The organism is Novosphingobium sp. B 225 (genome assembly GCF_002198665.1).
In the GTDB taxonomy this organism is placed as follows: domain Bacteria; phylum Pseudomonadota; class Alphaproteobacteria; order Sphingomonadales; family Sphingomonadaceae; genus Novosphingobium.
In genome coordinates, this window is sequence record NZ_MWLM01000029.1 from 54,158 (window position 1) to 107,389 (window position 53,232).

General features: G+C 64.6%; 53 protein-coding genes and 1 other RNA gene (1 of these 54 running past the window's edge). 20 read left to right on the top strand and 34 right to left on the bottom strand.

Annotated features, from left to right (window positions below; all coding sequences use genetic code 11):
- The 5 genes from MNBBLIKP_RS03785 to MNBBLIKP_RS03805 all read right to left on the bottom strand — a co-directional run.
- A protein-coding gene (locus MNBBLIKP_RS03785) for an SO2930 family diheme c-type cytochrome (RefSeq protein ID WP_088307623.1) crosses the window boundary here: on the bottom strand, positions 1-252 show its beginning. Its footprint begins 738 nt before the window's first position; only the first 252 of its 990 coding nucleotides appear in the window; the start codon lies at positions 250-252; its stop codon lies beyond the left edge, outside the window.
- Positions 249-1,484, bottom strand: a complete 1,236-nt coding sequence (locus MNBBLIKP_RS03790) for a parallel beta-helix domain-containing protein (protein ID WP_088307625.1) — start codon at positions 1,482-1,484, stop codon at positions 249-251. The genes MNBBLIKP_RS03785 and MNBBLIKP_RS03790 overlap by 4 nt, the downstream gene beginning before the upstream one ends.
- 167 nt (positions 1,485-1,651) lie before the next feature.
- Positions 1,652-2,773 (bottom strand): ABC transporter permease, encoded by a 1,122-nt coding sequence (locus MNBBLIKP_RS03795; RefSeq protein WP_088307627.1) that lies wholly within the window; start codon positions 2,771-2,773, stop codon positions 1,652-1,654.
- A 216-nt stretch (positions 2,774-2,989) separates the two neighbouring features.
- Positions 2,990-3,922, bottom strand: a complete 933-nt coding sequence (locus MNBBLIKP_RS03800) for an ABC transporter ATP-binding protein (RefSeq protein ID WP_088307629.1) — start codon at positions 3,920-3,922, stop codon at positions 2,990-2,992.
- Positions 3,919-4,893 (bottom strand): HlyD family secretion protein, encoded by a 975-nt coding sequence (locus MNBBLIKP_RS03805; RefSeq protein ID WP_176399641.1) that lies wholly within the window; start codon positions 4,891-4,893, stop codon positions 3,919-3,921. Before MNBBLIKP_RS03805 ends, MNBBLIKP_RS03800 begins: the two co-directional genes overlap by 4 nt.
- A 170-nt stretch (positions 4,894-5,063) precedes the next feature.
- Between MNBBLIKP_RS03805 and purS the strand changes: the two genes are divergently transcribed.
- Together purS and purQ are read left to right on the top strand one after the other, a co-directional pair.
- The gene (gene purS, locus MNBBLIKP_RS03810) at positions 5,064-5,300 is read left to right on the top strand and encodes a phosphoribosylformylglycinamidine synthase subunit PurS (protein WP_088307633.1); all 237 of its coding nucleotides are present in this window, start codon (positions 5,064-5,066) and stop codon (positions 5,298-5,300) included.
- Positions 5,297-5,977: a phosphoribosylformylglycinamidine synthase subunit PurQ gene (gene purQ / locus MNBBLIKP_RS03815; protein WP_088307635.1), complete on the top strand. Its 681-nt coding sequence runs from the start codon at positions 5,297-5,299 to the stop codon at positions 5,975-5,977. The genes purS and purQ overlap by 4 nt, the downstream gene beginning before the upstream one ends.
- Positions 5,978-6,010: 33 nt before the next feature.
- Here the strand turns inward: purQ and MNBBLIKP_RS03820 are convergent, their stop codons facing one another.
- The 7 genes from MNBBLIKP_RS03820 to glmU form a co-directional block, all read right to left on the bottom strand.
- Complete coding sequence (locus MNBBLIKP_RS03820) at positions 6,011-8,335, bottom strand: putative bifunctional diguanylate cyclase/phosphodiesterase (protein WP_088307729.1); 2,325 nt, start codon at positions 8,333-8,335, stop codon at positions 6,011-6,013.
- 115 nt (positions 8,336-8,450) lie between these two features.
- Positions 8,451-8,819: a GFA family protein gene (locus MNBBLIKP_RS03825; RefSeq protein ID WP_088307637.1), complete on the bottom strand. Its 369-nt coding sequence runs from the start codon at positions 8,817-8,819 to the stop codon at positions 8,451-8,453.
- Positions 8,816-10,639 carry a glutamine--fructose-6-phosphate transaminase (isomerizing) gene (glmS, locus tag MNBBLIKP_RS03830; RefSeq protein ID WP_088307639.1) on the bottom strand — a complete coding sequence of 608 codons (1,824 nt, stop codon included), beginning with the start codon at positions 10,637-10,639 and terminating at the stop codon, positions 8,816-8,818. Before glmS ends, MNBBLIKP_RS03825 begins: the two co-directional genes overlap by 4 nt.
- 18 nt (positions 10,640-10,657) lie before the next feature.
- On the bottom strand, positions 10,658-11,038 hold the full coding sequence (locus tag MNBBLIKP_RS03835; protein ID WP_088307641.1) for a type II toxin-antitoxin system VapC family toxin: 381 nt from the start codon (positions 11,036-11,038) through the stop codon (positions 10,658-10,660).
- On the bottom strand, positions 11,035-11,433 hold the full coding sequence (locus MNBBLIKP_RS03840; protein ID WP_088307643.1) for a ribbon-helix-helix domain-containing protein: 399 nt from the start codon (positions 11,431-11,433) through the stop codon (positions 11,035-11,037). Before MNBBLIKP_RS03840 ends, MNBBLIKP_RS03835 begins: the two co-directional genes overlap by 4 nt.
- Positions 11,434-11,466: 33 nt before the next feature.
- A complete protein-coding gene (locus MNBBLIKP_RS03845) occupies positions 11,467-11,892 on the bottom strand; it encodes a hypothetical protein (protein ID WP_088307645.1) in 426 nt (141 codons plus the stop codon).
- Positions 11,889-13,250, bottom strand: a complete 1,362-nt coding sequence (gene glmU / locus MNBBLIKP_RS03850) for a bifunctional UDP-N-acetylglucosamine diphosphorylase/glucosamine-1-phosphate N-acetyltransferase GlmU (protein WP_369678907.1) — start codon at positions 13,248-13,250, stop codon at positions 11,889-11,891. Before glmU ends, MNBBLIKP_RS03845 begins: the two co-directional genes overlap by 4 nt.
- A gap of 140 nt (positions 13,251-13,390) precedes the next feature.
- On the opposite strand from glmU, the gene MNBBLIKP_RS03855 reads away from it, so the two are divergent.
- Complete coding sequence (locus MNBBLIKP_RS03855; RefSeq protein ID WP_088307649.1) at positions 13,391-14,050, top strand: HAD-IA family hydrolase; 660 nt, start codon at positions 13,391-13,393, stop codon at positions 14,048-14,050.
- Here the strand turns inward: MNBBLIKP_RS03855 and MNBBLIKP_RS03860 are convergent.
- Positions 14,047-15,669, bottom strand: a complete 1,623-nt coding sequence (locus MNBBLIKP_RS03860; RefSeq protein WP_088307651.1) for an OprO/OprP family phosphate-selective porin — start codon at positions 15,667-15,669, stop codon at positions 14,047-14,049. The two genes, MNBBLIKP_RS03855 and MNBBLIKP_RS03860, sit on opposite strands and share 4 nt — an antisense overlap.
- A gap of 207 nt (positions 15,670-15,876) precedes the next feature.
- On the opposite strand from MNBBLIKP_RS03860, the gene MNBBLIKP_RS03865 reads away from it, so the two are divergent.
- Complete coding sequence (locus tag MNBBLIKP_RS03865) at positions 15,877-16,791, top strand: SDR family NAD(P)-dependent oxidoreductase (RefSeq protein WP_088307653.1); 915 nt, start codon at positions 15,877-15,879, stop codon at positions 16,789-16,791.
- A 149-nt stretch (positions 16,792-16,940) separates the two neighbouring features.
- Here the strand turns inward: MNBBLIKP_RS03865 and MNBBLIKP_RS03870 are convergent, their stop codons facing one another.
- Complete coding sequence (locus MNBBLIKP_RS03870; protein ID WP_088307655.1) at positions 16,941-17,432, bottom strand: hypothetical protein; 492 nt, start codon at positions 17,430-17,432, stop codon at positions 16,941-16,943.
- Positions 17,433-17,646: 214 nt separating this feature from the next.
- Between MNBBLIKP_RS03870 and MNBBLIKP_RS03875 the strand changes: the two genes are divergently transcribed.
- A complete protein-coding gene (locus MNBBLIKP_RS03875; protein WP_088307657.1) occupies positions 17,647-17,973 on the top strand; it encodes a GIY-YIG nuclease family protein in 327 nt (108 codons plus the stop codon).
- A gap of 151 nt (positions 17,974-18,124) precedes the next feature.
- Here MNBBLIKP_RS03875 and MNBBLIKP_RS03880 read toward each other — a convergent pair whose 3' ends face one another.
- The 4 genes from MNBBLIKP_RS03880 to MNBBLIKP_RS03895 are packed head-to-tail and all read right to left on the bottom strand — an operon-like array spanning position 18,125 to position 21,106.
- A complete protein-coding gene (locus MNBBLIKP_RS03880) occupies positions 18,125-18,472 on the bottom strand; it encodes a DUF2794 domain-containing protein (RefSeq protein ID WP_088307659.1) in 348 nt (115 codons plus the stop codon).
- A complete protein-coding gene (gene epsC, locus MNBBLIKP_RS03885; protein ID WP_088307661.1) occupies positions 18,469-19,188 on the bottom strand; it encodes a serine O-acetyltransferase EpsC in 720 nt (239 codons plus the stop codon). The genes MNBBLIKP_RS03880 and epsC overlap by 4 nt, the downstream gene beginning before the upstream one ends.
- Before the next feature lie 29 nt (positions 19,189-19,217).
- The gene (locus tag MNBBLIKP_RS03890) at positions 19,218-19,835 is read right to left on the bottom strand and encodes an ATPase (protein WP_088307663.1); all 618 of its coding nucleotides are present in this window, start codon (positions 19,833-19,835) and stop codon (positions 19,218-19,220) included.
- A 2-nt stretch (positions 19,836-19,837) separates the two neighbouring features.
- Complete coding sequence (locus MNBBLIKP_RS03895; protein WP_088307665.1) at positions 19,838-21,106, bottom strand: hypothetical protein; 1,269 nt, start codon at positions 21,104-21,106, stop codon at positions 19,838-19,840.
- A gap of 72 nt (positions 21,107-21,178) precedes the next feature.
- Between MNBBLIKP_RS03895 and purM the strand changes: the two genes are divergently transcribed.
- The gene (gene purM, locus MNBBLIKP_RS03900; protein WP_088307667.1) at positions 21,179-22,270 is read left to right on the top strand and encodes a phosphoribosylformylglycinamidine cyclo-ligase; all 1,092 of its coding nucleotides are present in this window, start codon (positions 21,179-21,181) and stop codon (positions 22,268-22,270) included.
- Positions 22,271-22,420: 150 nt separating this feature from the next.
- Positions 22,421-23,377 carry a phosphoribosylglycinamide formyltransferase gene (gene purN / locus MNBBLIKP_RS03905; RefSeq protein ID WP_088307669.1) on the top strand — a complete coding sequence of 319 codons (957 nt, stop codon included), beginning with the start codon at positions 22,421-22,423 and terminating at the stop codon, positions 23,375-23,377.
- On the opposite strand, the gene MNBBLIKP_RS03910 is transcribed toward purN, so the two are convergent.
- Positions 23,374-23,622 carry a hypothetical protein gene (locus MNBBLIKP_RS03910; RefSeq protein WP_088307671.1) on the bottom strand — a complete coding sequence of 83 codons (249 nt, stop codon included), beginning with the start codon at positions 23,620-23,622 and terminating at the stop codon, positions 23,374-23,376. The two genes, purN and MNBBLIKP_RS03910, sit on opposite strands and share 4 nt — an antisense overlap.
- 66 nt (positions 23,623-23,688) lie before the next feature.
- Here MNBBLIKP_RS03910 and cls point away from each other — a divergent pair, with 66 nt between their 5' ends.
- Positions 23,689-25,134, top strand: coding sequence for a cardiolipin synthase (gene cls, locus MNBBLIKP_RS03915; protein ID WP_254912903.1), 1,446 nt, complete (start codon positions 23,689-23,691; stop codon positions 25,132-25,134).
- Positions 25,135-25,237: 103 nt separating this feature from the next.
- Here cls and MNBBLIKP_RS03920 read toward each other — a convergent pair whose 3' ends face one another.
- The 5 genes from MNBBLIKP_RS03920 to MNBBLIKP_RS03940 all read right to left on the bottom strand — a co-directional run bounded on the left by MNBBLIKP_RS03920 (position 25,238) and on the right by MNBBLIKP_RS03940 (position 30,823).
- Positions 25,238-25,486: a YdcH family protein gene (locus MNBBLIKP_RS03920; RefSeq protein ID WP_088307673.1), complete on the bottom strand. Its 249-nt coding sequence runs from the start codon at positions 25,484-25,486 to the stop codon at positions 25,238-25,240.
- Between the two features lie 146 nt (positions 25,487-25,632).
- Positions 25,633-27,939, bottom strand: coding sequence for a TonB-dependent receptor (locus MNBBLIKP_RS03925; protein WP_088307675.1), 2,307 nt, complete (start codon positions 27,937-27,939; stop codon positions 25,633-25,635).
- 225 nt (positions 27,940-28,164) lie between these two features.
- On the bottom strand, positions 28,165-28,587 hold the full coding sequence (gene ndk / locus MNBBLIKP_RS03930; RefSeq protein WP_088307677.1) for a nucleoside-diphosphate kinase: 423 nt from the start codon (positions 28,585-28,587) through the stop codon (positions 28,165-28,167).
- Positions 28,588-28,786: 199 nt separating this feature from the next.
- Complete coding sequence (locus MNBBLIKP_RS03935) at positions 28,787-29,221, bottom strand: DNA polymerase III subunit chi (RefSeq protein WP_088307679.1); 435 nt, start codon at positions 29,219-29,221, stop codon at positions 28,787-28,789.
- A gap of 138 nt (positions 29,222-29,359) precedes the next feature.
- Complete coding sequence (locus MNBBLIKP_RS03940) at positions 29,360-30,823, bottom strand: leucyl aminopeptidase (protein ID WP_088307681.1); 1,464 nt, start codon at positions 30,821-30,823, stop codon at positions 29,360-29,362.
- Positions 30,824-30,921: 98 nt separating this feature from the next.
- Here MNBBLIKP_RS03940 and MNBBLIKP_RS03945 point away from each other — a divergent pair, with 98 nt between their 5' ends.
- The 4 genes from MNBBLIKP_RS03945 to rsmA all read left to right on the top strand — a co-directional run bounded on the left by MNBBLIKP_RS03945 (position 30,922) and on the right by rsmA (position 36,607).
- Positions 30,922-33,180 carry an LPS-assembly protein LptD gene (locus MNBBLIKP_RS03945; RefSeq protein WP_088307683.1) on the top strand — a complete coding sequence of 753 codons (2,259 nt, stop codon included), beginning with the start codon at positions 30,922-30,924 and terminating at the stop codon, positions 33,178-33,180.
- Between the two features lie 188 nt (positions 33,181-33,368).
- On the top strand, positions 33,369-34,679 hold the full coding sequence (locus tag MNBBLIKP_RS03950) for a peptidylprolyl isomerase (protein WP_088307733.1): 1,311 nt from the start codon (positions 33,369-33,371) through the stop codon (positions 34,677-34,679).
- Between the two features lie 4 nt (positions 34,680-34,683).
- Positions 34,684-35,697, top strand: coding sequence for a 4-hydroxythreonine-4-phosphate dehydrogenase PdxA (gene pdxA / locus MNBBLIKP_RS03955; protein WP_088307685.1), 1,014 nt, complete (start codon positions 34,684-34,686; stop codon positions 35,695-35,697).
- Positions 35,698-35,785: 88 nt separating this feature from the next.
- Positions 35,786-36,607, top strand: coding sequence for a 16S rRNA (adenine(1518)-N(6)/adenine(1519)-N(6))-dimethyltransferase RsmA (gene rsmA / locus MNBBLIKP_RS03960; protein ID WP_088307687.1), 822 nt, complete (start codon positions 35,786-35,788; stop codon positions 36,605-36,607).
- 28 nt (positions 36,608-36,635) lie between these two features.
- Here the strand turns inward: rsmA and MNBBLIKP_RS03965 are convergent, their stop codons facing one another.
- Positions 36,636-38,693 (bottom strand): malate synthase G, encoded by a 2,058-nt coding sequence (locus MNBBLIKP_RS03965; protein ID WP_088307689.1) that lies wholly within the window; start codon positions 38,691-38,693, stop codon positions 36,636-36,638.
- A gap of 154 nt (positions 38,694-38,847) precedes the next feature.
- Between MNBBLIKP_RS03965 and MNBBLIKP_RS03970 the strand changes: the two genes are divergently transcribed.
- From MNBBLIKP_RS03970 to MNBBLIKP_RS03985, 4 genes are all read left to right on the top strand, one after another.
- A complete protein-coding gene (locus MNBBLIKP_RS03970) occupies positions 38,848-40,059 on the top strand; it encodes a hydrolase (RefSeq protein ID WP_088307691.1) in 1,212 nt (403 codons plus the stop codon).
- Positions 40,056-41,087 (top strand): arginine N-succinyltransferase, encoded by a 1,032-nt coding sequence (locus MNBBLIKP_RS03975; protein WP_088307693.1) that lies wholly within the window; start codon positions 40,056-40,058, stop codon positions 41,085-41,087. Before MNBBLIKP_RS03970 ends, MNBBLIKP_RS03975 begins: the two co-directional genes overlap by 4 nt.
- A 4-nt stretch (positions 41,088-41,091) precedes the next feature.
- Positions 41,092-42,339: an N-succinylarginine dihydrolase gene (locus tag MNBBLIKP_RS03980; protein ID WP_088307695.1), complete on the top strand. Its 1,248-nt coding sequence runs from the start codon at positions 41,092-41,094 to the stop codon at positions 42,337-42,339.
- Positions 42,340-42,446: 107 nt separating this feature from the next.
- Positions 42,447-42,689: a hypothetical protein gene (locus tag MNBBLIKP_RS03985; RefSeq protein ID WP_088307698.1), complete on the top strand. Its 243-nt coding sequence runs from the start codon at positions 42,447-42,449 to the stop codon at positions 42,687-42,689.
- 191 nt (positions 42,690-42,880) lie between these two features.
- Here MNBBLIKP_RS03985 and ssrA read toward each other — a convergent pair.
- Positions 42,881-43,262: a transfer-messenger RNA gene (gene ssrA / locus MNBBLIKP_RS03990) on the bottom strand.
- Between the two features lie 178 nt (positions 43,263-43,440).
- Positions 43,441-43,848: a large conductance mechanosensitive channel protein MscL gene (gene mscL, locus MNBBLIKP_RS03995; protein ID WP_176399646.1), complete on the bottom strand. Its 408-nt coding sequence runs from the start codon at positions 43,846-43,848 to the stop codon at positions 43,441-43,443.
- Positions 43,849-44,031: 183 nt separating this feature from the next.
- Between mscL and MNBBLIKP_RS04000 the strand changes: the two genes are divergently transcribed.
- The 4 genes from MNBBLIKP_RS04000 (at position 44,032) to desA (ending at position 47,748) form a co-directional block, all read left to right on the top strand.
- Complete coding sequence (locus tag MNBBLIKP_RS04000; RefSeq protein ID WP_088307703.1) at positions 44,032-44,709, top strand: LemA family protein; 678 nt, start codon at positions 44,032-44,034, stop codon at positions 44,707-44,709.
- A gap of 27 nt (positions 44,710-44,736) precedes the next feature.
- On the top strand, positions 44,737-45,564 hold the full coding sequence (locus MNBBLIKP_RS04005; RefSeq protein WP_088307705.1) for a TPM domain-containing protein: 828 nt from the start codon (positions 44,737-44,739) through the stop codon (positions 45,562-45,564).
- Complete coding sequence (locus MNBBLIKP_RS04010) at positions 45,564-46,250, top strand: TPM domain-containing protein (protein WP_088307707.1); 687 nt, start codon at positions 45,564-45,566, stop codon at positions 46,248-46,250. Before MNBBLIKP_RS04005 ends, MNBBLIKP_RS04010 begins: the two co-directional genes overlap by 1 nt.
- A gap of 106 nt (positions 46,251-46,356) precedes the next feature.
- On the top strand, positions 46,357-47,748 hold the full coding sequence (desA, locus tag MNBBLIKP_RS04015; protein WP_088307709.1) for a syringate O-demethylase: 1,392 nt from the start codon (positions 46,357-46,359) through the stop codon (positions 47,746-47,748).
- Here the strand turns inward: desA and MNBBLIKP_RS04020 are convergent, their stop codons facing one another.
- The 7 genes from MNBBLIKP_RS04020 to MNBBLIKP_RS04045 all read right to left on the bottom strand — a co-directional run bounded on the left by MNBBLIKP_RS04020 (position 47,749) and on the right by MNBBLIKP_RS04045 (position 52,994).
- Positions 47,749-48,495, bottom strand: a complete 747-nt coding sequence (locus tag MNBBLIKP_RS04020) for an IclR family transcriptional regulator (protein ID WP_088307711.1) — start codon at positions 48,493-48,495, stop codon at positions 47,749-47,751.
- Complete coding sequence (locus MNBBLIKP_RS18220) at positions 48,492-48,881, bottom strand: nuclear transport factor 2 family protein (RefSeq protein WP_254912904.1); 390 nt, start codon at positions 48,879-48,881, stop codon at positions 48,492-48,494. Before MNBBLIKP_RS18220 ends, MNBBLIKP_RS04020 begins: the two co-directional genes overlap by 4 nt.
- On the bottom strand, positions 48,878-50,011 hold the full coding sequence (locus MNBBLIKP_RS18225; RefSeq protein ID WP_254912905.1) for a cobalamin-independent methionine synthase II family protein: 1,134 nt from the start codon (positions 50,009-50,011) through the stop codon (positions 48,878-48,880). Before MNBBLIKP_RS18225 ends, MNBBLIKP_RS18220 begins: the two co-directional genes overlap by 4 nt.
- A 264-nt stretch (positions 50,012-50,275) precedes the next feature.
- On the bottom strand, positions 50,276-51,325 hold the full coding sequence (locus tag MNBBLIKP_RS04030; protein WP_176399642.1) for a LacI family DNA-binding transcriptional regulator: 1,050 nt from the start codon (positions 51,323-51,325) through the stop codon (positions 50,276-50,278).
- Between the two features lie 10 nt (positions 51,326-51,335).
- Positions 51,336-52,118: an SDR family oxidoreductase gene (locus tag MNBBLIKP_RS04035; RefSeq protein ID WP_088307715.1), complete on the bottom strand. Its 783-nt coding sequence runs from the start codon at positions 52,116-52,118 to the stop codon at positions 51,336-51,338.
- A 1-nt stretch (position 52,119) separates the two neighbouring features.
- Positions 52,120-52,653, bottom strand: a complete 534-nt coding sequence (locus MNBBLIKP_RS04040) for an NUDIX hydrolase (RefSeq protein WP_088307717.1) — start codon at positions 52,651-52,653, stop codon at positions 52,120-52,122.
- A gap of 47 nt (positions 52,654-52,700) precedes the next feature.
- Entirely contained in the window at positions 52,701-52,994 is a 294-nt protein-coding gene (locus tag MNBBLIKP_RS04045) for a hypothetical protein (RefSeq protein ID WP_088307719.1), read from the bottom strand.
- Between the last annotated feature and the right edge of the window lie 238 nt (positions 52,995-53,232).

Consider the following 53,232-nt stretch of genomic DNA (forward strand, 5'->3'; position numbering starts at 1 on the left):
CTGTTGCCCCGCCGGGACATAGACGAACCGCTGCTTGTCCGCCCCGTCGGTCCATAGCGGAGTTTGCAGGCGATAGGGGGTAACGCCCTGCGCGGGCCGCTGCGCCGCATCATCGGCGAAGAAGTGGTATTCGGACAAGGCAGCCGGAAAGCCCGCACCGGTGATTGCGGCATCGTTCACCCCGCCGCCGGGCGCAGCAGCCACGGCAATCGCTGTTCCGGCGAGCAGCGCAGCGGCGGCCAGCAGTTTCATTGCGCGATCCGGGCATCCAGCGCGGCGGGGGCGCCGATTGGGGGGATCGGCACGGGCTTACCCTTGGTAGAATCAAAGCTCTGCAGCTGAGGAATGGGCAGCGCGAGTTGTAGCGGAGCCGGATTTGCCATTTCCATGTCAGCGCCCTGCTTGGGCAGGTTGAGCGTCCAGCCGTGCCGTTCGTCGCCCGAAACACCGCGCGGGGCATCGCCCAGCCCGTCCCACAGCACTGGTGGCAGGGCACCGCCAAATGCTGCCTTCAGCTTGTCGGCATCGGGCAGTTGCGGGTCATCCCCCCCGCCGCGAATCGTGTTGGAATAGAGCCGCACCCCGCGCGGCAGCGGGTTGTAACGCATGTCGGTAAACGCCTTGGGATAGGCCACTACCATGACTTGCGCGGTGGGATTGGCGACCAGCGTGTTGCCCGTGATCTCGATCCCTTCGTTGGCCATGATCATCACCCCGGTACCGCGTGGGACCGAGGCGACGATGTTGCCCTTGGGCGCGAAATTGGGGGTGTCGTTTGCGATCACCAGATTATCGCGCAGCGCGGTATTCCCCCCGCCCATCACCGGCAGATTGGGCAGATCGAATACCAATATCCCGCCGGTGTTGCGCGTCACGAGATTGCCGGTGACAAGCGCATCGCGGCTGTTCTCGATCTCGATCCCCGCCACCGATTGCTCAACGTAGTTGTAACGCACCGTGATCGCTTTTGACTGACCGACGTAGATCCCCGCGTCAGACGCGCCGGAAACCTTGCATCCGTCGATCAGCACGCCCGTGCTCGACACCGGATAGATGCCATAGGCCCCGTTGCTCTCCTTGGGCCCGCCAGTCCAGGTCACGCGGACGCGATAATAGACCACATTATCCGCACCCTTGCTCTTGATCCCGTCGCCTTTGGTGTTTTCCACCGCGAAGTCGCGCAAGGTGACGTCTTTTGCCGTTACCAGCAGCCCCTCGCCCGCACCCTGCTGGCCAGTGAAGTCGAGTACCGAGGCATCCATCCCCGCTCCGCGCACGGTCACCCCGGCTACATCGAGCGAAAGCCCGTCGGTCAGCACGAAGCGTCCCGGCGCAAGTTGGACCACGTCGCCAGGCTGGGCCGTGATCAGCGCTTCCTGCAACCGGCCCTGCGCGCCGTCTCCGGGGGCGATTTCAATGGTTTTGGCGAAAGCCGGAGCAGCAAACAGCGACCCGGCGGCGAACAGCGTGAACGTGATCCTCATTCCGCGATCTTGGACTGACACGGCGTCATGTCAATGCTGCCGAAGATCCTCCCCCTCTAGGGGAGGTGGCAGCGCGAAGCACTGACGGAGGGGGAATGCGGCACGGGTCATGCCCCCTTCCGTCCCGCCTGCGGCGGTCCACCTCCCCCAAGGGGGGGAGGATCATGTCAGGCCACCGTATCCCGGTAGCGCCGCACCGCGATTGTCCCGAACGCCAGCAGCATCACGAGCAGCACCGCGCTTTCCGGCAAGGCCAGCCGAAGGTCCCAGCCCTTCAGCATGATCCCGCGCACCAGCCGGATGTAATGCGTCGGCGGCAGAATCTCCGCGATCCACTGGATCGGCCAGGGCATGCCCCGGAACGGAAAAGCAAAGCCGGACAGCAGGATTGAGGGCATCAGGTAAAACATGCTGGCCTGCATCGCCTGAACCTGGCTTTTCACCAGAGTGGACATGGTGAACCCCAAGGCCAGGCAGACCAGCGTAAACAGCAGCGTCACCGCCAGCAGCAAAGTCATCGAGCCGACAAACGGCACCTGAAACACCAGTTTCGCCGCTGCCAGCACCACCAGCACCTGCACAAAGCCCATGGCGAAATAGGGTACGATCTTGCCGACCATCACCTCGATCGGGCGCAACGGCGTGGCGAGGAGGTTTTCCATCGTCCCCTGCTCATCCTCACGCGTCACCGACATTGCGGTCAGCGCCACCATGGTCATCGACAAGATGATCGCCAGCAGCCCCGGCACGGTGTTGTGGCTGGTGATCCCTTCGGGATTGTAGCTGCGGTGCAGCACAAGGCTGACCGGCGGCGGCCCTGCCACCCTTGCAGCGAGCGGCCCGGACAGTTCGCGCGTCAGGGCCTGGTTCACGGCCTCGCTCACCGCGGCCACCGCCGGGCCGGTTGATGCGGGATCGGTGGCATCGGCAGTAAGCAGCACTTGCGGATGCTCGCCCCGAACCAGCGCGCGCGAAAAATCGGTCGGGATGGTCAGCACGAACTGCGCCTTGCCTTCGGCTAACAGTCGTTCCCCTTCGCCATAGCGGCCGGCGATCTCGGTCACATCGAAATAGCTGGTGTTGCGCAGCCCCGCCACGATCGCGCGCGAAAACTGACTGTTGTCGTTCGCCTCCACCGCCAGCGGCAAATGCCGCGGATCGTTGTTGATCGCCACACCGAAAATCAGCAGCTGGATGATCGGGAACATGAACATCATCGCGATCGTGCCTGGATCGCGCAGCATCTGCCGCACTTCCTTGAACACCATCGCGCCGATCCGCTGCCACATACTAATTCCCCACCAATTCAAAGGGGAACCGCCGCACTTTCCCAAGATCGTCACCCAGAACCTGTTTCAGGGTCCATCGCGCCGTCGCGACCGAAACAAGGAATGGGGCACGTTCAGTGCGCCACAGTGGCACAGGGATTTGCGGCCTGATCGACCCTGAAACAAGTTCAGGGTGACGGGCTCTGGCGGACAGAGGGATACTGGCATGTCCGACCATCACCCCGCCTCCAGCACGGAGTGATCGGGCGCATGCTTCATCAGGTGGATGAACACATCTTCCAGCGTCGGTTCGGCCTCGCTGAAGGTGATCCGGTCGGCCCATGGGCTAACCGCACGGCGCAGCGCGGGCAGATCCGGTCCGCAAACGTGGAGTGTGGTGCCAAACGGCGCGGCCATCTCTACGCCCTCCAGCGCCTCAAGCTGCGCGCCCAGCCGATCCGCACCGGGGCCTTCGCCCTGCAAGGCCTTGAGACCCGAACCGGCAATCACTTCGGCAATCGTCCCGCGCGCCAGCATTACACCATAGGCGATATAGGCGATCTCGTGACAGCGCTCGGCCTCATCCATGTAATGGGTGGAAACCAGCACGGTCATCCCATCGGCGGCGAGGGTATGAATCTGGTCCCAAAACTCGCGCCGCGCCTTGGGATCGACCCCGGCAGTGGGTTCATCGAGCAGCAGGATCTTCGGTTCGTGGAGCACGGCGGCAGCCAAAGCCAGCCGCTGCTTCCACCCGCCAGACAGCTTGCCCGCCAGTTGATCGCGGCGGCTATCCAGCCCGAGCCGCTCCAGCGCCGCATCGACCCGCACCTTGCGGTTGTCGAGGCCATAGACGCGGGCGATGAATTCCAGATTCTCGGCAATCGACAGGTCGGAAAACAACCCGAACTTCTGCGTCATATAGCCGATCTGGTGCTTGATCGCGCGGCGCCGGGTCTTGAGGTCGAGCCCAAGCACTTCTCCTTCGCCCGCATCGGGGATCAGCAGCCCGCAGATCATCCGCAGCGTTGTGGTCTTGCCCGAACCATTGGGGCCCAGGAATCCGCAGATTCGGCCCGGCATCACCGTCAGGTCAACATTGTCCACCACAGTGCGCGCGCCAAACCGCTTGGTCAGGCCGCGCACCGCGATGGCGGGGACTTCGCTCACTCCGGCATGACCTGCACTGGCAGCCCGGGCGGCAGCGGCTTCGCGTTCGCAGGCAGCGCAGCTTCGACCAGAAACACCAGCTTGGCGCGCGCGTGCTCGCTGTAGATCACGGGCGGGGTGAATTCGCTGCGCGGGCTGATCCAGGTGACTTTGACACTGCGCGCTACGCCGCAGCCATCGCAAGTAAACCGCACCGCGCTGCCCGGATGGAGAGCAGCAATCCGGGCTTGCGGGACATAGAACCGCAGCTTGCGCTTGGCATCTGGCAAGACCGAGACCACGGGCGCATTGGCCGGGACCCATTCACCGGGGTTGTAAAAGGTCTGCTCGACGACCCCCGCCGCCGGAGCAACCGGCGCGATCTCGCGCCGCCGCTGGCGCTGGCCGCGCAATGCGGCGTCGGCGCTGGACACATTCGCCGAAGCCGCGCCGATCTGGGCGGCGCGGCCTGCGGAAAGCTCGCCCGAAGCGATCTGGGCACGGGTTTGTGCCAGCGCCGCTGCCGCTGCATCGCGTGCGGCGCGCGCGGCATCAAGCTGGGCACGGCTGGCAAACCCTTTGCGCGCCAGGGCATCGATCCGGCTGAAATCCTGCACGGCCTTGGTCAGCAGGGCCTGTGCCTGCGCCTCTGCCGCACGCGATACGGCCAGTTCCGGGGCGCGCTGCCGAGCCTGAGCCAGGTCCGCCGCCTGCGCCTGCGCGGCGACGACTTGCGCCTCAAGCCGGGCGGTATCGGCATCGGTGCTTTCGGGATCGAGCGAGAACAGCGGCGCACCGGCCGTAACTACGCTGCCCCGATCCACCGCGCGCTCGGCCAGCCGGCCAGAAACGGGCGCGGCGACATACATCGTCTCTGCCTCGACATAGCCCAGCCACTGCTCGGCCTCTGCCTTGGGCCAGAAGTACCATGCGCCCAGCCCGGCAATTGCCAGCACGGCAAGGCCAATCGCGGGCTTCGGAATCTTGCTCATCGCTCCTGCTCCACGGGGGCCGGTCCGGCCCCGCGCCGTACCTAACCCAGACAGCGGCAAAGGATAAGCCGATTCCTGTGCAGTCCGGCAACGCCCACCCTTGCCCCGGCGCGCATGTGACGGCATAGGCGCGCACGAGTCCCCACCCCTTCGCTTGAAAGGCCCGCGCCATGAAGGTCCGCGTATTTGTCAGCCTCAAGAACGGTGTGCTCGACCCCCAGGGCCGCGCCATCCACCACGCGATCGAAGGGTTGGGCATCCACGGGGTCAAGGATGTCCGCGCGGGCAAGATGCTCGAACTGGAAGTCGATGACAGCGTGACCGACGCCCAGCTGGATACCATGGCCAAGCAGCTGCTGGCCAACATGGTGATCGAAAACTACCGCATCGAAAGGGTCGCTGCATGAGCGGGTTCGCCTCCGCCGTCATCACCTTTCCCGGCTCCAACTGCGACCGCGACATGGCGGACGCGCTGGAAAAGGTTTCGGGCAACGCCCCGCACCGCGTCTGGCACGGCGATGCCGCCTTGCCGGACGGTCTCGATTTCATCGCGCTGCCCGGCGGGTTCTCGTATGGCGATTACCTGCGCAGCGGCGCAATGGCCGCGCGCAGCCCGATCATGCAGGCAGTGGTTGAAGCGGCAGGCCGGGGCGTGCCGGTGCTGGGTGTGTGCAACGGGTTCCAGGTACTGACCGAAAGCGGCCTGTTGCCTGGCGCGCTGCTGCGCAATGCGGGCATGAACTTCGTCTGCCGCGAAGTCAGGCTGACCGTGGAAAACAGCCAGAGCCTGTTCACCAGCGGCTATAGCGCCGGGCAGGAAGTGCTGATCCCGGTTGCTCACCACGACGGCAACTACTTTGCCGACGATGCAACGCTGGACCGGCTGGAAGGCGAAGGCCGGGTGGCATTCCGTTACGCGGAAAGCGTCAACGGTTCGGCCCGGAACATCGCGGGCGTGCTCAATGCGGCGGGCAATGTACTGGGTATGATGCCCCACCCCGAACGGATGATCGAGGCGGAACAGGGCGGCATCGATGGCCGCACCTTGTTTGAAAGCGCGATCAAGGGGCTGGTCGGGGCCTAAACCCGACGCACCCACCCAAGGTCAGGACCTAGGTTATGCCGCGTTGCCGCCCACCGCGCGGGTAACCTGCACCTGCGCCTTGTGGAACAGGCCAAGCGCATCAAGCGCGGGCATCGGGCGGCCGAAATAATAGCCCTGGATCTTGCGGCAGCCGAGCCCGCGGATGATCCCCAGTTCACGTTCGGTTTCGACCCCTTCGGCGGTGGTCGACATTTCCAGACTTTCTGCCATGGCCACCACAGCGCGGATGATCGCCAGGCTTTCCGGGTTATCCGCCGCCGCGCCCTGCACAAAGGTGCGGTCAATCTTGATCGTCGAGAAACGCAGGTTGCGGATATAGGCCAGCGACGAATAGCCGGTGCCGAAATCGTCAAGCGCAATCCCGCAGCCCAGCGACATGATCTGTTCCAGCGCCTGGCGGGCCGAAGTGGCATCGCGCACGAAAATGCTTTCGGTCACTTCGATTTCCAGCCGCTGGGCCGGCAGCCCGCTCTGGCTGAGCGCACCGACCACGCTGGGGATGAAGCCCGGATCGAGCAGCTGTTCGCCCGAAACGTTGACCGCCACCTTGACGTTGCCCGGCCAGCGGGTTGCTTCCTTGCAGGCCTCGCGCAGCACCCATTCCCCGATCGGCACGATCAGTCGGGTGTCTTCGGCCAGCGGGATGAATTTCACCGGACTGACCATGCCGTGCTCTTCGCTGTTCCAGCGCAGCAGGGCTTCGAAGCTGACGATGTTTTCGTCCTTCGCATCGACCACTGGCTGGTAATTGAGCACGAATTCGTTCTTTTCGAGTGCGCGGCGCAGCGAGAATTCCAGCTTGCGGCGTTCTTCGGCGTGGGCGTGCAGCGTCGGCTCGTAACCGAAATGCATGCCGCCGCCTTCTTCCTTGGACCGGTACAGCGCAAGGTCGGCGTTGCGCATCAGCGTTTCGACCGTAGAGCCATCGCGCGGTCCGATCGCCGAGCCGACCGAGGCACCGATATACAGCGTGTGGTGATCCACCTCATAGGGGCGCGAAAGCAGTTCGATCAGCGCTTCGGCCACCTTGGTGACGCGATTGTGATCCGATGCGTCGCGAATCACCACGGCGAATTCGTCCCCGCCAAGTCGCCCGCACAGCTCGTTGCTGGAAACCAGGCTCTTCAGCCGTTCCGAAACGCGCGCCAGCAGCTGATCGCCAACCTGATGGCCAAGCGTATCGTTGACCGCCTTGAACCGATCGAGGTCGATCATCAGGAAGGCGCAGCGGGTGCGCCACTGATCGGCATAGCGCATGGCTTCGCCCAGCGCTTCGGTCACCATCATGCGGTTGGGCAGGCCGGTCAGCGTGTCATAGCGCGCCATATGCGCGATCTTTTCGCTGCTTTCGCGCTGCTGGGTAACGTCCGAGCCAACCCCGCGGAACCCTTCGAAATTGCCGTTTTCGTCCAGTTTAGGGGTGCCCGAAAGCTCCCACCAGCGCTGATCGCCATTGATGTGCACGCGCACCAGCAGCTCTGAAAAGCTTTCACGGCGCTTGAGCCGTTCGGCCAGATCATGCAGGCTGGACGGGAACTGACCGGTTTCCCAGGCAGGACCTGCGATCAGCTGGATAAAGGGTTTGCCGTCGATCTCTTCGGCGGTCTGGCCCAGTGCAAAAGCAAAGCGCGGGCTGACCGAACGGACCCGGCGCGAGGTGTCGATCTGCCACAGCCAGTCGGCCTCGCCTTCTTCGAATTCCTTGAGCAGAAGCGAGACGACTTCGTTTTTCTCGGCCATCCCGGCCTCGGCAATCCGCGCGGTCAGGAATGAGCGGGCGTTCTCGATCGCTCCGAACGTCACCACGCCGACATAGACCAGCGAAACCAGCGCCATTTCAAACGCCGAGCCAAGCAGGAACACCACCATCGAGCCCAGCCCGACGATCCCGGCAAAAATCAGGTTCGCCAACGGCACCGCCGGCATCACCACCGCCGCCATGGTCATCAGCATCGCGCTGATCGCCCACAGTTCCAGCTGCGCGCTGAAATCGGCATAGGGCGCAAAGGCGGCCATCGGCGCGATCCAGATCAGGGCGTTGCCGATCGAACTGATCGACTGCTTGTTGACCTCGTCACGCGAAATGCGGCGGCGATCGGCATCGACCAGGGCGCGGTCGATCCCGGCACCGTGGAACAGGCTGGCGGCCAGCAGGACCAGCCAGCCCAGCAGTGCCGCGATATGGACCGAGCCATAATAGAGGCGCACCACGCCCAGCGCAGCCAGTGCATGCGCGGCGATGCGCAGCTTGGTTACCCGCGCAAGGCTGGAATATTGCAGGCCGCGCAGGCGCGCCCAATCCCCGTCAACGGGATCGGCCAGACCCAGTACGGCCATGGTTTTCAGATCGCGCGGCAGCGCGGCAGATGGCGGCGTTGGCTTGTTCACGATCCGGGGCATAACGCGAAAGTGTTAGCGCCCCGTAAAGCATCGTGTGGCTGATGCGCCGCCGTTACAATTGCCCCCGCGCGGCTTCCCAATTGCGGCCGTCAAACCGCCGGACCGCAGGTTCCAGCCCATGTCCAGGATCAAGGCAGCGAAAGTTGATGCTCCACGCATCCGGGTGCGAGCGCGGCTGGTAAAAGCTTTTGACCCCGCAGGTCCGGCAAAACAGATGCCGTGCCGCACCCGTGCCGAATCGGTATTCCTCCAGCGCAGCTTCGCCCGCCAGCAGGCGAAAGCGCTGGTGCGGCACGATCAGGTGGAGATAACCGGTCATGCTGCAGATCGAACAGTTACAGTCGAGCAGACTGGCTTCGTCCGCCGCCACTTCCACTTCAAACCGCACCGCGCCGCAGTGGCAGCCGCCGCGGACTTTCACTCCACCGTCACCGATTTCGCCAGATTGCGCGGCTGGTCAACGTCAGTGCCCTTCACACAGGCGACATGGTAAGCCAGCAATTGCACCGGCACCGCATAGACCAGCGGCGCGATCAGCGGGTGGACTTTGGGCATTTCGATCGTCGCAAGGCAGCCTTCACCCGCTTCATCCAGCCCTTCGCGGTCAGAGATCAGCACAATTTTGCCGCCGCGCGCGCGCACTTCCTGCATGTTGCTGACGGTCTTTTCGAACAAGGGGCCGCTGGGGGCGAGCACAATCACCGGCACGGCCTCGTCGATCAGGGCGATCGGGCCGTGCTTCATTTCGCCGCTGGCATAACCTTCAGCGTGGATATAGCTGATTTCCTTGAGCTTTAGCGCTCCTTCCAGTGCCAGCGGATAGTCCTGCCCGCGCCCGAGGTAGAGCACATCGCGGGCCGGCGCGATCAGGTGGGCCATGGCCGCAATTTCATCATCATGGTTCAGCGCCGCGTTAAGGCTGGCCGGGGCTTCGAGCAGGTGCTTGACCACTTCGGCCTCTTCCGCCCGGTCCATCCGCCCGCGCTTGACCGCCATGTTGGCGGCGAATGCGGCGAGCACCGCCAGCTGGCAACTGAATGCCTTGGTGCTGGCCACACCGATTTCCGGCCCGGCGTGGGTTGGCAACAGCAGGTCCGCCTCGCGCGCCATCGAACTGGTCGGCACGTTGACCACCACCGCAATGGTCTGTCCCGCCGCCTTGCAGTGCCGCAGCGCCGCCAGCGTATCGGCGGTTTCCCCGCTCTGCGAAATGAACAGCGCCAGACCGCCCGGTTCCAGCACCGGTTCGCGGTAACGGAACTCGGACGCGAAATCGATGTCTGCCGGCAGCCGTGCGAACTGTTCCAGCCAGTATTTGGCGACCATCCCCGCGTAATAGCTGGTGCCGCAGGCGACGATGGTGACGCGGGTGATCTGCGACAGGTCGAAATCGAACTGCGGCAGCGCCACCGTCTGATCGACCTGCCGGATATAGCTGCGCAGTGTCTGGGCGACCACGGTTGGCTGCTCGAAGATCTCCTTCTGCATGAAGTGGCGGTAATTGCCCTTCTCGATCGCGGCGGCCGATGCGCCCGACAGGGTCACTTCACGCGTGACGGGATTGTTGTCCTTGTCAAAGATCCGTGCGCCTTCGCGGGTGATCACCACCCAATCGCCTTCATCAAGATAGGCGATTTTCTGAGTCAGCGGGGCGAGCGCCAGCGCATCGGAGCCGAGGTAAGTCTCACCCTCGCCATAGCCCACGACCAGCGGCGAGCCGAGCCGCGCGCCGATCAGCATGTCCGGATACTGACGGAACGCGATCGCGAGCGCGAAGGCCCCGCGCAGTTGCGGCAACACGGTTTTGACCGCATCCTCGGGGCTGTGGCCCGCCTCAACCAGTTCGGACACCAGATGTGCGACCACTTCGGTATCGGTTTCGCTTTCAAAGCTCCGCCCGCGAGCCGACAGCACTTCGCGCAGCTGGCGGAAATTTTCGATGATCCCGTTGTGGACCAGCGCCAGTTCGGCGGTTGCGTGCGGGTGCGCATTGGCGGCCGTCGGCGCGCCGTGAGTGGCCCAGCGGGTGTGCGCGATCCCGGTTGTCCCCGGTGCGGGATCGCGCGCCAATTCGCGCACCAGCCCGATCAACTTGCCCGGCGCACGGCGACGGATCAGCTGGCCGTCGTTGACGGTGCAAACCCCCGCGCTGTCATAGCCGCGATACTCCATCCGCCGCAGTCCATCGACCAGCCGGTCCGCGACTTCTTCCTTGCCGACAATGCCGATAATTCCGCACATTTCGCAGCTTGCTTTCGTTTAGAGGGTATAGGGAACCCGGATGCCCGGCATAGCTGCCGGAAAATCCTTGGTATTTCGTGTAACCAGCACGCGGCCGCGGGTGAGCGCGGTAGCAAGAATGATCGCGTCCATCGCTTTTAGTCGCGGTCTCTCGCGGCGCAGTGCAGCAGACCGCGAGGCGATTTCCTCGTCGATTTCATCGATGCCAAAGCCGGAAAGAAGGATTTCTGCGCGACGCAAGCCTTCACCTTCACCCTTGGACATAACTTCGATCCAGACGGCGCGGCTGATCCAGACCCGCCCTCCGCGCTGAATGGCGCGCTCGATCTCGGCCCGCGCTTGCGGGATGCCCCGCAGCGTGTCGATGATGATGTTGCTATCGAAGGCAAACCCGCTCACTTTTTGGGGCGCTTCGCTTCAGGCGAGTCGGACTTGATGTTGCCGTCACCCGGCTGCATCCCGTTTTCCGCAAGCCAGGCAATGTGCAATGCATGCTCACGATCGTCTTCATCATCGAACAGATCGGGGAACTCGGCGCGCACTTCCGGATAGTCAAAGTCCCAGGGGCGCGTGTTGGCAGCGCGTTCTCTGCGTTGCCACTCGACCGCATCACCAATGTCGTCGCGATCCTTCCATGCGCCGAACCCCGCATCGAGCCAATCGAGCGTACCCTGCGGACGATAGGCCGCAACCGCCTCGCGCAGAATCGCCGCGCGTGACTTGCCTTGCTCATAGGCGAGCTGGTCAAGCCACTTGATGTCTTCATCGGGCAGATCGGCAAGAATGCGAGTCATAGTGATATACTGATATCATATCATGATATCATGTCAATGCTGCAATCCAAGCCCCGCCGCACCCAGCAGACCGATCAGCACCACCGCGCCGAACAGGTGTTGGCGCTTGTCGACCATTTCGAACAGCGCCCACTGCCCGGCCTCGGCCATGCGCAAGCGGATGCGGACCAGCACTATGCAATAAAGGTTGGCGAACACCGCCAGCGCGGCGCAGGCCAGCTTGGCCCGCAGCAGACCGTCCATTGGCATGTCGCGCAGCAGCCGGGTCCCGCTCACCACCACGGCAATCAGCAGCGGCAGTTCGACCCATTTGTCGACCTTCCAGTGCAGCCGCGCCAGCAGCAGTTCCTTGTCCCGCCCCTGACCCAGCAGAGCGCGTTCGAACAGCGCTTCAACCAGCACGGTGCCAATCCAGGCCCCGGCCAAGATCGCATGCAGTCCCGGCAGCGCGGAGTTCACCCCTTCTTCTCCGCCTTCTTCTTCTTCATCGCATCGTGGAACCGGTCGGCCCAGCCGGGCTTGACCAGTTGTTCGGCGCGGACGATGCGCAGTTCGCCGGGGGCGACATCGCGGGTCACCGCGCTGCCCGCGCCGACGATCGCGTCGGCTCCGATCTTGACCGGAGCGACCAGGGCGGAGTTCGAACCGATGAAGGCGCGTTCGCCGATCACGGTCTTGTACTTGAAGTACCCGTCATAGTTGCAAGTGATCGTGCCCGCACCGATGTTCGCGCCTGCGCCCACTTCGGCATCGCCGATGTACGAGAGGTGGTTGGCCTTGGCGCCTTTGCCCAGCGTGGCCTGCTTGACCTCGACGAAGTTGCCGACTTTGGCCTTCTCTTCCAGCACCGCGCCGGGGCGCAGACGGGCGTAGGGGCCGACTTCGACCCCGCTGGCCAATGTCGCCCCTTCAAGATGACAGAAGGCGCGGACCTTCACCCGGTCAGCAATCGACACCCCGGGGCCGAACACCACGTTGGGTTCGATCAGTACGTCGCGGCCTACCCGGGTGTCCCAGGCGAACCACACGGTTTCGGGCGCAACCAGCGAGGCGCCGTCGTCCATCGCGCGGCGGCGGCGGCGTTGTTGCCAGCGCTGCTCGGCTTCGGCGAGTTCGGCGCGGCTGTTGATCCCGGCGACTTCGTCTGGATCCTCGGTTGTCACCACTGCGCAGACCCGGCCATCGCCAAGCGCGATATTGACCACGTCGGGCAGGTAGTATTCGCCCTGCGCGTTGTCATTCCCGACCCGCGCCAGCAGCGCGAACAGGTCTGCCGCGCGTGCGGCCATCAGGCCGGAATTGCACAGCCTGCAATCGCGCTCATCCGGATCGGCGTCCTTGTATTCGACCATCTTGACGATCCGGTCACCCACCGCGATCACCCGCCCGTACTGCAGCGCGTCCTCAGGCACGAAGCCCAGCACCACCACTGCCGGTTCATCCTCACCGTGGAGCCGCTCCAGCATTTCGCGCATGGTCGCAGGCGCAACAAAGGGTACGTCGCCGTACATCACCAGAACGTCGCCGCTGAAGCCCGCCAGCGCACCTTCGGCCTGCTGTACTGCGTGCGCCGTGCCGAGCTGAGGTTCCTGCACCGCGAACGCCGCGCGGCTGCCAAGCGCTGCTTCGAGCTGCTCGCGTCCGCTGCCCACCACCACAACCTGCTGCGCCGGTTCCAGCTCGGCCACGCTGGCGAGCAAGTGTTCCAGCATCGGCCGCCCGGCAATCGGATGCAGCACCTTGTGCAGGTCGCTTTTCATGCGGGTGCCCTTGCCGGCGGCAAGGACGATAGCGGCGATGGGAGTTTCGGCGGTCATGGTCATGCGCCATGCCACCAAATTGTTGCGGTTTCCACAATGGCGATCACTGACCCAGCTCCGTTCGTGTCGAACGCATTGGAGACACCTGGCGCGAGGTGTCTCGACTTCGCTCGACCCGAACGGCTAGGGGAGCGGACATGACCACCCACCGCTTCGCCATTGTCGGCTTCGATCTGGACGGGACCTTGCTCGATACCTCGGGCGATCTGGGGGCGGCGGTGAACCATGCGCTGGCCCTGGTGGATCGCCCGGAGGTGCCGCAGGACTCCATATCCGGCCTGATCGGCGGTGGCGCACGGCTGATGCTGAGCCGCGCGCTGGCCTTGACCGGCGGAGCCGCAGGGATCGATCAGGACCGCCTGTTTGCCGAGCTGCTGGCCTTTTACGAAGCCAATATCGCGGTCCACACCGCGCTCTATCCGGGCGGCGAGGCGATGCTCGATGCGCTGGCGGCGCAGGGCACGCGGCTGGCCGTGGTGACCAACAAGCGCGAGGCGCTGACGCTCAAGCTGTTCGATGCGCTGGGGCTGACCAGCCGGTTCGATTGCATCATCGGCGCGGGCACCTATCCGCTCAAGCCCGCACCCGATGCGCTGCATGCCATGGTAGAGCGGCTGGGCGGCGGGGCGGCGGCGTTTGTGGGGGATACCACATTCGATACCGGCGCGGCGCGGGCGGCGGGCCTGCCCTGTGTTGCGGTCAGCTTTGGCTTCAACGACGCGCCGCCGCACCAGTTGGGCGCGGCGGCGGTGATCGACCATTTCGACCAGCTGGTGCCGGTGCTGGCCCGGCTTTAGAAGTCAATCTGCATCCGGGTCTGCAGCACGTTCACCCCGTACTTGCGATCATTGACCGGCAGCGTCGAAGCCGGGTCAACCAGGGCGGCCAGCGGCCCGCCGGTCACGCTGAGGTGACCATAGTTGACCAGGAACCGCACATAGTCTGACGGATACCAGTTCAGCCCCAGCAGATAGCTGGACTGTGTGCCGCCCCGGCCCAGACGGCTGTTCAGCGCCGCCAGGGCACTGGTTCCGGTGGTGAAATTGTTGGTCGCCCCGCCGATCAACGCATCATCGTTGAGGTCGAGATATTCGTACCGCGCGGCAATCTGGAACGCGCCGCTACCGCCCTTGCTGATCGGATTGAGCACCTTAGTCCGCGCCCAGGTGCCGTCGCCGCGCTTGTAGCCGCGGGTTTCACCGGTCAGGAAGTAACCGACTTCGCCATAGGCCCCGAAGAAGCCCGGATCGCTAACCGGCACCACCGCACTGTTGCCGCCGCTGAAGGCCGCGGCGCCGGTGGCCAGATCGCCCGCGCGATAGCCCTTGGCCTTCACCCATTGCGCTTCGCTGGCCAGGTACAGGCCCTTGAACACGGCCATCGCCTCAAGCCCCAGCAGCTGATCGCTGCTCGCCGCGAAGTTGCCGGTATCGACAAAGCGCACGTCGGTCAGCTGGCTGTTCGGCCGGGCGCGATAGCGTGCCAGCTGGTTGGTAGAGGGCATGGCCGTGCCGGTTGAAGTGCCGCCGCTGATGTTCGAAGCGAAATCGCGGTATTGATAGTTGACCCCGAAATGCAGCTGCCCGCCCAGCGCCTGCGGGGCATAGACCAGCCGCGCCGCGCCGATCCAGCCGTTGTTGTCCAGGCTGCTGTCGATGCTGTGGCCGGTGAACAGCCCCGCTTCGGCGCGCAGATCATTGTTCGCGCTCTTGTAAGCCAGCGCCGCGCCCATCCGGCGGGCATTGGTGAAGGCATCGTTGAACGTGGCGCGTTCGATGAAGGAGTTGAAGTTCGAACTGGAGATCTGCTCCATCGAATTGAGCGTCTCGAAATTGCCGATGCGCAGCACCACTGGCGCGTTGCCGGGGGTATAGGTCAGCCAGACATCGCCGAAGCCGACGCTGCCATTGGCCAGGTCAGCTTCGACCTTGTAGCCCAGCCCGCCCGGCACCGTGCCTTCGAACCCCAGCCGGGCGCGGCGCACGCGGGCGCGCATCGAACCCAGCGTCGAAGCGGTATAGGCCCCCGGCGCGGAGACCCCGCCGGCATCGATGTGTAGCCGCCCGCGCGGCTTGAAAGTCCAGCCGTCCTTGGTGGCCAGTTTGGGCGCGCCATCCCAGGTCAGTTCGGTCGCGGGCTTGGCCGTGACACTGGCGGCGGGCACAGCGGCCACGGCAGCCTTGGCCGCATCGGCCTGGGCCAGCGCGCTCGTTGCGCGGGCCTCAGCCGCATCGGCGCGGGCCTTGGCATTGGCCAGGTCGCCCTCCAGCGTTCCGACCCGCTGGTTCAGCGCATCCAGCGCGGCGCGCATTTCCGCCAGCTGGCGGGCCACTTCGGTATCCTTGCTCGCCGCGGCGTGAGCAGGCAGGACCCAGCCCGCCGAAAGTGCCAGAGCCAGGGTGGAAGTACGGAGCATGCGAGTCACGGGAATGGCCTCCCTGGCCGGATTGTTACGATTCGAAGTCTGCTTTAGGACGGTTGCGTGACACTTATTTGACAGTGCCGCGTCAACTGCCGTTACGGCATTGCGGGACGAGTCATACGCAGTTGAAACGCAGCCCGCAAAGTGCCATCCCGCCGCCGCAACGCCTGCGGGCGGGCCAGTTTTGCCAGGAGTCAGACCATGACCATTTCGTTCAAGGATCGTGTCGCAATCGTTACCGGTGCAGGCGGCGGCCTCGGCCGGGCCTATGCCCTCGAACTCGCCAAGCGCGGGGCCAAAGTGGTCGTCAATGACCTCGGCGGCAGCCGCGACGGCACCGGCCATTCCGACGCCGCCCTCAAGGTGGTCGAGGAAATCAAGGCCGCTGGCGGCGAAGCGATGTCCAACGGCGGTTCGGTGACCGAACTCGGCCAGATGGAAGAGATGGTTGCCAAGGCCAAGGAGGCCTGGGGCGGCGTCCACATCCTGATCAACAACGCCGGGATCCTGCGCGACAAGAGCTTCGCCAAGATGACCATGGATGACTGGAAGCTGGTGGTCGACGTTCACATGAACGGCAGCGCCAACTGCACCAAGGCGGTGTGGGACCTGATGCGCGAACAGGCCTATGGCCGCATCCTGATGACTGCCAGCTCCACCGGGCTGTTCGGCAACTTCGGCCAGGCCAACTATGGCGCGGCCAAGCTGGGCCTGGCGGGCCTGACCAAGACCCTCCACCTCGAAGGCGCGAAGTACAACATCCGCGTCAACACGCTGGCCCCCGTGGCCGGCACCCGCATGACCGAGGACCTGGGCATGCCCGAAGCGCTGTTCAACGCGCTCAGCCCAGAAAACGTCGCGCCGATGGCGCTTTACCTCGTCAGCGAGGACGCGCCGACCAACATGATCTGCGGCGCAGGCGCGGGCGCATACCACGCCGCCTATGTCACCCTGACCCCGGGGATCGCCCTGCCCCAGGACGAACGCACCCCCGAAGGCATCGCCGCCAACTGGGCCCAGATCATCGACCGCACCGGCGAAACCGTGCCGCAGTCCGGCGGAGAGCAGAGCGCGAATGTGATGGCTGCGCTGGCCAAGATCGGCGGTCTGGGCTGATCCTTCGCTAACTGCTCTCTCCCCTTCAGGGGAGAGATACGCAGGCTTGGCAGCTTGCTGCCTAGCCGGAGTTGAGAGGGGCAGCCGCCGCGCGCTCCCCTCTCCCAACCCTCTCCCCTCAAGGAGAGAGCGCTTTGCTTGCCCGCCCCTCACCCTGCTCCCCCGTTTGACACCCAACCCGGGGGGAATTCCTGTGACCTTAGCCCGGCCTCCTCGCTCCCCAGCGTGATCCGGTCAAGCCGAGCGAGATAGCCCAGCAGCGCAGAATCCCGCGATATCTGGGGCAAGGCGCGCAGCTCGCCCTGCCACACGACCGGGCGGATCATCTCGCCAAAGGCCAGCGCAAAGCGTTCGTCATCTGTGCACTTCCGTTTCGCCGCCGCGCGGCCCAGCACATGGTCCCAGGCACGGGCAAAGCTCTCCCCGCCGGGGGCCTTACGCAGCCGGTAAACACTCTCGCGCGCCATCCCCACCTTGCGCGCTGCCGCCAAGACCGAGCGCGTGCCTGCCAGCGCCACCAAAAACGCCGCCTGCCTGCGCGGCGTCCACCCATCGCCGCGCGGGCGCATGGGCACGGGAATGAACGCGGGCACCCCCTTGGGACGACGGCGACGCGGCTGCGGTTTGGGATAGGTCTTCATCCCGCAGGTTAAGACAGATTCGCCGCGTGTAGGAAAATGGTTTTTGGTGAGGGGCTGTGCGCGGTGGCGAGAGAACCAAGCCCCGTGTCAAGCACGGGGTGACTAGAGCTGGTTGAGTGGATCAGAGGTCGTCCTCATCCAAAAACTCCCGTCGCCCCGTGCTTGACACGGGGCTTGGCTTTTCTTTCGGCTCCGCGTTTGGCACAAGTGTGCGATGGAAAAGGGTGGCTGGGTTTACATCATGGCGAACCGCTATCGCGGCGGGACATATGTTGGCGTTACGTCAGACCTGATCCGGCGCGTGTGGCAGCACCGCGAGGGCAAAGGTTCGATTCACGTTTCCGATTTCAACAAGAAGCTGCTCGTCTATGCCGAACGACACGAGGAAATCGAACCCGCAATCACACGCGAAAAACTGGTCAAGAAATGGCACCGCGATTGGAAATTCGCACTGATCGAACGCGACAACCCCGATTGGCTGGACCTGTGGGAGCAGTGGTATCCTGCTGACGGTGTGCTGAAAGGAGACGTTGGACGGTAGCCCGACTGACGCAGTGAAGTGCCGCAAGAAAAGCCAAGCCCCGTGTCAAGCACGGGGCGACGAGAAGGGCAATGAATCCAAAAAGCGACCGTCGCCCCGGACTTGATCCGGGGCTTGGCTTTTCTTCTCCAACCTATCCGCTAACCACCCCCTACCCCTCAACCACCTTCACAAGCCGCCGCTCCAGCACTGCCAGCACGCCGGGCAGTTCATGCCCGCGCTTCAGCACCTGGCCCAGTTCGCCGTACAGCACCCACATCCCCTGCCGCGAACGCAGCGCTGGGCGCTTCTCCAAACGCGCCGAGGGGTAATCCGCCGCGCGGCGGTAGGCGCAGAACACGGCGGCGTCCTTGCCGAATTGCAGCGCGTAATCGCGCCATTCGCCCGCCGCGACCATGCGGCCGTAAAGATCAAGAATGCGGGTCAGTTCTTCGCGTGCGAACGGGACTTGGCTTGGCGGACTCGCCGAAAGGGGAAAGGGGGTAACGACCCCGCTCAAGCGCTTTTCTTGCCTTTACCCGATCCGCTGGCCTCGGCCGCCTTGGCCCGGGCCGCGTCGCGTTCTTCCAGCAGTTCTGCCAGCCGTTTTTGCATGACCTGCATTTCGCACTGCAACAGTTCCAGCTTTTGCGTGGCCGGATCGAAGCGTTCGCTGCAGGGGGTGCCATAGGGGACGAAGGCCTGCGTTTCGGGCTTTACCGCCACCGGCACCGGCTTGGCCGGGATGCCGACCATGGTCGCGCCTTCGGGCACTTCCTTCATCACCACCGCATTGGCGCCGATCCGCGATCCCTTGCCGACCATGATCGGGCCCAGAATTGCCGCGCCCAGGCTGATGATCACATCATCGCCGATAGTCGGGTGGCGTTTGCCGCCAACCCCGTTGGTGGGGTTGGTCCCGCCCAGGGTCGATCCCTGGTACATGGTGACATTATCGCCGATTACCGCAGTTTCACCGATCACCACAAAGCCGTGGTCGATAAAGAAATTCTTCCCGATTTCCGCGCCGGGATGAATGTCGATCGCGGTCAGGAACCGGCTGACATGGTTGACCCAGCGGGCAAGGAAGAACAGCCGCGCCCTGAACAGGCGGTGCGCCACCTTGTGAAAGCCGACCGCCCAGACCCCCGGATACAGCAGCACTTCCCAGCGCGAGCGGGGGGAAGGATCGCGCGCGACGATCGAGTCGACATAGCTGAATAGGCGTCCGGGCATCGTTCCCCACTTTTCCCACGCACAGGCCGCTAAAGCAAGCGTGGTTCGCTTGGGCCCAGCAGCTCTTCCAGCGCCTCGCGCCAGATTCCAGGGCCGGGGGCGACTTTCCGTTCCAGGCTGAGACGGTCAATCGCGGCCACCAGCCGCTCTACTCCCAGATGGGTACGTTCCATCCGGGGTACAAGATAGCTGGCGGCATCAGGCCCCAGCGCCAGCCCGCGCAGTTCGGCATGGAGCGCGATCAGTTCGGCCAGCATGGCATCGTCCGGCGCCCCGATTTGCAGGTGCAGCGCCGCGCCAAGGCGCGAGGCAAGGTCGGGCAGCGCAATCTTCCACTCCCCCTCACCCGCGCTGGCGGTGAGCAGCAGCGGCGTGGTGCTTTCCTGCGCGCGGTTCCAGCGGTGGAACAGCTGGGTTTCGTCCATCCGGTCAGCATCGTCGATGGCCTCGCCCGCGCCGCTCTGTTCAAACCAGCGCGCAATCAGGCTTTTGCCGGCGCGCGGCGGGCCGAGCAGCACGGCGGTGCGGAACGGCCAGGTGCTGGCGGCGGTCATTGCCTCCAGCGCGGTCTGGTTGGCATTGCCGACCACGATCCGCGAGGCTGCGCCCGCGCCGCCGGGCGCGAGGGGGAGCGCGATCTGGCCCATGGTTACTTGCGAATGCTCAGCGCGTTGGCGCCGACCGAAACCTGGAAACCGCGCGAACGCAGGGCTGCGGCGAGCGCCGAAATATCGCCCGAGATCGTTACCCGCATCACCGATGTCCCGCCCATCGCCAGACTGGTGGTCGCCGCAGACTGCACACCCGGCGCGCCGCGCACTGCCGCCAGCGCAGCATCAACCGCTGAAGCATCGGGCGAGGCGAACTGCACTGTGATCGTCGAACTGGCTGCGACGGTGGGCGTGTCAGTCGGCGCCGCGCTCGCGGTTGCCTTGGGCGCGGCGACGGCCTTTTCGGCTTGCTGCGCCTTGGCGATCAGGGCGGCGAGCCCGGCATCCATCGACATGCCGCCAGTCAGCGTTGGATCGGGCTTCAGCTTGCCTTCGGCCAGCGCGCGGGCATAGGCGGCATCCAGCCGCACCACGGCTTCGGACAGCATCTTGCCCAGCCCGGCCGAATCGTTGGCCGACAGGGTGAAGCTTTCGAGGAACTGGTTGTCCGGGCCATAGCGCGCGGTGAAAGTGCCGCGCACCGGACCGCCGGGCCATTGCCGTTCGAGCCGCGCGACGGGCGAAATCACATCGGCGGCGTTGAACTGGTTGAGCACGGCATGCCACCAGGCCCGGCTGCGCCGCCCCGGCTGTCCCGCCGTAATCAGCAGCGAATCGCCGCCTGCGCCCACAGGCCGCACATAGTCGATCGGGCTGGCCCCGCCCCGGAACTGCGCCCAGGCCTGCTGCCACAGCCCCTGCACTTCATAGACCTGCGCGACCCCGCCCGAATAGAGCACCGGCACGGTCAGCAAGGGGGCGGAATGGGCGCGGGCATTGGTGCCATCGCCAATGAACTGCCCGGCGCGCTGGCGATCGAACACCACAGAGAGCGTGGCGATATAGCGGCGCGGGCCGATCTGTTCGCGTTCGATCACCACGGCGGTGACCATCGATTCGATCTGGCCTTCGCCCATCGCCGGGCCGCCAGCCTTGGCCCAGGCCTTTTTCTGCGCGTCTTTCCAACCATTAAGCCGGGCTTCCTGCCCGTCCTTGCCGGTGGTGTTGACCTCTATCCCCGAGACTTCGATGTCGCTGGAAGTCGCCACGGGAATGATCCCGCGCTGCCCTTCGATCTGGGCGATCAACCGCTGGGGCCCCACCACCGCAAGCGCCACGGCGAGCGCGAGCGCCAGCCCGCCCAACAGGCTGGCGGCGGGGCCGGGGCGCCATGAACGCGGCGAAAGAGGAAGCGGTGCGACTGCCATCGGGGAAAACCGTGGGCCTTTTGCCCAATCGCTCGTGGAAATCCAAGCAGGAAAGCGTTAGGAGCCGCCGCGATGTCTGAAAAGTCTTACAGCTATGAGCAAGCCGGTGTCTCGATCGCGGCAGGAAACGCCCTGGTCAAGGCCATCGCCCCCCTGGCCAAAGCCACCGCGCGCCCGGGCGCCGACGCGGAACTGGGCGGGTTCGGCGGGTTCTTCGACCTGAAGGCCGCAGGCTATAAAGACCCGCTGCTGGTCGCGGCCAATGACGGGGTTGGCACCAAGGTCAAGCTGGCAATCGACCATGACCGGCATGACCGGATCGGGCAGGATCTGGTGGCGATGTGCGTGAACGATCTGATCGTGCAGGGCGCCGAACCGCTGCTGTTCCTCGATTACTTCGCCACCGGCAAGCTCGACAATGGCGTGGCCGAACGCGTCGTCGCGGGGATCGCCGACGGCTGCAAGCTGGCGGGCTGCGCGCTGATCGGGGGCGAGACGGCGGAAATGCCGGGGATGTACGCCGCGGGTGACTATGACCTGGCAGGGTTCTGCGTCGGCGCGGTGGAACGCGGCGAGCAGCTGACCGGAGACCGCGTGGCGGCGGGCGACGTGCTGCTGGGGCTGGCCAGCTCTGGCGTGCATTCCAACGGCTACTCGCTGGTCCGGCGACTGGCGGCGGACAAGGGCTGGAAGCTTGACCGCCCGGCGCTGTTCGATGCCGACCGGCTGCTGATTGACCACCTGATCGAACCGACCCGGATTTACGTGAAAAGCCTGCTGCCGGTGATCCGGTCTGGCCGGATCCACGCGCTGGCCCACATCACCGGCGGCGGCCTGCTGGAAAACGTGCCCCGCGTGCTGCCCAAGGACCTCCACGCCCGGATCGACGCCGGGGCGTGGGAGCAGAGCCGGCTGATGGCGTTCCTGCAGGCGCAGGGCAATATCGAACCGGCAGAAATGGCGCGCACTTTCAACTGCGGGATCGGCATGGTGCTGGCGGTCGCGGCGGATGACGTCGCAGGCGTTCAGGCGGAGCTTGAGGCTGCGGGCGAAACGGTCCACGTGATCGGCGGAATCGAACCGGGCCCGCGTGGCTGCACCGTGCAGGGCGCGGTCGAAGTGTGGAGCGCGCGGGAAAGCTGGGAAGCGGTGCATGTCGGCTAAGATCCTCCCCATTTTTGGCGAATGCCACAAATGGGGAGGTGGCATTCGCGCAGCGAATGACGGAGGGGTAAGGGCCTCTCCGTATTACCCCTCCGTCAGCGCTTTGCGCTGCCACCTCCCCATTTGGCTTTGCGAAATGGAGAAGGTCTGATGGGTTCCGCAAAGGCCAAAGTCGCCGTCCTGATCTCCGGCAGCGGCACCAACATGGCCGCCTTGCTCTATGCCAGCCGCGCGGCGGATTGCCCTTATGAGGTGGTGCTGGTCGCCAGCAACAATCCGGATGCTGGCGGATTGAAGTTCGCCACAGCCGAGGGCGTCGCCACATTCTGCCTGCCGCACAAAGGCATGGCGCGGCTCGATCACGATATGGCGATGGACGCCGCGATCCGGGCCAGCGGGGCGCAATACGTTGCGCTGGCGGGCTATATGCGGATCCTCACTCCGGAATTCGTCGCTGGCTGGGAAGGCCGGATGCTCAACATCCATCCCAGCCTGCTGCCCAAATACACCGGCCTCCACACCCACGAGCGCGCGCTGGCGGCGGGCGACAGCCATGGCGGCTGCACCGTCCACCTGGTCACGGCGGAGCTCGATGACGGCCCCCAGCTGGGACAGACCCCGGTGGCGATACTGCCGGGTGACACCGCAGACAGTCTCGCCGCGCGGGTGCTGATTGCGGAACACCAGCTCTATTCGCGCTGTCTGGCCGAACTGGTCAGCAAGGCCACGTCACCCGAACACCTGATCGCCCAGGTACGCGACCGTGCGCTTGCCCTGCCCGAAGCGGATGAGGTGCAGAGCCACGGCATGCCCTGCTTCGGGATCGTGAAGGGCAAGAAATTCGCCTACCTTTCAAACGATCACCACGGCGACGGCAAAGTCGCGCTGCTGGTCAAGATCAGCGGGCCGGACGAACAGGGCCAGCTGATCGAAAACGATTCGGATCGCTATTACCGCCCGGCCTATTTCGGCGGCGACTGGATCGGAATTCGGCTCGATCTGGGCGATACCGACTGGGATGAGATCGCGGACTGGCTGCACCGCAGCTGGCGCGCGGTCGCGCCGAAAAAGCTGACCGCGCTGATGGACGCTGCGGACGGGTTTTAGGCTATCTCGCTTTCGTGCACCACCGGCCGGTCTTCACGCGTGCCCCGATACCGCGCATCGGGTTCCATTGGGCCGGGGCTGATCACCACATAGTCTTCACCCACTTCCAGCAGCGTGCCGACAAACGGAAACCCTTCGAAACTGCCGGTCACGCGGTAGCTGACGGTATCACCCACCTTGAACGTGGCCGGATCGAAATTGAATTCGAACGGACAGTCCTCTCCGCCCGCGCCCATGCCCTTCATATTGAGTCTCCTTTGCACGCACCATAATGCTGGCAAGACCAATGGAAAGGGGGTCTAACCGGCGCGGTGGAAATAGATCTGATCTGGTTTCTGGAAATCGCGCTGCTGGGGGCGATGGTGCTGACCATGGGCCGTGCATTGCTGCGGCCGCAGCGCGAACCGGCCAGCCGGATCGCGTGGATCATCGCGATCCTGGTTCTCCCGGGGCTGGGCGTGCTGGCCTATCTGCTGATTGGCGAGGCCCGGATCAGCCGCCGCCGCAGCGCGCGCTTTGCCCGGATAGAGGCGCACCTGCCCCGCCCCGATGGCGATCCGGAGGCCGCCCGCGCCCTCTCGCACAGCGCCTTTCACGCGCCTTTCGCGCTGGCCCGGTCGATCAACGGCCTGCCCCCCACCCTGTTCAACACCGCCACCCTCGCCACAGACAGCAATGCCGCGATTGACGGCATGGTGGCCGATATCGACACCGCGCAGACCACGGTTCACCTGTGCTTCTACATCTGGCTGGCCGACCATAACGGACTGAAAGTGAAGGACGCGCTGATCCGCGCCGCCTTGCGCGGGGTGCGGGTGCGGGTGCTGGCCGATGCGCTGGGATCGCGCCAGTTCCTGCGCTCGATCCACTGGCAGGAACTGCGCGCCACCGGGGTCGATGCACGCATGGCGCTGCCGGTGGGGGGTGTGGTGTGGACGCTGATCCGCGGCCGGGTGGACCTGCGCAACCACCGCAAGCTGCTGATCTGCGACAACGAGGTGGTGTGGTGCGGCAGCCAGAATCTGGCCGATCCGGAATTCCGGATCAAGCGCCGCTATGCCCCCTGGGTTGATGTGATGAGCCGCTGGCAAGGCCCCGTCGCGCGCCATTGCCAGTTCCTGTTCGCGGGCGACTGGATGGCCGAAGGCGGCGACGACGTTACCGCGCTGCTCTCCCCCACCGCGCAAAATGGCCCGCCTCCCGCCCATGGTGCCATCGCGCAAGTCATCGGCACCGGACCAAACCAGCGCTTTGCCGCGATGACCGCCTGTTTCGCCCAGCTGGTTCACGCCGCGCGGCACGAACTGGTGGTGACCACCCCCTATTTCGTGCCCGACGAACAACTGCTGTTCGCGCTGACCAGCGCCGCCCGCCGCGGGGTGCGCGTGGTGGTGATCCTGCCGCGCCGCAACGACAGCCGAATCGTCGCGGGTGCCAGCCGCTCCTATTATCCCGCCCTGCTGGAAGCCGGAGTAGAGCTGCACGAATTCCGTCCAGGCCTGCTTCACGCCAAGACCATGGTGGCAGACGGTAAAGCCGGGCTGATCGGCAGCGCCAATCTGGATCGCCGCAGTTTCGAGCTAAACTTCGAAAACAACGTGCTGTTCGCGGATGATGGGTTCGCCAAGGCCCTGCGCGCACGCCAGGATGAATGGCTGGCGCAGTCTGTGCGGATAACGCCCGCAATGGTCGCGGACTACAGCCTGCCCCGGCGACTGTGGCAGAACCTGATGGCGCTGTGGAGCCCGCTACTGTGAAGCGCTGAACCAAAGCCCGCCCCGCTTCGGCCAAAGCCGACATGCTGACAGTCGGCTGCATTCCCTCTCCCCCGGGTGGGGAGAGGGATTGGGGTTACGGCGCTCAGCCCGCCTTGGCCTTGGCCACCATGCCGGAAATCTCGTCCAGCAGGGCCAGCCGCTGCTTCTTGAGCAGTTCGGTGTGCGCGTCTGAGGGGGTTTCGATTTCGCTTTCGATCCGGTGAATCTCGCCGTTCAGCTCGTGATAGCGATCAGCCAGAGTGACGAAATGCGCATTGTGGAGTTTCAGTTCGTGCAGCGCCGCATGATCGTTGGGGAATTCGGCGGACAGTTCGTGGGGGGTGTTGGACATCCTGACTCCATGGGCTTGTGTTGATGCGAAGCAGTATCGTCAGGTTAAACACGCTGCGCCTTGCGATGGGTCAATTCGCTTGAAATAAATGCAAAACGGCCGCCGGATCGCTCCGGCGGCCGTTCAATTCACACCTGGCTATCCGATCAGAATTCGATGCCCAGGGTGACACCGTAGGTCCGCGGCGGCATCAGGGTGCCGCCAACAGTGCGGCTGGTGGCAACCGCGTAGCTGCCCGACCAGATCAGTTCGTTGGTGATGTTCTTCATCCACAGGTTGACCGAATAGCGATCGGTGGAATCGGTCCATTTCACGTTTGCATCCAGCATCACGTAACCATCCTGGGCCAGACGATCATCGTTGAATTCGGTGTGATACTGCTTCGCCCGATAGGCGAAATTGGCACCGAACTTGACCATGCTGCCGCCCGCCAGCTCGACCCGGTATTCCGGATTGAGATTGACCGACCAGCGCGGCGACATGCGGGTATAATTGCCCGAAAGATCCTGATCCGGCAGTGCTGCGCCACCGGGGCCGAACAGCGCCGCATTCAGCGGGTCCTTCGAAAAGAACTTCGTGAATTTCGAATCGAGATAGGCCACCGACCCATCAAGCGAAAAGGCCGGGCTGACCTTCCAACGCCATTCAAGCTCGGCGCCATAGGCCCGCGACTGCGCGGCGTTTTCCAGACGGCTGGCGAAGAATGGCGGGGCGGCGATCGGGAAAGTCCGCTGGAACTGCGCGTTCTTCAGGCGGTGATAGAACACGGCGAGGTTGGCCTGGATCCCGCCGCCATCGTATTTCACCCCGCCTTCAAAGGCTTCGACCTTTTCCGGATCGACAAAGGGAGTGACTTGCGCCGCAGAAGTCCGGCGCGAACCGATTTCGGCGGTCCCGCTCTTGAACCCGCGCGACCAGTTGAAATAGGCCATCACCGCATCGTTAGGACGGAATTCAAAGCCCAGCGAGGGCGAGAAGTTGTCCCAGGTCTTGCGCGCATCCCATTGCAGCGGATCCTGAACGAACCCGGTAGCGGCCGCGCCGATCCCCGTATCGCTACGATAACGGCGCCCTTCCCAGCTGTAACGACCGCCTGCCTTAAGCGAGAACTGGTCCGACAGGTCATAGGTCAGGTTGGCATAGGCTGCCCACGTTTCGATATCCATGCTGCCGTCAAATTTGACACGCCACGGATCGCTGTTCGTCAGCACGTCGTAGCCGATGTGGTTTTCGACATTGATGTGCTCGTTCAGATAGAACAGGCCGGTCACCGCATGCAATTTGCCGGTTTCAAAGTTCGCCTGGAAATCCTGACTGAACTGGTTTTGCCAGACCGGCTGCCAGTGGTTGGCACTTGTCTGCGTCGCGCTGGTCTGTGCCAGGCGATATCCAAGATAGGACGACATGTCGAAATCGTGGAAGAAGTAAGCGCGGAAGCGGCGATAGCTTGAAGTCGATTTGAGCATCACCGCATCGCTGGCATCATAAGTCAGGGCGCCTGTCAGCGACCATTGGCGGCGATCGTTGATCGGGTCGAAATTGGTGTTGAGATTGCGCACATTGCTGGCAAACGCTGCCTTGCTGCCGTCAAGATTGGTGCGCTGGCCCAACGATGTCAGGCTGGCCGTGGTCGTGCCCGGGAACGACAGTTCGCGAAACTTGATCGCCAGCGATTGATCGTCTTCGGTGTGAAGTTCGCCTGTGAACAGCGCGGTAAACCGCTCGCTGGGCTTGAACTGTAAATGCCCGCGCAGCGACCATTGGCTGGCATTATCGATTTCGTTGCCAGTGTATTCGTTGATCCCATAGCCCTTGCGATGGATCCGCTGCACCGCAATGCGCGCCGACACACCATCCGCCAGCGGGCCGCCGATCGCGGCGTCGGTCTGCATCAGCACGGCGTCTCCGCCGATCGTCTGGCGAACATAGCCGTCGAGGTGGTCGGTGGGCTTGGCGGTAATCAGGTTGACCGTACCACCCGTGGCATTGCGGCCATAGAGCGTACCCTGCGGTCCGCGCAGCACTTCGACCCGTTCAAGATCGAACATCGAACCCAACTGCGCCTGTGGCAACGAAACGACCGCTCCGTCCACGTGCAGTGCCACCGAAGGATCGACACCGGGGAGCGAGCTCGACAGGCCGATCCCGCGGATGAACAACTTGGCAAAGTTGAAATCGTTGCCAAAGCTGATCGAAGGGACGATGTTCTGGAGGCTTTCCAGGCCAACCGTATTCGTATCGGCCAGCTGTTCCGGCGCGACCGCGGAAACCGACAGCGAGACCTTGGACAATGACTGTTCGCGCTTTTGCGCAGTAACGATGATTTCGTCGACGGCGCCATCTGCGCTGGTATCGGCAGTCTGGGCAAACCCAGGGGCTGCGATCATCAGCAACGCCATGCTCATTGCTGCAGCTGAACCGCGCAGTCCCGCCTTGAAAGTATGAATGGGCATAGGTGCCTCCTCTCTGATTTAACCGTGACCGCCGTTCGTGCGGCGGCCTTCCGGTGCTGCAAACTACGTCCAGTCCGATCAAAGGGGTATGTCAACTTGATCGCATCCTCATAAGAAAATGCTAATAGTATGCAGTGATGACAATTTTGCCACACTATCGCGCAAACGAAAACGGCCGCCGGATCGCTCCGGCAGCCGCTTCGAAAAACCTGGGGAAAGCGCGGCTTAGCCGACGATTTCTTCAGGCTTGAAGAAGTACGCGATTTCGATCGCCGCGTTTTCATCCGAATCCGAACCGTGGACGGTGTTTTCACCGATCGACAGCGCCAGCGCTTTGCGGATGGTGCCTTCGGCGGCGTCAGCCGGGTTGGTGGCGCCCATCACGTCGCGGTTGCGCTTCACGGCGTCTTCGCCTTCCAGCACCTGCACGACCACCGGTTCGCTCATCATGAACTCGCACAGTTCGCCGAAGAAGGGGCGTTCACTGTGGACCGCATAGAAGCCTTCGGCCTGTTCGCGGCTCATGTGGATGCGCTTCGAAGCGACCACGCGCAGGCCGGCTTCTTCCAGCATCTTGGTGACCGCGCCGGTCAGGTTGCGGCGGGTGGCGTCGGGCTTGATGATCGAGAAGGTGCGGGTAACCGCCATGGGTAATTCCTTGTGGGTGCGTTACGGTTGGAAAGTGGCCGCGCCCCTAGCGGGGAATGCGCCAAGCTGCAAGGTGCTGTGTGGCACGGTATGCCCCCTCCTCTTCAGAGGTGGGGTCGGGGGATGGCGTCGGCAAAGAGCGTCGCTTTGGGACCACACCACCCCCAACCCCTCCTCTAAAGAAGACGGAGCTAAAGCGTCACGCCGCCTTGATCCACTTGCCGCCCTCTTGCCGCCAATAGGCGCGCTCCAGCCCGTCGCGCCCGTCCAGGCTGCGCCAGGTGCCGCGCGCGTCATCGATGGTGGAACCGTCGAACAGCAGAAACACCCGGTCGAACGCCTCGGCCTCTGCGCGCCACTTGCCATCGGCCAACACCACATAGCGCGCGCCGTTGGCTGGTTCGGTGCCTGCAGAAAGCAGTACGGGCTGTCGCGCATCATGGTCACCGCCCGCCTGCCCGTTGGCCAGGAAGGTGCCGTCCCGCGCCCACAATGCGTCGCCGATCCGGCCCAGCTGGTCCTTGTCTTCGCTGACCACCAGCAGCCGCTGCCCCAGCCCAAGCGTATTGCGCGCCAGCAAGGGCACCACCTGTTCCGCCGGGTCGCGGCTCAGCTGGTAGAAATCAACCTTCATACCCCCCTCCCGCTTGCGGGAGGGGTTGGGGGTGGGCCAGCGGCGGTGGAAGTTGCCCACCCCGCTGCGACTAGGCCCGCCTGCGGCGCGCCAAGTCTCACTCCCCTCCCGCAAGCGGGAGGGGTCAGGTACGACGGATCAACCTTCAAGGTGATCCCGCACGAACCGGTCAAGCAGCCGCACGCCATATCCGGTCGCGCCCTTGTCCCAGGTCTGGCCGGGCTTGCTGGCCCAGACCATGCCCGCGATATCCAGATGCGCCCAAGCCATGCCCTTGTCGACGAAGCGCTGGATGAACTGCGCAGCGGTGATCGATCCACCTTCGCGCGGGCCGACGTTTTTCATATCGGCAATCGGGCTGTCGATCAGCTTGTCATAGGCCGAACCCAACGGGAAACGCCACAGCTTGTCACCGCTGGCCGCACCCGCACCCAGCAGCTTGTCGGCCAGGGCATCGTCGTTGGAGAAAATCCCGGCGTGTTCATGCCCCAGGCTGATGATCATCGCCCCGGTCAGCGTGGCAAGGTCAATCACGGCGCTGGGAGCGAAAGTTTGCTGGGTCCAGGTGATGCAATCGCACAGCACCAGCCGCCCTTCGGCATCGGTGTTGATCACTTCGATCGTCTGCCCCGACATCGAGGTGACGACATCGCCCGGCCGCTGCGCGTTGCCATCGGGCATGTTTTCAACCAGCCCGCAAATGCCGACCACGTTGGCTTTGGCCTTGCGCTTGGCCAGTGCGAGCATGGTTCCGGCCACCGCCCCGGCGCCGCCCATGTCCCACTTCATATCTTCCATGCCGGCCGGCGCCTTGAGGCTGATCCCGCCGGTATCGAACGTCACGCCCTTGCCCACGAAGGCGACCGGCTTGGCGCCTGCCGCGCCGCCGTTCCACACCATCGCCAGAATGCGCGGCTTGCGCACCGAGCCTTGCGCCACGCCAAGCAGCGAACCCATGCCGAGCGCGGTCATTTCCGCCTCGTCCAGCACCCGGATCTCAACCCCGGTTCCGGCCAGCCGCTCTTGCGCGCGGGCGACGAAGCTTTCGGGGTAGATCACATTGGCCGGTTCGGTCACCAGTTCGCGGGTGAATTCAACGCCTTCGGCCAAGGCGGCTTCTACCGCCCAGGCGGCTTCGGTACCCTCAGGTGCGCCCAGCACCCGCAGCGCCTTCAGCGAGATCTTCTGATCTTCAGGCAGCCTGGTGCGATAAAGGTCATAGCGCCACGCCCGCAGCCGCGCGCCAAGCAGCACCGCCGCCGCGTCACTCGCCGACAGCCCCGTCCCGGTGAAATCGATTCCCACGCTCTCAATCCCGGCGGAGAGATACTTGGCGCTGATCGCCGCCCCGGCGCGTTCAAGGGCGCTGGCGCGGTCCCTGGCCTTGGGATCTCCGGCCCCGGCCAGCGCGACGCGGGTGACCGCGCCGTCCACTGTGGCGAAACCTTCGAACAGTTGCCCGGCCTTGCCAGTGAACCGGCTGGCTCGCGCGCCTTCGGCCAGCACCGGGTCCAGATCGGCCGGCAATGCATCCTGGTTGACGATCCGGGCCACGGCAGTAGAGGCGGGGGCCGAAGGTCCGGCGATGAATTCAATTCTCATGTGCTCTCCAGCAAGCAAAGTGTGCCACTGCGGCAAAGCGTTGCCACCAGTGGCTGGCGTGCATTGCAGTTACGCGCGGGCGGTGCGATAGGCAAGCCATGCACCCCTTCCGGCGGGCCTTTCCGCCCCTGTCCCTGTTGTGCCCTGAAAGCTGGCGTTCCGGCGCGGCGGCGCTTGCGCTGCTGATCGCAGGCGCACCGCTGTCGGCAGCCGCGCAGCAGGCCGCACCGGTGGTCAGTTCAGGTGAGGAAGAGAACCTGCCGATCGGGTTCGAGGCGACCGGCGTCAGCTATGACGACGAGGCCCAGACCGTCACCGCGTTCGGTAATGTGGTGATGAAGCGCGGCGACCAGTCGGTAGTGGCAGACAAGATCGTCTGGAACCGCCAGACCGGCAAGATCGAAGCCAGCGGCAATATCCGGATGGTCGATGCCGATGGCAATCAGTTGTTCACTGACACGATTGAACTGTCCGATGAGTTCAAGGCCGGGGCCATGCGCAACATGCTGCTGGCGCTGCGCGAAGGCGGACGACTGGCAGCGGCGAGCGGTGAGCGCGCGGACGACGGCACGATCCTGCTCAATCACGCCACCTACAGTGCTTGCGCGGTGGAAGACAGCGCAGGCTGCCCGCGCAACCCCAGCTGGCGGATCACCGCGAAGCGGGTGATCTATGATCCCGACAACAAGCGGGTCCGGTTCCAGGGCGCGCGGCTAGAACTGTTCGGGGCACGGCTGTTACCGATGCCGGGGCTGGTGGTGACCACCGATGGCCGCCCGATTTCCGGCTTGCTGATCCCCGACGTGCGCCTGTCGGCATCCAACGGGGTGGAATTCTCCGAAAGCTATTACCAGCGTCTGGCCCCCAACCGCGACATCGCGGTGACCGGCTATGTCTATACCAAGGCGCTGCCGATGATCTCGGCGCAGTACCGCGCGCTGAATGACAAGGGTGCCTATCAGGTCACCGGCTATGTCACGCAAAGCCGCCGCATTTCGATTTCGGGCGCTGCCACCAGCAGCAAGGATTTCCGCGGCTATGTCTATGCCAATGGCCGCTACCAGTTCGATCCCCACTGGAGCCTGACCTTTTCCGGACGAGTGGCGTCTGACCGCACGTTCCTGCGCCGCTATGACATCAGCCGGGATGACCGGCTGCGCTCGATGGCCGATCTGGAACGGGTTGATGACAATTCCTATCTGTCGATCGCAGGCTGGGCCACCCAGACCTTGCGGGTGGGAGACCGCCAGGGGCTGGTCCCGGTCGCCTTGCCGGAACTGGATTATCGCCGCCGGATCAGCGATCCGGTGCTGGGCGGCAAAGTGGAATTGCAGGTCAACAGCCTCGCGATCACCCGCACCGCCGGGCAGGATACCCAACGCGCGTTTGCCAGTGCCCGGTGGGATCTGCGCCGCCTGACCAGCATGGGCCAGGAAGTGACTTTTACCACGCTGGTGCGCGGTGACGTCTACCATTCGGACCAGAACAGCACCACGGCCACGGCGATCTATCGCGGCAATCCCGGCTGGGAAGCGCGCGGCATGGCCACAGCGGCGATGGACGTGAAGTGGCCGCTGATCGGCAAGTTCGCCGGCGGCAGCCAGGTACTGACCCCGCGCTTTCAGGTGGTTGCCAGCCCAACCCTGCGCAACCTGGCCGTACCCAATGAAGACGCCCGGGCGATCGATCTGGAAGATTCGAACCTGTTCGCGCTCAATCGCTTTCCCGGGTATGACCGGGTGGAGGACGGGGTGCGCTTTACCTATGGGCTCGACTGGCAGTTTGAGCGGCCCGGCTGGCGGGTTTCGACCACGATCGGCCAGTCTTATCGCCTGACCAGCCGGCCCACGCTGCTCCCCGATGGCACCGGGCTGTCCAGCCGCGTCTCCGACGTCGTCGGCCGCACCGAAGTGCGGTTCAAGGATCTGGTCAAGCTGACCCACCGATTCCGGCTCGACAAAGACAGTCTGGCCGTACGCCGCAACGAATTTGACGCGGCCGTGGGCAATGAACGGACCTATCTGGAACTCGGCTATCTTAGGTTGAACCGCGATGTCTCCGCTTCGATCGAAGATCTCAAGGACCGTGAGGAATTGCGCGTTGCGGGCCGGGTCGCCTTTGCCAAATATTGGTCATTGTTCGGATCGGCGGTGGTCAACCTGACCGGCAAGAAGGAAGACCCGCTGGCCACGACCGACGGCTGGGAACCGCTGCGGACCCGCATCGGCGTTGCCTATCAGGACGATTGTCTGGAACTGGACCTGACCTGGCGGCGCGATTTCGTGGCAACGGGCGATGCCCAGCGCGGCAACACTTATCAGATTCATATCGCGCTGCGGAATCTGGGCTTCCGTTGATAGTCTGCGATCCGCGATTGGCACTCTGCACCAAACAGGCTATCCGGCCCATGCTCAGCTTGGGTTAAGCCGCAAGACGCCATTGGCCAAGCAAGTCCGGCGGGGGTTGCCCGCCGTTTTGGGGATTTGGAAATACCGTGGAACGCACTTCACTCTCCCGCATTTCGACCCGGTTTGCCGCCAGCCTGATGGTTCTGGCCGCCGCCGGTCTGACGGCCCATGCCGTGGCGCAAGACGCTGGTCCCAGCAATTCAGCGGGCGGGCTCAACCTGCCCACCAATCCTGAATTCTTCACCAAGAACGATCCCAACAACCGCAAGGCGACTGTGGTGATCAATGGTGAGATTGTGACCGGCACCGACGTGGATCAGCGCGTAGCGCTGATTGTCAACGCCAGTGGCGGCAAAGTGAGCGACGATGAAAAGACCCGCCTCAAGATGCAGGTTCTGCGCAACCTGATGGACGAAACGCTCCAGATTCAGGAAGCCAGGGCCCAGAAGATCGAGGTTGAGGATAGCGAGGTTGAGCAGACCTATGCCCGCATCGCCACCCAGAACTTTGGTCTGGACGTCAAGGCGCTGGACACCCAGCTTGCCAAGATCGGCTCCTCCGCCGCCTCGCTCAAACGCCAGATCCGCGGCGAACTGTCGTGGCAGCGGCTGATGCGCCGCAACATCCAGCCGTTCGTCAACGTGTCTGACGAAGAAGTGCGCGATGTGGTCAAGCGGATGAACGAAGCCAAGGGCACCGAGGAATACCGCGTCGGCGAAATTTACCTTTCCGCCAACGAGGAAAACAAGGCAGCTGTATACCAGAACGCACAGAAGATCGTTGAACAGCTCAAGGGTGGCGGCAGCTTTGTCGGCTATGCTCGCCAGTTCTCCGAAGCTTCGACCGCAGCGGTCGGCGGCGATCTGGGCTGGATCCGGCTGGCCCAGCTGCCCACTGAACTGTCGAGCTCGCTCACCGGCTTGCAAACCGGTCAGCTGGTTGGCCCGGTCGAAATCCGCGGCGGCTTCTCGATCATGCTGCTGATCGACAAGCGTCAGGTGCTGACCGCCGATCCGCGCGATGCACTGCTCAGCCTCAAGCAGGTTTCAATCAGCTTCCCGCCCGGCGCGACCGAGGCCCAGGCCACCGCCAAAGCCAAGGCTTTTGCCGACGCGATGCAGACCGCGCGCGGTTGCGGGATGGTGGACGATGTAGCCAAGGGACTCGGCGCGGAAGTGGTCACCAATGACCAGATCAAGGCGCGCGATCTGCCGGCTCAGCTGCAACAGATGGTGCTGGCGCTCAACATGGGCGAAACCACGCCGCCGTTCGGATCGATCCAGGACGGGGTGCGGGTGCTGATGCTGTGCGGCCGCGATGACCCCAAGGTCGAAAGCGGGCCGAATTTCGAACAGGTCCAGCAACAGATCGAGGACGAACGCGTCAACAAGCGCGCCCAGACCTATCTGCGCGACCTGCGCCGCGACGCCGTGATCGATTACGATTGAGCCAATGAACGGGGCGGCGCTCGCTGTATCGCTGGGCGATCCGGCGGGCGTCGGTCCTGAACTGATTGCGGCTGCCTGGGCCCGGCGCGAAGCGGACGAGCTGGTGCCGTTCTTCGTCGCGGGCGGGCCGGATCTGCTGGCACAGGCCGCGCACAGCCGGGGGATCAGCCTGCCGATCACCCAGATCTATCACCCGGCCGAAGCACTCGACTGCTTTGATTACAGCCTGCCGGTGCTGGCCGGGATCGATTGCGACTATCACCCCGGCGCACCTGACCACGCGGGCGCGGAACTGGCGCTGGCCAGTCTGGATGAGGCTTGCCGTCTGACGGTGGCGGGCGAAGCCGCCGGGCTGGTCACTGGCCCGATCGCCAAGGCGCGGCTGGCCGAAGTGGGCTTTACCCATCCCGGCCAGACCGAATTCGTCGCTGCTGCCTGCGGCGTGGCGGCAGAGGACGCGGTGATGATGCTCGCCGGGCCGCAATTGCGCACTGTGCCGCTGACAGTACATATCGCGCTCAGCGAAGTTCCTGCCCGGCTCTCGGCCGAGTTGATCGTGCGCCGCGCGCGGATTGTTGCGCAGGCCTTGCGGCAGGATTTCGGGATCGAACACCCGCGCCTCGCGATCGCCGCGCTCAATCCCCATGCCGGTGAGGAAGGCCGGATGGGCGATGAGGAAACGCGGATCATCGCGCCCGCGATCACCACCTTGCAAGCCGAAGGGCTGCACGTAACCGGCCCGCACCCCGCCGACGCCCTGTTCGCCCCGCGCGCCCGCGCCAGCTATGATGCGGCGCTGTGCATGTACCACGATCAGGCGCTGATTCCCTTGAAGGCACTCGATTTTGACCAGGGGGTCAACGTCACGCTGGGCTTGCCCGCGATCCGCACCAGCCCCGACCACGGCACTGCCTTCACGATCGCCGGAAAGAACCAGGCCGACCCCGGCGCGATGATCGCCGCGATCCGCATGGCGGGGCTCTGCGCGATGCGGCGCATGGGGGAATGGGAATTCTGAAATCAGTATCCGTTCGTGTCGAGCGAAGTCGAGACACTTCGCGCGAGGTGTCTCGACTTCGCTCGACACGAACGGGTAAGGGAATGGTGTGACCACCACACTCCCTCCTCTGCGCGACGTGATTGCCCGCCACGGCCTGCAAGCCAGCAAGGCGCTCGGCCAGAATTTCCTGTTCGACGAACAGCTGCTCAGCCGGATCGCCGCAATTCCCGGCAAGTTGCAAGGTCAGCAGGTGCTGGAGGTTGGCCCTGGCCCCGGCGGGCTGACCCGCGCCTTGCTGCGCGCCGGGGCGCAAGTGACCGCGATCGAGATGGATCGCCGCTGCCTGCCCGCGCTGGCCGAACTGGCCGAGGCGTTTCCCGGCCAATTGCGCGTGATCGAAGGCGATGCGATGAAAGTGGCGCACGGGATCGAGGGCCCGTTCCACATCGTCGCCAATCTGCCCTACAACGTCGGCACCGCGCTGTTTGTGGGCTGGCTGGGAGGTGAAGCCTGGCCGCCGCAATGGGCCAGCCTGACCCTGATGTTCCAGCAGGAAGTGGCCCAACGGATCATCGCCAGCCCAGCAGAGCAAAGTGCCTATGGCCGGTTGGCCGTGCTGGCACAGTGGCGCGCGAGCGCGAAGCTGGCGCTGAAAGTCCACCGCAGCGCGTTCACCCCGCCGCCCAAAGTGATGAGTGCGATTGTCCACGTGACGCCTGCGGATATGCCGCAGGGCGTATCCGCCCGCACGCTTGAGCGCGTCACCGAACTGGCCTTCGGCCAGCGCCGCAAGATGCTGCGCCAGAGTTTGAAAGGCCTGCCCGGCGCACTGGACGCGCTGGAGCGGCTGGGGATCGACCCGGCCCGCCGCGCGGAAACGTTGAGCGTGGCGGAATTTGTGAGCGTAGCGCGGGAGCTGAGAGCCTAAGTCCCTCCCCGGAACGGAGAGGGGGGATTTACCCCTTCCGCACCCGCCGCCAGGCATGCAGCAGCGGTTCGGTATAACCGCTCGGCTGTTCCACCCCCTTGAACACCAGATCGAGCGCAGCTCGGAACGCGGCGCCATCCTCGTTGCCCACCAAGGGTTCATAGCCCGCATCGCCCGCGTTTTGCGCATCGACTTTGGCCGCCATGCGCCGCAGCGAATCCATCACTTGCGCTTCGGTGCAGATCCCGTGCAGCAGCCAGTTGGCCATGTGTTGGCTGGAAATGCGCAGCGTCGCGCGGTCTTCCATCAGACCAATGTCATTGATGTCCGGCACCTTGGAACAGCCGACCCCGGCATCGATCCAGCGCACAACATAGCCCAGCAGCCCCTGTGCGTTGTTGTCCAGTTCCTCGCGCACTTCGGCTTCGGAATAGTTCACCCCCAGCCCCAGCGGCACGGTCAGCAGGTCATCAAGCCCCGGCGTGGGGCGCAGCGCCAGTTCCTGTTGCACTGCAAAGACATCGACCTGGTGGTAATGCATCGCGTGCAGCGTTGCCGCAGTCGGGCTGGGCACCCAGGCGGTGTTGGCCCCGGCTTTGGGGTGGCCGATTTTCTGGACCATCATGTCCGCCATCATATCCGGCGCGGCCCACATGCCCTTGCCGATCTGCGCCTTGCCCGACAGCCCGCAAGCGAGCCCGATCTGGACGTTGCGCGCTTCGTAGGCCGCGATCCAGGCGCTCTGCTTCATCGCGCCCTTGCGGATCATCGGCCCGGCCCGCATCGAGGTGTGAATTTCATCCCCGGTGCGGTCAAGGAAGCCGGTGTTGATGAACACGATCCGGTCCTTCACCGCATGGATGCAGGCGGCAAGGTTCGCGCTGGTGCGGCGTTCCTCGTCCATCACCCCAACCTTGATCGTGTGGCGGGCCAGCCCCAGCAGATCTTCGACGCCGTCGAACAGATCGTTGGTAAACTGGCATTCCTCGGGCCCGTGCTGCTTGGGCTTGACGATGTAGACGCTGCCCTGGCGGCTGTTGCGATACTTGCCCAGCCCGCGCACGTCATGCGCGCCAATTGCGCTGGTCAGGACCGCATCCATGATCCCTTCGGGAATCTCGCTGCCATCGGCCAGCAGTACCGCCGGGTTGGTCATCAGGTGGCCGACATTGCGCACAAACAGCAAGCTGCGTCCGGACAGGGCCAGATCGCCCCACTGCCGATCGCCGCTGAGGGTGCGGGTCATGGTCTGCCCGCCCTTTTCAAAGCTTTCGGACAAGTCGCCGCGGATCACGCCCAGCCAGTTGCGATAGGCCGCCAGCTTGTCCTCAGCGTCAACGGCCGCGACCGAATCTTCCATGTCGCAGATCGTGGTCAACGCCGCTTCCAGCATGACGTCCGCGATATGCAGCGGATCGTCCTTGCCCACCGGATGCTGCGGATCGATCACAACTTCGATATGCAAGCCATTGTGCCTGAACAGGTAACCGCCCGGCTTACTTGCCACCAGATGTTCGCACGCCTCACCATGCAGCGCCGCTTCCCAGCCGGGAATGGCGCTGTTCAGGAAGGCCCGCGCGGCCGCGATCACTGCCGCACCGCGAACCGTATCATAACCACCCGGCCGCGCCGGTGCGGCATCGAGCGCGTCGGTGCCGTAATAGGCATCGTACAAACTGCCCCAACGCGCATTGGCCGCGTTGAGCAGAAAGCGAGCGTTGAGCACCGGCACCACCAGTTGCGGCCCGGCCATGGTCGCCACTTCGGCATCGACGTTCTGCGTGCCAATCGCAAACGGTGCAGGCTCTGGCACCAGATAGCCAATGTCGCGCAGGAAGGCCTGGTATTCCCCGGCTTCGATCGGCTTGCCGGCGCGGGCCACATGCCAGGCATCGATCTGCGCCTGCATATCATCGCGCTTGGCCAGCAGCGCGCGGTTTACCGGGACAAAGCGTTCCACCAGTGCCGCGAACCCGGCCCAGAACGCACCTGCATCCTGCCCCAGCGGGGCGAGCACTTCGCTTTCGATGAAAGTGGCCAGCGCGGTATCGACGTGCAATCCGTTCTTCGTAACCCGGTCAGTCATTGGTCCTCACACACATTCACACCGCGCGGCCTGCGCGGCGCGGCAAAGATCATCGGCGATTCCGGGGAGGAATTCGAGCGCTATGCCGCATGTGCGAAAGCATGGCAATGGTGGGGTTGGACTGCTCCCGGCTCTCGGCTAGAGAAGGTTTCAGATGCAAACACTTTCCTCCACCGAACTAGCGCTGCTCGACATGGTCGATGCCAAGCCAATGCTGGCGCAGGTCCAGGCATGGAGCGCGATCAACACCGGCACCGGCAATCTGGCAGGGCTGGCCGAACAGGCAGCTATGCTGGCCGATGCCTTTGCCGGACTGCCCGGGGCGATGACTCTGGAGCAGCCCGCCCCTGTTTCTGCCGTAAGCGCGGATGGGCGCGAGGTGGCTGTGGACTATGGCCGCCATCTGGTCCTGCGAGTGCGTCCACAAGCCCAGCGGCGGTTCCTGCTGACCGGGCATATGGACACCGTGTTTCCCGCCAGCCACCCGTTCCAGCAACAGCGCTGGCTGGACGATGCCACGCTGAACGGCCCCGGCGTGGCTGACATGAAGGGCGGGATCGCGGTGATTCTGGCGGCGCTGCTGGCGTTTGAAACCAGCCCGGCGGCGCAAGCCACCGGCTATGACGTGCTGATCAATTCCGACGAAGAGACCGGCAGCCTTTCCTCTGCCCCGCTGATTGCAGAGCTGGCGCGCGGCAAGGCGGCGGCGCTGACTTATGAGCCGAGCGCCCTGCCCGATGGCACGCTGGCCGGGGCGCGTGCCGGCAGCGGGAACTACAGCCTGGTCGTGACTGGCCGTTCGGCCCACGCCGGGCGCAACCCGCAGGACGGCCGCAACGCAGTGGTCGCCGCCGCCGCGCTGGCGCTGGGGTTAAAAGCGCTGGAGCGAGAAGGGCTGAGCATCAATCCGGCGCGGATTGACGGCGGCAGCGCGAACAACGTGGTGCCGGACATGGCCGTACTGCGCTTCAACATCCGCCCGCGCGAGCTGGAGCTGGCGCAGACGTTTGATCAGGAAATCAAAAAGTTGATTGCCCGGATTGAGACTGAACATGAAGTTCATATCCACCGCCACGGCGGGATCAGCCGCCCGCCAAAGCCAATCGATGCCCGCGCCGAGAAGCTGTTCGGCGTGGTTGAGGAATGTTCGGCCCTGCTGGGCCAGCCGATCAGCCGCATCGCCAGCGGCGGGGTCTGCGATGGCAACAATATCGCCGCCTGCGGGGTGCCCGTGGTCGATACCATGGGAGTGCGCGGCGGAGCGATTCATTCCCCGGACGAGTTCCTGATCGTCCCCAGTCTGGCCGAACGCGCCCGCCTGTCTGCACTCGTCCTGCACCGTCTAGCCATTGGAGTACCGCTTTGACTTTCGTGATCCGCGCCGCGCGCGAAACTGACCTGCAGCACCTGTATGAGATGGCCAAGCGCACCGGCGGCGGCTTCACCAACCTGCCGCCAGACCGCAAGGCGCTGATGGCCAAGCTGGAACGCAGCGCCGCCGGGTTTGCACGCGCGGGCGATGATGTGGGTGACGATCTGTTCGTGTTCATGCTGGAAAACACCGCGACCGGCGAAGTGCGCGGCACCTGTCAGGTATTCTCGGCCGTGGGGCTGAAGTGGCCGTTCTATTCCTACCGGATCGGCGCGCTGACCCAGCACAGCGCCGAACTGGAACGCACTTTTCGGGCTGATATCCTGAACTTGTCGACCGATCTTGAAGGAGCGAGTGAAGTGGGCGGGCTGTTCCTGCATCCGGGCGAGCGCGCGGGCGGGCTGGGGCTGCTGATCGCGCGCAGCCGGTACATGTTCATCCGCAACCACCGCGCCCGCTTTGCCGACCGCTGTCTGGCCGAACTGCGCGGAGTGATCGACGAGGCTGGCGGATCGCCGTTCTGGGACGGGGTGGCCGGGCGGTTCTTCGGGATGAATTTCCAGGATGCGGACGAATTCAATGCCCGGTTCGGCAACCAGTTCATCGCCGATCTGATGCCCAAGCACCCGGTTTATATCGCCATGCTGACCGAACATGCCCGTGCGGTAATCGGCGTGCCCCACCCCACCGGCCGCGCCGCGATGCGAATGCTGGAAGAGGAAGGGTTCGCCTGGGAAAACTACATCGACATCTTCGATGGCGGCCCGACCATGACCGCCCGGACCGACCAGATCCGTTCGGTGCGCGAAGCGGCGGATGATGTGGTGCGTGGCGTGGACGCAGGTCTTGGCGAACACCAGGCCGGGGAAAAGCGCCTTATCGCCTGCGGCAGACTGGCGGATTTCCGCTGCGCCTATGGCTGGATCGCGCCCAGCGGTGACGGGATCGTGATTGACCCGGAATGCGCCAGAACACTTGAGGTCGAGCCAGGTGAGACGGTGACCCACGTGGCCCGGTGGTGAGCGCATGCTGCAGGAAATCAATTTCGACGGGATCATCGGCCCCAGCCACAACTATGCCGGCCTGAGCCTGGGCAACCTCGCCTCGGCCAGTCACGCGGGCGATGCGTCGTTCCCGCGCGCGGCGGCGCTGCAGGGGCTCGGCAAGATGCGGCACAATCTGGCGCTGGGACTGGCGCAGGGCTTCCTGCTGCCCCTGCCCCGCCCCAACCCGCGCTTTCTGAGCGCGATCGGCGCGGATGGCAGCGAGGACCGGCGGCTGCTGGCAGCGGCGTGGTCAGCCTCTTCGATGTGGACCGCCAATGCCGCCACGGTCAGCCCGGCGGCAGACACGGCGGATGGGCGCTGCCACCTGACCGCCGCCAACCTCGTCACCATGCCGCACCGCAGCCAGGAATGGCCTGATACGCTGCGCCAGCTGCGGCTCGCCTTTGCCGATGCCGCCCACTTCGCGCTCCACGACGCGGTGCCCGGGTGCTTTGGTGATGAAGGCGCGGCGAACCATATGCGGATGGGGACCAGCCATGCCGCGCCGGGGCTGGAACTGTTCGTCTATGGCACCAGCGGGGGCGCGTTCCCGGCGCGCCAGCACGAACAGGCAAGCCGGGCCGTGGCACGGCTCCACAGGCTCGATCCGGCACGCGTGCTGTTCATCGAGCAGAACCCCGCAGCGATCGCGGCGGGGGCGTTTCACAACGATGTGGTCGCCGTGGCGAACGAGCGGGTGCTGTTCACGCACGAATTGGCCTTTGCCGATCCGGCAGGCACTTACGCGGTGATCCGCGCTGCCTTGCCCGAGGCGGAGATCGTCGAAGTTCCGGCCAGCGCCGTGTCTTTGGCGGACGCGATCAAAAGCTACCTGTTCAACGCCCAGCTGCTCACCCTGCCCGGTGGAGAAATGGCGCTGGTGATCCCGCTGGAAGCCTGGGAGCATCCCCGCGTGCGCGCCTGGCTGGATGGGATGCTGGCCAGCAACGGGCCGATCCGACGGGTTCTGCCGGTCGATGTCCGGCAATCGATGGCCAATGGTGGCGGCCCGGCCTGTTTGCGGCTGCGGGTGGTGGCCGATCCGGCCACGGTTGATCCGCGCTTCATGCTGGATGCAGCCAAGGCCGACCGGATCGAGGCGGTGATCACCGCGCACTGGCCCGAAACCATCGCCCCTGCCGAGATCGGCAGCGAAGGTCTGGCCGCCAAAGTCATCGCTGCGCGGCTGGCCCTGCTCGAAGCGCTGGACCTTGGCGAACTGGCCTGATCTGTCGGTGCCCTTTACAACCGGGCCGGCGTTTACCAATCGCTTGCGCGGAAATCCGCCTGTGGCATGATCGTTGCTGTGTATCGCGTTAACACTTGCGAGGGACCATGCTGCAACTGATCGGGCGCCTGTTTGTCATCAAGACCCCGGTCGAGGCGTACCTGATCATCTATGCCCTCGCCACGGGCGCGGTCGAACGCGGCAGCATCTATATGCAGCGCTTTCCCGGTATGGGCGGCAAGCTGCTGTTCCTGGCCTGCACCGGCGCGGTGTTCATGGCCGGGGCCAAGATCCTGGATTGCCTGAAACACGAAAAGCGCGTGGCGGAACAGCCTGAGACGGTGTTTTGAGGGGCCAGTCCATTCGTCGCTGGATTGCTTCAGGCCGGAGCGAAAACGGTCAGGCTTGAGAACCGGCGCGCAGCGTACTTCAGTACGTGAGCACCGGAAGCGCAAAGAATGGCCGTTTGCAGCCCGGCATGGAGCAATCCAGCGATGAATGGAAGGTGGGGGTTTCTGTTGCTACGTACCCCCGGACGCCCGGTTTCCGATTCTGTTACCCGGTTCGGTCCGAACCGTGCTTTCGCTTTGTAAATTCAGGCCGTGAGGCCAGTCACATTACGCGGCGAGAGCAAGTGCTTCGTTGTCGTTGGCACTTGTGAGTTTTGAGCCTTGAACGGGTTACTCAGCCCGGGTAAAAACTGCGCTTTTCAACACACGTCGATCCTAGTTCGGCCCCATCATCACCCCGGCGACAACCGGGCTTCGGCCCTGATCCCCTAAAGGACCGTCCGAATGGTGGTGGTGGAGCCGCCGGGTACCGCCCCCGGGTCCGCTGCATCTATTGCACGCCGCAATTTATCACCATAGCCGGGCGAACCCGGCAGGAGCCTATATAGGCGCAGGAGGTTAAAAGAAAAGGGCTGGAAAGCCCCCTCCTCTTCAGAGGAGGGGGTTTGGGGGTGGTGTGGTTATGAGGCGGCGTTTCGGGCCGCCACCACCCCCCGGCCCCCTCCTCTGAAGAGGAGGGGGAGGAGGCAGGCGCGCTTACTNCCTGCCTCCTCCCCCTCCTCTGAAGAGGAGGGGGAGGAGGCAGGCGCGCTTACTTCTTCAAAGCGTCGCGGATTTCGGTCAGCAGATCGACTTCGCTCGGCCCGGCCGGTGCAGCAGGAGCCGCCGGCATGGCCTTGTTCGCAGCCTTGACGATCATGAAGATCACCCAGGCCATGATCACGAAATTGATCAGCGCGGTGAAGAAGCTGCCATAGGCCAGCACATTGGCCCCGGCTTCACGCGCGGCAGCCAGAGGCGTGCCCGGCGCGACTTCACCCGACAGCACGATGTACTTGCTCGTGAAATCGAGCCCGCCAAACACCTTGCCGATCAGGGGCATGATCAGATCTTCGGTCAGCGAGGTCACGATCTTGCCAAAAGCGGCACCGATGATCACACCGACCGCGAGATCGAGCACATTACCCTTGGAAATGAATTCCTTGAATTCCGACATCATTGACATTGCATAAGCTCCCCATCCAGTTCTGGACCGGGCGGGACGCTGCCACAAAAGCCATGACGTCACAACAATGCTTTGATTTCTACGAAATTACACCGTGCCTCCTTGAACCCGGGCGCGGCCTATCCATATCAACAAAAGTCGCGGCTCCGGCCGCTTGATGAGAGGAACGCTACTGCCATGTCCGCATCGCTTGTCCGCCGTCTTGCCAGTGCCGCTTTCGCGCTCGGCGCATCGCTGAGCCTCGCCGCCTGCGGGATCAATTCGGTCCCCACGGCTGAAGAAAACGCCAAGGCCAAATGGGGCAACGTCGAAAGCGCCTATCAGCGCCGTGCCGATCTGATCCCCAATCTGGTCGCGACGGTGAAGGGTGCGGCCGCATCCGAAACCCAGATCCTGACCCAGGTGACCGAGGCGCGCGCATCGGCCACTTCGATCAACATCAAGACCGAAGATCTGTCGAACCCGGAAACCTTCAACAAGTTCCAGAACGCGCAGAACCAGCTGACCCAGGCGCTGGGCCAGCTGCGCACCGTGGTCGAAAACTATCCGCAGCTGCAAAGCCAGCAGGGTTTCCGCGATCTGATGGACGAAGTGACCGGCACCGAAAACCGGATCAACGAAGCCCGCCGCGAATACAACACTGCGGTGCAGTCCTATAACACCACGATCCGGACCTTCCCCGACGCGATCGGTGCCAAGGTGATCTATGGCGCCAAGCCGATGGAATCGTTCAAGGCCGACGCCGGTGCAGACAAGGCACCCAAGGTCGATTTTGGCGGCGCTCCGGCAGCGGCACCCGCCAATGACAATGATGCGGCCACTCCTGCCGCCAAGCCTGCGGCTGCGGCGCAGTAAGCGCGGGAGCAACGGAAAGGCACGCCCATGCGGCTGCTGATGCTCTGCTGGCTGGCGATCCTGACTCTGGTCGGGTCGCCAGCCTACGCCGCCCTGCCAGCGCGGCCGAACGGGCCGATCCTTGATGCGGCGGCGATCATCCCGGATGATCAGGAAGCCGCGCTGGCGCAAAAGCTGATCGCCTATAACAAGGCCACCGGGCGCGCGATCGTGGTGGCCACGGTGCCCGCGCTCGATGGCCAGGTGGTCGAACGCTATGCCCAGGATCTGGCCCAGGCCTGGGGGATTGGTGGCGTGGAGAGCCAGGAAGGCATCCTGTTCCTGATCGCCCCCGCCGAACGCAAGATCCGCATCCACGCCGCAGTTGGCGCGCAAGGCCGCGTAACCGATGCGTTTTCAGGCCGCACTATTCGCGAACTGGTTTCCCCCCGGTTCAAGGCCGGTGACATCGGCGGCGGGATCAATGCCGGGGTCGATGCGCTGATCGCCCAGATGAACCGCGATCCCACCGACGCCAAGGCTGTGGCCGAAGCTGCCGCCGCTGCCGAGGCGGCGCGTCAATCAGGCTCGCAATCGGGCGGCGACAGTGCAGGCAGCGTAGTGTTCTGGCTGTTCCTGATGCTGTTCTTCATGTTCGCGTTCGGACGGCGCGGACGCCGGTTCGGCCGGCGCAGCGGGATCGATCCCGGGATTGTGCTGTGGGGGATCAGCGAGGCGATGCGCGGTTCCGGGCGCGATGGTGGCTGGAGCGGCGGAGGCGGCTTTGGCGGCGGCGACAGTGGCGGAAGCGACTGGGGCGGCTTTGGCGGCGGCGGCGGCGGTTTCGACGGCGGCGGCGCTTCGGGGGACTGGTAGTGCCAAACAATCCGAATCTGCTGACCGAACCGGACCACCAGCGCATCTCCGATGCGGTCCACGCCGCCGAACTGCGAAGCGCGGGCGAGATCGTGACGATCATGGCCGATCGTTCGGACGGCTATACCGATGTCGCGCTGGCCTGGTCGGCCCTGGCAGCCTTTACTGCACTGACCGTGCTGTCGCTGTTCCCGCACTATTACTTGCCGCTGATCGACCAGGTGCTGGGCCGGTGGGAACACGAATGGACTCCGCAAGCGGTGCTGGTGCTTGCTGCCATGGTCGCCATGGCCAAGTTCCTGGCGATGCTGGCACTGCAGCTGTGGCAACCGCTCAAATGGCTGCTGGTGCCGCGCCATATCAAGGCGGCACGGGTGCGGGCACGGGCAATCACCTGTTTCAAGGTCGGCGCGGAACGGCGCACCACGGGCCGCACCGGGGTGCTGATCTATGTCAGCCGCGCCGAACACCGGGCGGAAATTGTCGCGGACGCCGCAATTGCCGGCAAAGTCAGCGGCGAAGTTTGGGGAGAAGCCATGGCCGCGCTGCTGGCCGGCCTGCGTCAGGATCGCGCCGCCGACGGTCTGGTCGATGCCGTGGGCAAAGTCGGCACGGTGCTCGCGCAGCACTTCCCCCGCGCGGATGACGACGTGAACGAACTGCCGGACCGCCTGATCGAGGTCTAGCGCGCAACTTTTTCACAGACGCGAACTTTTCAAGCACGCGAAACTATGGCAAAGGCCGTGGCAAGGGCGCAATCACAGGCGCCGAAACGTGTGAAAGGATCCGCTGATGGGCGCTCAAAGCCTCGAATCGCTGCTGGCCGGTGCCGGCAATCTGGTGGACATGGTCCGCAACCAGCAGGTTGGCCCCAATGTTTATCCCGGTGTCCCGGCGGAGTATTCCAACTGGCGGCTGGAACAATGGGCATGGGCGCACAGTGCGGTGCTCTATAACCAGTCGTACCACATGGTCGATCTGGCGGTGCGCGGGCCGGACGCGTTCAAGATGCTGGAATACCTGGGGGTCAATACTTTCAAGAACTTCCAGCCGGACCGCGCCAAGCAGTTCGTACCCGTCACCCCCTATGGCCACGTGATCGGTGACGTGATCCTGTTCTACCTTGATGAAAACGAGTTCAACCTGGTCGGCCGTGCCCCGGTGATCGAATGGGTGGAATACCACGCTGCCAGCGGCAACTGGAACGTAACGGTTGAGCGCGACGAGCGCTGGGCGATGCGCAGCGACGGGCGCCGCAACAACTACCGCTTCCAGATCCAGGGCCCCAACGCCATGGCGATCATGGAAAAAGCGCTTGGCCAGACCCCGCCTGACCTGAAGTTCTTCCACATGTGCCGCATGACCATTGCCGGCAAGGCCGTGCGGGCGCTGCGCCACGGCATGGCCGGGCAGCCCGGGTTCGAACTGATGGGCCCGTGGGAAGATTACGGCGCGGTTCATGCCGCGCTGGTCGAGGCGGGCAAGGACCTTGGCCTCGCGCTGGTCGGCGGCCGGGCCTACAGCTCCAACACGCTGGAATCGGGCTGGATCCCCTCGCCCTTCCCGGCGATTTACACCGGGGAAGAGCTGAAGCCCTACCGCGAATGGCTCAGCGCCAATTCGTATGAGGCCAAGTGCTCGGTCGGCGGATCGTGGGTGCCGGACAGCATCGAGGGTTACTACACCACGCCGTGGGACCTGGGCTATGGCCCCTTCGTCAAGTTCGACCATGACTTCATCGGCCGCGCCGCGCTTGAGAAGATGGCTGCGGCGGGCAACCACCGCACCAAGGTTACATTGGCGCTCGACAACGAGGATGTGATGCGGGTGCAGAGCTCGGCCTTGTCAAAGGGTGAGCGGGCCAAGTTCATGGAGTACCCCAGCGCGGTCTATGCCATGCACCCGTTCGATCAGGTGCTGTCAGACGGCAAGCTGTGCGGCCTTTCCACCTGGATCGGCTATACCGCCAACGAGGGCAAGTTCCTGACCCTTGCCATGATGGATGCCGGGTTCGCCGAGCCGGGGACCGAGGTCAGCCTGCTGTGGGGTGAGCCGAATGGCGGCACCACCAAGCCCACCGTGGAGCCGCACGTCCAGACCGAGATCAAGGCTGTGGTCGCCGCGGTGCCCTATTCAGAAGTGGCGCGCGACTCTTATGCCGAAGGGTGGCGGACGCAGAAGTAGTCAGCCCGCCAGTGCCTGCGCCGCCCGCGTCAGCGCGGCGCGGGCCTTGGCGGCGAGCTTCGGATTGAACCGCACTTCGGGCACAGCAATCGCGAAGGCCCCCACAGCCTCGCCGTTCAGCCAGGCCGGTGCAGCCAGCCCGCAGATGCCCAGCGTGTTCTCTTCGTGCGCTTCGGCCAGGCCGGTCCGGCGGATCTCGGCCAGCGCCTCGCGCAAGGGTGCTTCCTCGATCACGGTGTGGCGGGTGTGGCGCTCACGCGGGACTTCCGCGAAGTAGCGTGCCAGCTCGGCCTCGGGCAACATGGCGAGGATCGCCTTGCCGGCAGCCAGGCTGTGGAGCGGCTTGCGGTGGCCTGGCTCGATCGCATAGCGCAGCGCCTGCCCGCTCGCTTCGGTCACCAGCGCCTCAACCTCCCAGCCGGTGCGGACCATGAAGCTGGCAGTCTCGTCCAGCTCGCTGCGCAGCACTTTGACCAGCGGTTCAACCCGGTTCGCCAGGGTCAGCGCCGCCTCTGGCACGGTCAGCCGTGCCAGCCCGGGTCCGGGGCGATAGCGCCGCCCATCGCGCACAAGATAGCCCCGCTCGGCCAGCGTACCCAGCAAGTAGGAAGTGCTGGACACGGGAATGTCGAGCGCGGCGGCAATGTCCTGCGCAATCGGCCCTTGCGGGTGCGCCACCACGAATTCGATGATATCGAGCGTGCGCAGCGCCGACTTGACGCTGTTCGAGGCGGCGGGCGCGTTCACCAGGCGAGACTGCCGCGCCGCTCGGCAAAGCGCCAACCCTCGGGGGTGAGGACGAAGCGGTCGTGGAACGAGCCTGCTAGCGGCGCGGCATCGGGCTGGAGCAGGATCATCGCGCTTTCGCCTTTGGCTTCTGCAGGGGACAGCACTTCGATCACCACGTTCGAACAGACATGGCGGGTCTTGCGCGGCGGGCGGCTCTTGAAGGCGGCCAGAATCGCCGCGCGCCCCAGCAAGGGAGCGTCGGGCGCGGTCGGGCGGGTCATGGTGCCGTCTTCGGTATAGAGCGCGGCAACCTCGTCCCAGCGTCCGGCATCGTTAAGGTTGGCATAGAGCGCGATCAGCCGGGCACAGTCCGCCTCGATCGCGCGGCGTTCGTCTGCGGTCACAGGCGGGCCCCCGCGATGTCTGCCCCTTCGCGCAGGTTGCGCAGCTTGCGCCAGGTAACGATCGGATCGATCTTGCCATAGCCCGCGAACGTCCCGAACCCGCAGTCGGTGCTGGCCACCACACGGTCCGCGCCAACGATCCCGGCGAAGCGTTCGATCCGCTGGGCGATCAGTTCGGGATGTTCGACATAGTTGGAACAGGTGTCGATCATACCGGGGGCGAGCACTTTCCAGTCCGGCAGCTTGGCGTCGCGCCACACGGTCCATTCGTGTTCGTGGCGGGGGTTGGCCCCTTCGAACAGCACGGTGGCCGGGCGGGCCCCGATCACGATGTCGATCACCCGGTCGAGCGGGATGTCGTGATCGTGCGGCCCTTCGTAATTGCCCCAGCACACGTGCATCCGCATCCGTTCAGGCGGGATGTTGGCGGTGGCGGCGTTGAGCGCCTCGACATTGGCGGCGGCGATCCGCAGAAACTCCTCCTCGCTCGCGTCCTGATAGCCGGTGTGGCGGCTCATCGCCAGATCAGGGCAATCAAGCTGGAGGTAGAACCCCGCGTTGACGATCGTCTCGTATTCCTCACGCATGGCGTCGACCAGCGCGGCGAGATAGGCCTCGTGGCTGGGGTAGTGGCGGTTGACCTGAAAGGCGGTGATCAGCCCGGGCGAGGCGGCGTTCATGAAGGCTTCGGTGCCGGGCGCGGCATGCTTGTCCAGCGCAGCCTTGAACCGGCGGATGTCGTCGTGCAGCGGCTGCAGGGTGACCAGCTTGATGTCGCCGATGCAGCTCGCGCGGACGAATTCCTGGCTGCCCATGATCGCCGACAGCTTCTTGGCGAGTTGCGGCACTTCGGCAAGATCGGCGGCGGGGCGGCGATCGGTGTGCCCGCCAAAGCCGGACAGCCGCTCGATCATGTAGGTCGAATAGCCGACCTTGCCGAGTTCGCCATCGCTGACCACGCTGACTCCGGCAGCGACCTGTTGACGCACCCCTTCGTCCACCGCCGCGCTGACCACCCGGTCAAACGCTTCGGCGTCATAGGCCTCGCCCGCATCCCGCGCGAGCAGCAGCGGGGTCAGTTCGTCGCCGCGCGGCAGGCTGCCGACATGGGTGGTCTTGATCTGGGGCATCGGTGATCGGTCCTCTCGAGATTCGCCTGGAGAGTTGTTCGCATACATGAATGTTTCAGACAATCGAACCTTTGTCGGATCCGCTCGCTCCGCGCCCCGGCCAATTTTCCAGAGTCAGTTTTCAGAACGGTGCGGGCTGGAACAGATAATCCGAAAAGGAGCGAGACTGGCGAAAACTAACCGTATCGGTAATCTGAAACAATGAATCGAACCATAACAGCGCAATGAAATGTAGGAAATACATTTCCGCACCATCATGCGCGACTATTCCCGCCGCGAACTGTCCCGCACCACCAGTTGCACCGGCACCCGGCGGGCCTCGCTGGTGCCGCCAGCGATTTCGGCCAGCAGCTTGTCGACCATCATCTCACCCGCGACGCGGAAATCGGGTTCCACCGAGGTGAGCGCGGGAGAGGAGAACACCCCGGCGCGGATCCCGTCAAAGCCGACCAGCCCGACTTGCCCCGGCACCGACAGGCCGCGAGCATGCAGTTCGTCCAGCGCGCCCAGCGCCACCGGATCGCAGACGGCGAACAGCGCGTCGAACTTCACCCCCTGTTCGATCAGCATGGCCACCGCGCGGCGGCCCTGTTCTTCCCGGCCCAGACCTTTCTCGATCGGCACCAGCACCGGTTCCAGCCCGGCTTCGCGCATCTGCTGAGCATAGCCTTCATAGCGTTCGCGGAACTGGCGCTGGGGCGAGGTTTCGCTGCCGATGCAGACGATCTGCTGAAAGCCCTGCTCGATCAGGTGAGCCGTTGCCAGCCGCCCGCCGCCATGGTTGTCTGACCGGACCCAGGCGACATCGTCAAACGGCGCGCCCCAGCAAACCCAGTGCATTCCGCCCTGGCCCAGCCCCCGGAAGTAATCCCAGGCCGAATAGTTCTCGGTCGTCCCGATCACTGCCAGACCGTCGGCCTTGCGCTGCTCCTGATAGCGGCCGTTGAAGTTCTCTGGTCCGTCCTGAAAGCTGACCAGCGTTTCATACCCGCGCAGCGAAGCCGCGCCGCACAGCGAGGCGAGCAGGGCCGAGTGAAACGGGTTGAGGTCTTTCCGGTCCTCACCGGGGCGGCACACCACCACCACGGCCAGGGTCCCGGTCTTGCCGGTGCGCAGGCGGGCGGCATTCTCGTCCACGAAGTAGTTGAGCCGCCGTGCCGCTTCCGAGACGCGCAGCCGGGTCGCCTCGCTCACCACCGGATCCCCGGCCAGCGCGCGCGACACGGTTGACTGGCTGACACCGGCTTCGGCGGCCACATCGAACGAGGTCACGCGGTATTGGCGCACCTTCTGCCGGGTATCCTGATCCCCCATCGGTTCCTGCTTACATCGCCGAGATGCCGCCGTCGAGTTTCAGCTCGGCGCCGGTCATGAAGCGGCTTTCGTCGCTGGCGAGATAGAGTACCCCGGCGGCGATGTCGTCCGGGTGGCCGACGCGCTTCAACGGGATCTGGCGCGCCAGTTTGTCCATGATCACTTCCTTGGCCTTGCCGGTGCTGACCACCATGCCATCGAGGATCGGCGTGTCGATGAAGGTCGGGTGGACCGAGTTGCTGCGGATGTCCCAGCCCATCTTGGCGCAGTACAGCGCGACTGACTTCGACAGCATCCAGACCGCGGCCTTGCTGGCGTTGTAGCCGGGCATGGTATCGCTGGCGATCAGCCCGGCGATGCTGGAGATGTTGATGATCGATCCGGGCTGGGTGTCCTTCATCAAGGGCAGAGCCTTTTGGCAGCCGAGGAACACCGAATCGACGTTGATCGCAAAGCCGCGCTGCCAATCGGCCAGGGTGCAGGTCTCGATGTTGCCGCGCACCCCGACCCCGGCGTTGTTGACCAGCACTGATAGCCCGCCCAGCGCATCGCGCACCGCATCGATCGCGGCGATCCAGTCCGCTTCCTGCGTCACGTCCAGCTTGACCGCATAGGCCGTGCCCGCGCCGCGCGCGGCGTTGATCGCGGCGGCCTGCGCTTCGGCTCCGGCGATGTTGATGTCAGCCAGCACGACCTGCGCGCCCTCTGCCGCCAGCATCGCTGCCTGCGCCGCGCCAAGGCCCTGCGCTGCGCCGGTGATCAGTGCCTTCTTGCCTGCTACCCGTCCTGCCATTTCAATTCCCTCCCAACAGTCGTGGCCCCAGCAGGGTCAGCAGGCGGACGTCGATGCCCAGCCCCCGGTCCCGTGCTGCGGCGATAAAGTGTTCGATCTCGCCCAGCGGCACACGATGGACGGTGATGTCCTCGCCGTCCACCCCTCCGCCGGGGCCGATCTGTGTCAGGCCGTGGGCGCGCAGCAGGGTGAAGCTCTCGGTGACCATGCCGGGCGATGAATAGAATTCGCCCACAATCTCCATCCGCGCCGCGGTATAGCCGGTCTCTTCCTCCAGCTCGCGCACTGCCGCTGCGGTGGGGTCTTCATCGCCGTTGCCGTCGCCGTCGCCGATCAGGCCGGCGGGCAGTTCGATCATGGCGATGCCCAGCGGCACCCGGAACTGTTCGACCAGCAGCACGTGGTCCGCCGCGTCCACCGCCAGGATCACTGCCGCGCGGATCCCCCGGGCGCGGCTGACATATTCCCACTTGCCCCGCGTCTTGGCGACGATGAAGCGGCCTTGCCAGCGGATCTGTTCCTCTTCCTCACTCATTCGCCCGGCCTACACCAGCCGGGGGCGGTTGGGGAAGAGGGCGCGGTTCAGCCCATGGCCCAGCGCGCCAGATAGGGCACCCCGGCCAGGAACAGCCAGCCGGCCTTGCCCCAGCGTGCCAGCCTGGGATCCTGATGGTTCCACAGCCCCAGCGCCCCCGCCGCGCCGGCCGCGCCCGCGCCGGGGATCCAGATCCCCGCAAGCCCCGCCAGACCCAGCAGCCCCAGCAGCCGCACCCCTGCGCCGGGGCGCGCCTTGTCCACCGGGTTCCTGATCCCGGCCAGCCCGGCAAAGCCGATCAGCCCCAACAGTCCCAGCACCGGCGCCAGAGTATCGAGCATCCACGTTCCCCTTGTTGTTCGTAGCGTTGTTCTTAGCCTTGTTCGTTGCGGCCATCATGACCGGCGCTGGGGCCGCGTCAAGCCGCGCGGGCGAATGTGGCGCTGCCTGTTCCGCCCCGGCATGGGAGAGCCGCAGGCCCGGTTGACACGGTTGACACTGTCCAAGCGCCTTGAATTCCAGCCCCGCTTCAGCCGTTTCAGCGACCCCGCCCTCGCCCACCGCACCGGCCTCCCCAGC

What these genes read in the sequence shown, in the direction of transcription:
- MNBBLIKP_RS03790 (WP_088307625.1), bottom strand. Translation starts at nt 1,484, where the DNA reads ATGAGGATCACGTTCACGCTGTTCGCCGCCGGGTCGCTGTTTGCTGCT.
- MNBBLIKP_RS03795 (WP_088307627.1), bottom strand. Translation starts at nt 2,773, where the DNA reads ATGTGGCAGCGGATCGGCGCGATGGTGTTCAAGGAAGTGCGGCAGATG.
- MNBBLIKP_RS03805 (WP_176399641.1), bottom strand. Translation starts at nt 4,893, where the DNA reads ATGAGCAAGATTCCGAAGCCCGCGATTGGCCTTGCCGTGCTGGCAATT.
- purS (WP_088307633.1), top strand. Translation starts at nt 5,064, where the DNA reads ATGAAGGTCCGCGTATTTGTCAGCCTCAAGAACGGTGTGCTCGACCCC.
- purQ (WP_088307635.1), top strand. Translation starts at nt 5,297, where the DNA reads ATGAGCGGGTTCGCCTCCGCCGTCATCACCTTTCCCGGCTCCAACTGC.
- MNBBLIKP_RS03820 (WP_088307729.1), bottom strand. Translation starts at nt 8,335, where the DNA reads ATGGCCGTACTGGGTCTGGCCGATCCCGTTGACGGGGATTGGGCGCGC.
- glmS (WP_088307639.1), bottom strand. Translation starts at nt 10,639, where the DNA reads ATGTGCGGAATTATCGGCATTGTCGGCAAGGAAGAAGTCGCGGACCGG.
- MNBBLIKP_RS03840 (WP_088307643.1), bottom strand. Translation starts at nt 11,433, where the DNA reads ATGACTCGCATTCTTGCCGATCTGCCCGATGAAGACATCAAGTGGCTT.
- glmU (WP_369678907.1), bottom strand. Translation starts at nt 13,250, where the DNA reads ATGACCGCCGAAACTCCCATCGCCGCTATCGTCCTTGCCGCCGGCAAG.
- MNBBLIKP_RS03855 (WP_088307649.1), top strand. Translation starts at nt 13,391, where the DNA reads ATGACCACCCACCGCTTCGCCATTGTCGGCTTCGATCTGGACGGGACC.
- MNBBLIKP_RS03860 (WP_088307651.1), bottom strand. Translation starts at nt 15,669, where the DNA reads ATGCTCCGTACTTCCACCCTGGCTCTGGCACTTTCGGCGGGCTGGGTC.
- MNBBLIKP_RS03865 (WP_088307653.1), top strand. Translation starts at nt 15,877, where the DNA reads ATGACCATTTCGTTCAAGGATCGTGTCGCAATCGTTACCGGTGCAGGC.
- MNBBLIKP_RS03870 (WP_088307655.1), bottom strand. Translation starts at nt 17,432, where the DNA reads ATGAAGACCTATCCCAAACCGCAGCCGCGTCGCCGTCGTCCCAAGGGG.
- MNBBLIKP_RS03875 (WP_088307657.1), top strand. Translation starts at nt 17,647, where the DNA reads ATGGAAAAGGGTGGCTGGGTTTACATCATGGCGAACCGCTATCGCGGC.
- epsC (WP_088307661.1), bottom strand. Translation starts at nt 19,188, where the DNA reads ATGCCCGGACGCCTATTCAGCTATGTCGACTCGATCGTCGCGCGCGAT.
- MNBBLIKP_RS03890 (WP_088307663.1), bottom strand. Translation starts at nt 19,835, where the DNA reads ATGGGCCAGATCGCGCTCCCCCTCGCGCCCGGCGGCGCGGGCGCAGCC.
- MNBBLIKP_RS03895 (WP_088307665.1), bottom strand. Translation starts at nt 21,106, where the DNA reads ATGGCAGTCGCACCGCTTCCTCTTTCGCCGCGTTCATGGCGCCCCGGC.
- purM (WP_088307667.1), top strand. Translation starts at nt 21,179, where the DNA reads ATGTCTGAAAAGTCTTACAGCTATGAGCAAGCCGGTGTCTCGATCGCG.
- purN (WP_088307669.1), top strand. Translation starts at nt 22,421, where the DNA reads ATGGGTTCCGCAAAGGCCAAAGTCGCCGTCCTGATCTCCGGCAGCGGC.
- MNBBLIKP_RS03910 (WP_088307671.1), bottom strand. Translation starts at nt 23,622, where the DNA reads ATGAAGGGCATGGGCGCGGGCGGAGAGGACTGTCCGTTCGAATTCAAT.
- MNBBLIKP_RS03920 (WP_088307673.1), bottom strand. Translation starts at nt 25,486, where the DNA reads ATGTCCAACACCCCCCACGAACTGTCCGCCGAATTCCCCAACGATCAT.
- MNBBLIKP_RS03925 (WP_088307675.1), bottom strand. Translation starts at nt 27,939, where the DNA reads ATGCCCATTCATACTTTCAAGGCGGGACTGCGCGGTTCAGCTGCAGCA.
- ndk (WP_088307677.1), bottom strand. Translation starts at nt 28,587, where the DNA reads ATGGCGGTTACCCGCACCTTCTCGATCATCAAGCCCGACGCCACCCGC.
- MNBBLIKP_RS03935 (WP_088307679.1), bottom strand. Translation starts at nt 29,221, where the DNA reads ATGAAGGTTGATTTCTACCAGCTGAGCCGCGACCCGGCGGAACAGGTG.
- MNBBLIKP_RS03940 (WP_088307681.1), bottom strand. Translation starts at nt 30,823, where the DNA reads ATGAGAATTGAATTCATCGCCGGACCTTCGGCCCCCGCCTCTACTGCC.
- MNBBLIKP_RS03945 (WP_088307683.1), top strand. Translation starts at nt 30,922, where the DNA reads ATGCACCCCTTCCGGCGGGCCTTTCCGCCCCTGTCCCTGTTGTGCCCT.
- MNBBLIKP_RS03950 (WP_088307733.1), top strand. Translation starts at nt 33,369, where the DNA reads ATGGTTCTGGCCGCCGCCGGTCTGACGGCCCATGCCGTGGCGCAAGAC.
- pdxA (WP_088307685.1), top strand. Translation starts at nt 34,684, where the DNA reads ATGAACGGGGCGGCGCTCGCTGTATCGCTGGGCGATCCGGCGGGCGTC.
- MNBBLIKP_RS03965 (WP_088307689.1), bottom strand. Translation starts at nt 38,693, where the DNA reads ATGACTGACCGGGTTACGAAGAACGGATTGCACGTCGATACCGCGCTG.
- MNBBLIKP_RS03970 (WP_088307691.1), top strand. Translation starts at nt 38,848, where the DNA reads ATGCAAACACTTTCCTCCACCGAACTAGCGCTGCTCGACATGGTCGAT.
- MNBBLIKP_RS03980 (WP_088307695.1), top strand. Translation starts at nt 41,092, where the DNA reads ATGCTGCAGGAAATCAATTTCGACGGGATCATCGGCCCCAGCCACAAC.
- MNBBLIKP_RS03985 (WP_088307698.1), top strand. Translation starts at nt 42,447, where the DNA reads ATGCTGCAACTGATCGGGCGCCTGTTTGTCATCAAGACCCCGGTCGAG.
- mscL (WP_176399646.1), bottom strand. Translation starts at nt 43,848, where the DNA reads ATGATGTCGGAATTCAAGGAATTCATTTCCAAGGGTAATGTGCTCGAT.
- MNBBLIKP_RS04000 (WP_088307703.1), top strand. Translation starts at nt 44,032, where the DNA reads ATGTCCGCATCGCTTGTCCGCCGTCTTGCCAGTGCCGCTTTCGCGCTC.
- MNBBLIKP_RS04005 (WP_088307705.1), top strand. Translation starts at nt 44,737, where the DNA reads ATGCGGCTGCTGATGCTCTGCTGGCTGGCGATCCTGACTCTGGTCGGG.
- desA (WP_088307709.1), top strand. Translation starts at nt 46,357, where the DNA reads ATGGGCGCTCAAAGCCTCGAATCGCTGCTGGCCGGTGCCGGCAATCTG.
- MNBBLIKP_RS18225 (WP_254912905.1), bottom strand. Translation starts at nt 50,011, where the DNA reads ATGCCCCAGATCAAGACCACCCATGTCGGCAGCCTGCCGCGCGGCGAC.
- MNBBLIKP_RS04030 (WP_176399642.1), bottom strand. Translation starts at nt 51,325, where the DNA reads ATGGGGGATCAGGATACCCGGCAGAAGGTGCGCCAATACCGCGTGACC.
- MNBBLIKP_RS04035 (WP_088307715.1), bottom strand. Translation starts at nt 52,118, where the DNA reads ATGGCAGGACGGGTAGCAGGCAAGAAGGCACTGATCACCGGCGCAGCG.
- MNBBLIKP_RS04040 (WP_088307717.1), bottom strand. Translation starts at nt 52,653, where the DNA reads ATGAGTGAGGAAGAGGAACAGATCCGCTGGCAAGGCCGCTTCATCGTC.
- MNBBLIKP_RS04045 (WP_088307719.1), bottom strand. Translation starts at nt 52,994, where the DNA reads ATGCTCGATACTCTGGCGCCGGTGCTGGGACTGTTGGGGCTGATCGGC.